59 protein-coding genes and 2 other annotated features (1 of these 61 only partly in view) are annotated in these 57,671 nt (G+C 39.2%); of the genes, 52 read left to right on the top strand and 7 right to left on the bottom strand.

Annotation, left to right across the window (positions count from 1 at the left end; genetic code table 11):
- Positions 1-80: 80 nt before the first annotated feature.
- The 5 genes from tig (at position 81) to yihA (ending at position 8,006) form a co-directional block, all read left to right on the top strand.
- Complete coding sequence (tig, locus tag WKH56_RS04170; RefSeq protein ID WP_028411732.1) at positions 81-1,367, top strand: trigger factor; 1,287 nt, start codon at positions 81-83, stop codon at positions 1,365-1,367.
- Positions 1,368-1,751: 384 nt separating this feature from the next.
- Positions 1,752-3,017: an ATP-dependent protease ATP-binding subunit ClpX gene (gene clpX, locus WKH56_RS04165; RefSeq protein ID WP_013059367.1), complete on the top strand. Its 1,266-nt coding sequence runs from the start codon at positions 1,752-1,754 to the stop codon at positions 3,015-3,017.
- A gap of 152 nt (positions 3,018-3,169) precedes the next feature.
- Entirely contained in the window at positions 3,170-4,837 is a 1,668-nt protein-coding gene (gene lonB, locus WKH56_RS04160; protein ID WP_028411731.1) for an ATP-dependent protease LonB, read from the top strand.
- A gap of 260 nt (positions 4,838-5,097) precedes the next feature.
- A complete protein-coding gene (gene lon, locus WKH56_RS04155) occupies positions 5,098-7,422 on the top strand; it encodes an endopeptidase La (protein ID WP_255905711.1) in 2,325 nt (774 codons plus the stop codon).
- Positions 7,419-8,006: a ribosome biogenesis GTP-binding protein YihA/YsxC gene (yihA, locus tag WKH56_RS04150; RefSeq protein WP_013059364.1), complete on the top strand. Its 588-nt coding sequence runs from the start codon at positions 7,419-7,421 to the stop codon at positions 8,004-8,006. Before lon ends, yihA begins: the two co-directional genes overlap by 4 nt.
- 93 nt (positions 8,007-8,099) lie before the next feature.
- Here the strand turns inward: yihA and WKH56_RS04145 are convergent, their stop codons facing one another.
- Positions 8,100-8,585, bottom strand: coding sequence for a LiaF transmembrane domain-containing protein (locus tag WKH56_RS04145; protein WP_013059363.1), 486 nt, complete (start codon positions 8,583-8,585; stop codon positions 8,100-8,102).
- A gap of 329 nt (positions 8,586-8,914) precedes the next feature.
- Here WKH56_RS04145 and hemA point away from each other — a divergent pair, with 329 nt between their 5' ends.
- The 8 genes from hemA (at position 8,915) to ysxE (ending at position 17,540) form a co-directional block, all read left to right on the top strand.
- A complete protein-coding gene (gene hemA, locus WKH56_RS04140; RefSeq protein WP_048019710.1) occupies positions 8,915-10,255 on the top strand; it encodes a glutamyl-tRNA reductase in 1,341 nt (446 codons plus the stop codon).
- A gap of 14 nt (positions 10,256-10,269) precedes the next feature.
- A complete protein-coding gene (locus WKH56_RS04135; protein WP_045291104.1) occupies positions 10,270-11,103 on the top strand; it encodes a cytochrome C assembly family protein in 834 nt (277 codons plus the stop codon).
- Between the two features lie 13 nt (positions 11,104-11,116).
- Positions 11,117-12,049, top strand: coding sequence for a hydroxymethylbilane synthase (gene hemC, locus WKH56_RS04130; protein WP_063248652.1), 933 nt, complete (start codon positions 11,117-11,119; stop codon positions 12,047-12,049).
- Positions 12,049-12,822, top strand: coding sequence for a uroporphyrinogen-III synthase (locus WKH56_RS04125; RefSeq protein ID WP_255905710.1), 774 nt, complete (start codon positions 12,049-12,051; stop codon positions 12,820-12,822). Before hemC ends, WKH56_RS04125 begins: the two co-directional genes overlap by 1 nt.
- 17 nt (positions 12,823-12,839) lie before the next feature.
- Positions 12,840-13,820 (top strand): porphobilinogen synthase, encoded by a 981-nt coding sequence (hemB, locus tag WKH56_RS04120; RefSeq protein WP_045291099.1) that lies wholly within the window; start codon positions 12,840-12,842, stop codon positions 13,818-13,820.
- A gap of 16 nt (positions 13,821-13,836) precedes the next feature.
- Positions 13,837-15,126: a glutamate-1-semialdehyde 2,1-aminomutase gene (hemL, locus tag WKH56_RS04115; RefSeq protein WP_013059357.1), complete on the top strand. Its 1,290-nt coding sequence runs from the start codon at positions 13,837-13,839 to the stop codon at positions 15,124-15,126.
- 147 nt (positions 15,127-15,273) lie between these two features.
- The gene (spoVID, locus tag WKH56_RS04110) at positions 15,274-16,413 is read left to right on the top strand and encodes a stage VI sporulation protein D (protein ID WP_243495184.1); all 1,140 of its coding nucleotides are present in this window, start codon (positions 15,274-15,276) and stop codon (positions 16,411-16,413) included.
- 77 nt (positions 16,414-16,490) lie between these two features.
- On the top strand, positions 16,491-17,540 hold the full coding sequence (ysxE, locus tag WKH56_RS04105) for a spore coat protein YsxE (RefSeq protein WP_013085128.1): 1,050 nt from the start codon (positions 16,491-16,493) through the stop codon (positions 17,538-17,540).
- A gap of 11 nt (positions 17,541-17,551) precedes the next feature.
- Here the strand turns inward: ysxE and WKH56_RS04100 are convergent, their stop codons facing one another.
- Positions 17,552-17,749 (bottom strand): hypothetical protein, encoded by a 198-nt coding sequence (locus WKH56_RS04100; protein WP_013059354.1) that lies wholly within the window; start codon positions 17,747-17,749, stop codon positions 17,552-17,554.
- 229 nt (positions 17,750-17,978) lie between these two features.
- Positions 17,979-18,223 (top strand) — a binding site (T-box leader).
- Positions 18,224-18,305: 82 nt separating this feature from the next.
- Between WKH56_RS04100 and WKH56_RS04095 the strand changes: the two genes are divergently transcribed.
- The 23 genes from WKH56_RS04095 to pheA all read left to right on the top strand — a co-directional run bounded on the left by WKH56_RS04095 (position 18,306) and on the right by pheA (position 38,920).
- Positions 18,306-20,948, top strand: coding sequence for a valine--tRNA ligase (locus WKH56_RS04095; protein ID WP_034265552.1), 2,643 nt, complete (start codon positions 18,306-18,308; stop codon positions 20,946-20,948).
- 96 nt (positions 20,949-21,044) lie between these two features.
- Complete coding sequence (locus WKH56_RS04090; RefSeq protein ID WP_048019714.1) at positions 21,045-22,343, top strand: bifunctional folylpolyglutamate synthase/dihydrofolate synthase; 1,299 nt, start codon at positions 21,045-21,047, stop codon at positions 22,341-22,343.
- A 156-nt stretch (positions 22,344-22,499) separates the two neighbouring features.
- Positions 22,500-23,057: a DUF420 domain-containing protein gene (locus WKH56_RS04085; protein WP_028411723.1), complete on the top strand. Its 558-nt coding sequence runs from the start codon at positions 22,500-22,502 to the stop codon at positions 23,055-23,057.
- 185 nt (positions 23,058-23,242) lie between these two features.
- Positions 23,243-23,437 (top strand): ATP synthase subunit B family protein, encoded by a 195-nt coding sequence (locus WKH56_RS04080; RefSeq protein ID WP_048019715.1) that lies wholly within the window; start codon positions 23,243-23,245, stop codon positions 23,435-23,437.
- The gene (locus WKH56_RS04075) at positions 23,434-24,189 is read left to right on the top strand and encodes a prepilin peptidase (RefSeq protein ID WP_048019716.1); all 756 of its coding nucleotides are present in this window, start codon (positions 23,434-23,436) and stop codon (positions 24,187-24,189) included. The genes WKH56_RS04080 and WKH56_RS04075 overlap by 4 nt, the downstream gene beginning before the upstream one ends.
- A 118-nt stretch (positions 24,190-24,307) precedes the next feature.
- Positions 24,308-25,390: an SPOR domain-containing protein gene (locus WKH56_RS04070; RefSeq protein WP_048019717.1), complete on the top strand. Its 1,083-nt coding sequence runs from the start codon at positions 24,308-24,310 to the stop codon at positions 25,388-25,390.
- Between the two features lie 111 nt (positions 25,391-25,501).
- Positions 25,502-26,071 (top strand): Maf family protein, encoded by a 570-nt coding sequence (locus tag WKH56_RS04065; protein WP_033579650.1) that lies wholly within the window; start codon positions 25,502-25,504, stop codon positions 26,069-26,071.
- Positions 26,072-26,086: 15 nt separating this feature from the next.
- Positions 26,087-26,773, top strand: coding sequence for a RadC family protein (gene radC, locus WKH56_RS04060; protein WP_028411718.1), 687 nt, complete (start codon positions 26,087-26,089; stop codon positions 26,771-26,773).
- Positions 26,774-27,002: 229 nt separating this feature from the next.
- A complete protein-coding gene (locus WKH56_RS04055) occupies positions 27,003-28,028 on the top strand; it encodes a rod shape-determining protein (protein WP_013059345.1) in 1,026 nt (341 codons plus the stop codon).
- 19 nt (positions 28,029-28,047) lie between these two features.
- Positions 28,048-28,929 carry a rod shape-determining protein MreC gene (gene mreC, locus WKH56_RS04050; protein WP_013059344.1) on the top strand — a complete coding sequence of 294 codons (882 nt, stop codon included), beginning with the start codon at positions 28,048-28,050 and terminating at the stop codon, positions 28,927-28,929.
- Entirely contained in the window at positions 28,929-29,447 is a 519-nt protein-coding gene (gene mreD / locus WKH56_RS04045) for a rod shape-determining protein MreD (protein ID WP_048019718.1), read from the top strand. The genes mreC and mreD overlap by 1 nt, the downstream gene beginning before the upstream one ends.
- Before the next feature lie 116 nt (positions 29,448-29,563).
- Positions 29,564-30,247, top strand: a complete 684-nt coding sequence (gene minC, locus WKH56_RS04040; RefSeq protein ID WP_028411717.1) for a septum site-determining protein MinC — start codon at positions 29,564-29,566, stop codon at positions 30,245-30,247.
- Between the two features lie 2 nt (positions 30,248-30,249).
- Positions 30,250-31,050 carry a septum site-determining protein MinD gene (minD, locus tag WKH56_RS04035; RefSeq protein WP_013059341.1) on the top strand — a complete coding sequence of 267 codons (801 nt, stop codon included), beginning with the start codon at positions 30,250-30,252 and terminating at the stop codon, positions 31,048-31,050.
- Between the two features lie 120 nt (positions 31,051-31,170).
- Positions 31,171-31,953, top strand: a complete 783-nt coding sequence (locus WKH56_RS04030) for a M23 family metallopeptidase (RefSeq protein WP_028411716.1) — start codon at positions 31,171-31,173, stop codon at positions 31,951-31,953.
- Positions 31,946-32,812, top strand: coding sequence for a M50 family metallopeptidase (locus WKH56_RS04025; protein ID WP_033579652.1), 867 nt, complete (start codon positions 31,946-31,948; stop codon positions 32,810-32,812). The genes WKH56_RS04030 and WKH56_RS04025 overlap by 8 nt, the downstream gene beginning before the upstream one ends.
- 83 nt (positions 32,813-32,895) lie before the next feature.
- On the top strand, positions 32,896-34,365 hold the full coding sequence (locus WKH56_RS04020) for an Rne/Rng family ribonuclease (RefSeq protein WP_342834725.1): 1,470 nt from the start codon (positions 32,896-32,898) through the stop codon (positions 34,363-34,365).
- Between the two features lie 78 nt (positions 34,366-34,443).
- Positions 34,444-34,515: a sequence feature (ribosomal protein L21 leader region), on the top strand.
- A 14-nt stretch (positions 34,516-34,529) separates the two neighbouring features.
- Positions 34,530-34,838, top strand: a complete 309-nt coding sequence (gene rplU / locus WKH56_RS04015) for a 50S ribosomal protein L21 (protein WP_013059337.1) — start codon at positions 34,530-34,532, stop codon at positions 34,836-34,838.
- Between the two features lie 9 nt (positions 34,839-34,847).
- Positions 34,848-35,180: a ribosomal-processing cysteine protease Prp gene (locus WKH56_RS04010; RefSeq protein WP_013059336.1), complete on the top strand. Its 333-nt coding sequence runs from the start codon at positions 34,848-34,850 to the stop codon at positions 35,178-35,180.
- Between the two features lie 16 nt (positions 35,181-35,196).
- Positions 35,197-35,490 (top strand): 50S ribosomal protein L27, encoded by a 294-nt coding sequence (gene rpmA, locus WKH56_RS04005; RefSeq protein ID WP_013059335.1) that lies wholly within the window; start codon positions 35,197-35,199, stop codon positions 35,488-35,490.
- A gap of 171 nt (positions 35,491-35,661) precedes the next feature.
- The gene (locus tag WKH56_RS04000) at positions 35,662-36,198 is read left to right on the top strand and encodes a Spo0B C-terminal domain-containing protein (RefSeq protein ID WP_013085118.1); all 537 of its coding nucleotides are present in this window, start codon (positions 35,662-35,664) and stop codon (positions 36,196-36,198) included.
- Between the two features lie 51 nt (positions 36,199-36,249).
- Positions 36,250-37,536 (top strand): GTPase ObgE, encoded by a 1,287-nt coding sequence (gene obgE / locus WKH56_RS03995; RefSeq protein WP_028411712.1) that lies wholly within the window; start codon positions 36,250-36,252, stop codon positions 37,534-37,536.
- Between the two features lie 33 nt (positions 37,537-37,569).
- Positions 37,570-38,019 carry an ACT domain-containing protein gene (locus WKH56_RS03990; RefSeq protein ID WP_028411711.1) on the top strand — a complete coding sequence of 150 codons (450 nt, stop codon included), beginning with the start codon at positions 37,570-37,572 and terminating at the stop codon, positions 38,017-38,019.
- A 28-nt stretch (positions 38,020-38,047) separates the two neighbouring features.
- Positions 38,048-38,920 (top strand): prephenate dehydratase, encoded by an 873-nt coding sequence (pheA, locus tag WKH56_RS03985; protein WP_028411710.1) that lies wholly within the window; start codon positions 38,048-38,050, stop codon positions 38,918-38,920.
- Between the two features lie 29 nt (positions 38,921-38,949).
- On the opposite strand, the gene WKH56_RS03980 is transcribed toward pheA, so the two are convergent.
- Positions 38,950-39,495, bottom strand: a complete 546-nt coding sequence (locus WKH56_RS03980; protein ID WP_275210689.1) for a transcription repressor NadR — start codon at positions 39,493-39,495, stop codon at positions 38,950-38,952.
- A gap of 15 nt (positions 39,496-39,510) precedes the next feature.
- Positions 39,511-40,647, bottom strand: a complete 1,137-nt coding sequence (locus WKH56_RS03975) for an IscS subfamily cysteine desulfurase (protein ID WP_275210690.1) — start codon at positions 40,645-40,647, stop codon at positions 39,511-39,513.
- A gap of 90 nt (positions 40,648-40,737) precedes the next feature.
- Here WKH56_RS03975 and nadB point away from each other — a divergent pair, with 90 nt between their 5' ends.
- The 6 genes from nadB to WKH56_RS03945 all read left to right on the top strand — a co-directional run bounded on the left by nadB (position 40,738) and on the right by WKH56_RS03945 (position 47,472).
- Entirely contained in the window at positions 40,738-42,282 is a 1,545-nt protein-coding gene (gene nadB, locus WKH56_RS03970; RefSeq protein WP_275210691.1) for an L-aspartate oxidase, read from the top strand.
- A 35-nt stretch (positions 42,283-42,317) separates the two neighbouring features.
- Entirely contained in the window at positions 42,318-43,211 is an 894-nt protein-coding gene (gene nadC, locus WKH56_RS03965) for a carboxylating nicotinate-nucleotide diphosphorylase (RefSeq protein WP_275210692.1), read from the top strand.
- Positions 43,168-44,268 (top strand): quinolinate synthase NadA, encoded by a 1,101-nt coding sequence (gene nadA, locus WKH56_RS03960; RefSeq protein ID WP_310884535.1) that lies wholly within the window; start codon positions 43,168-43,170, stop codon positions 44,266-44,268. The genes nadC and nadA overlap by 44 nt, the downstream gene beginning before the upstream one ends.
- 214 nt (positions 44,269-44,482) lie before the next feature.
- On the top strand, positions 44,483-45,763 hold the full coding sequence (safA, locus tag WKH56_RS03955; RefSeq protein WP_048019723.1) for a SafA/ExsA family spore coat assembly protein: 1,281 nt from the start codon (positions 44,483-44,485) through the stop codon (positions 45,761-45,763).
- Positions 45,738-46,718 (top strand): phosphotransferase, encoded by a 981-nt coding sequence (locus WKH56_RS03950; RefSeq protein WP_342834724.1) that lies wholly within the window; start codon positions 45,738-45,740, stop codon positions 46,716-46,718. Before safA ends, WKH56_RS03950 begins: the two co-directional genes overlap by 26 nt.
- 94 nt (positions 46,719-46,812) lie before the next feature.
- Positions 46,813-47,472 (top strand): YhcN/YlaJ family sporulation lipoprotein, encoded by a 660-nt coding sequence (locus tag WKH56_RS03945; RefSeq protein WP_033579658.1) that lies wholly within the window; start codon positions 46,813-46,815, stop codon positions 47,470-47,472.
- Between the two features lie 103 nt (positions 47,473-47,575).
- On the opposite strand, the gene WKH56_RS03940 is transcribed toward WKH56_RS03945, so the two are convergent.
- Positions 47,576-48,655, bottom strand: a complete 1,080-nt coding sequence (locus WKH56_RS03940) for a YsnF/AvaK domain-containing protein (RefSeq protein WP_028411701.1) — start codon at positions 48,653-48,655, stop codon at positions 47,576-47,578.
- A gap of 291 nt (positions 48,656-48,946) precedes the next feature.
- Here WKH56_RS03940 and WKH56_RS03935 point away from each other — a divergent pair, with 291 nt between their 5' ends.
- The 7 genes from WKH56_RS03935 to yajC all read left to right on the top strand — a co-directional run bounded on the left by WKH56_RS03935 (position 48,947) and on the right by yajC (position 54,157).
- Positions 48,947-49,483 (top strand): BofC C-terminal domain-containing protein, encoded by a 537-nt coding sequence (locus WKH56_RS03935; RefSeq protein WP_053074053.1) that lies wholly within the window; start codon positions 48,947-48,949, stop codon positions 49,481-49,483.
- 296 nt (positions 49,484-49,779) lie between these two features.
- On the top strand, positions 49,780-50,391 hold the full coding sequence (gene ruvA, locus WKH56_RS03930) for a Holliday junction branch migration protein RuvA (protein WP_028411699.1): 612 nt from the start codon (positions 49,780-49,782) through the stop codon (positions 50,389-50,391).
- Between the two features lie 16 nt (positions 50,392-50,407).
- Positions 50,408-51,409, top strand: coding sequence for a Holliday junction branch migration DNA helicase RuvB (gene ruvB / locus WKH56_RS03925; RefSeq protein ID WP_028411698.1), 1,002 nt, complete (start codon positions 50,408-50,410; stop codon positions 51,407-51,409).
- Positions 51,406-51,606 (top strand): DUF2905 domain-containing protein, encoded by a 201-nt coding sequence (locus WKH56_RS03920; RefSeq protein WP_028411697.1) that lies wholly within the window; start codon positions 51,406-51,408, stop codon positions 51,604-51,606. Before ruvB ends, WKH56_RS03920 begins: the two co-directional genes overlap by 4 nt.
- A 23-nt stretch (positions 51,607-51,629) precedes the next feature.
- Entirely contained in the window at positions 51,630-52,658 is a 1,029-nt protein-coding gene (gene queA / locus WKH56_RS03915) for a tRNA preQ1(34) S-adenosylmethionine ribosyltransferase-isomerase QueA (protein ID WP_048019724.1), read from the top strand.
- A 23-nt stretch (positions 52,659-52,681) separates the two neighbouring features.
- Positions 52,682-53,821, top strand: coding sequence for a tRNA guanosine(34) transglycosylase Tgt (tgt, locus tag WKH56_RS03910; protein WP_013059317.1), 1,140 nt, complete (start codon positions 52,682-52,684; stop codon positions 53,819-53,821).
- A gap of 72 nt (positions 53,822-53,893) precedes the next feature.
- On the top strand, positions 53,894-54,157 hold the full coding sequence (yajC, locus tag WKH56_RS03905) for a preprotein translocase subunit YajC (protein WP_028411695.1): 264 nt from the start codon (positions 53,894-53,896) through the stop codon (positions 54,155-54,157).
- A gap of 35 nt (positions 54,158-54,192) precedes the next feature.
- Here yajC and WKH56_RS03900 read toward each other — a convergent pair whose 3' ends face one another.
- On the bottom strand, positions 54,193-54,576 hold the full coding sequence (locus WKH56_RS03900; protein ID WP_034265495.1) for a TIGR04086 family membrane protein: 384 nt from the start codon (positions 54,574-54,576) through the stop codon (positions 54,193-54,195).
- 146 nt (positions 54,577-54,722) lie between these two features.
- Between WKH56_RS03900 and WKH56_RS03895 the strand changes: the two genes are divergently transcribed.
- Positions 54,723-55,376, top strand: coding sequence for a DUF421 domain-containing protein (locus tag WKH56_RS03895; protein ID WP_028411694.1), 654 nt, complete (start codon positions 54,723-54,725; stop codon positions 55,374-55,376).
- 20 nt (positions 55,377-55,396) lie between these two features.
- On the opposite strand, the gene spoVB is transcribed toward WKH56_RS03895, so the two are convergent.
- Positions 55,397-57,007, bottom strand: a complete 1,611-nt coding sequence (gene spoVB / locus WKH56_RS03890; RefSeq protein WP_028411693.1) for a stage V sporulation protein B — start codon at positions 57,005-57,007, stop codon at positions 55,397-55,399.
- A gap of 64 nt (positions 57,008-57,071) precedes the next feature.
- On the opposite strand from spoVB, the gene WKH56_RS03885 reads away from it, so the two are divergent.
- Both WKH56_RS03885 and secDF read left to right on the top strand, forming a co-directional pair.
- Positions 57,072-57,365, top strand: a complete 294-nt coding sequence (locus WKH56_RS03885; RefSeq protein WP_028411692.1) for a post-transcriptional regulator — start codon at positions 57,072-57,074, stop codon at positions 57,363-57,365.
- A 137-nt stretch (positions 57,366-57,502) separates the two neighbouring features.
- Positions 57,503-57,671, top strand: partial view of a protein translocase subunit SecDF gene (gene secDF, locus WKH56_RS03880; RefSeq protein WP_047749810.1) — the 5' portion only. Its footprint extends 2,069 nt past the window's final position; the window shows 169 of its 2,238 coding nt (coding positions 1-169); its start codon is at positions 57,503-57,505; its stop codon lies off the right edge, out of view.

The following is a 57,671-nucleotide window of genomic DNA, read 5'->3' as shown; positions in this document are numbered from 1 at the left end:
ATTGAGGTTTGAACTGATAGGCTATCTGCATTATCTAATTTAGAAATCACTACTTAAAATGATTTTGGAGGGAAACATTCATGTCTGCAAAATGGGAAAAACAAGAAGGAAATCAAGGCGTTTTAACAGTAGAAGTTGAAGCTGCTGAGTTTGATAAAGCCTTAGATAAAGCATTCACAAAAGTTGTAAAACAAGTAAACGTACCAGGGTTCCGTAAAGGTAAAATGCCTCGTCCACTTTTCGAAAAACGTTTTGGCGTAGAGTCTTTATACCAAGATGCACTAGACATCTTATTACCTGAAGCTTACAGCAATGCAATTGTTGAAGCTGGTATCGAGCCGGTTGATCGTCCAGAAATCGATGTTGAAACAATTGAAAAAGGACAACCTCTAGTTTTCACTGCTAAAGTAACTGTTAAGCCTGAAGTTAAATTAGGCGAATACAAAAACTTAGAAGTAGAAAAAGTAGATACAACTGTAACAGACGAAGACGTTGAAGCTGAATTAAAAACACTTCAAGAGCGTCACGCTGAACTAGTTGTTAAAGAAGAAGGAACAGTAGCTGAAGGCGATACAGCTGTAATCGACTTTGAAGGTTTCGTTGATGGCGAAGCATTTGAAGGCGGAAAAGGCGAAAACTATTCTTTAGAAATCGGTTCTAACACATTCATCCCTGGCTTTGAAGAGCAACTAGTTGGTCTTGAAGTAGGCGCTGAAAAAGAAGTGGAAGTAACATTCCCTGAAGAGTATCACGCTGAAGAGCTAGCTGGTAAAGCTGCTAAATTCCAAGTGAAATTACATGAAATCAAATCTAAAGAGCTTCCAGCTTTAGACGATGAGTTTGCAAAAGACGTAGATGAAGAAGTAGAAACTTTAGAAGCGTTAAAAGCAAAAACAAAAGAAAAATTACAAAGCGATAAAGAAAACCAAGCAGAATCAGCTCTTCGCGACACTTTAGTAGAAAAAGCTGCTGAAAATGCTGAAGTAGAAATTCCAGAAGCAATGTTCAACACTGAAATGGATCGTATGATGCAAGAGTTTGAACAACGTTTACAAATGCAAGGTCTTAACCTTGAACTTTACTTCCAATTCTCAGGTCAAGATGAAAAAGCTCTTCGCGACCAAATGCGTCCGGATGCTGAAAAGCGTGTGAAAATCAACTTAACGCTAGAAGCTATTTCAAAAGCTGAAAATCTTGAAGTAAGCGAAGAAGAAGTAGAAAAAGAATTAGAAAACATGGCAGGAATGTACAACATGCCTGTCGAAGAAATTAAGAAAGTGCTTGGCAGTCTTGATAGCATTAAAGAAGACATGAAAGTACGTAAAGCAGTTGAATTTCTTGTAGAAAACAGCAAAGCTGTTGCATAATAGTAAGTAAGAAACAAGGCGCGACTTGATCGTGCCTTGTTTTATAAACTTCAATAGTTTTTTTATATCATAACCAACACCGTAGAAGCAGCTTTAACCCATTGTTTGAAATCCGTGGTTATGAAATAGGCCCAATAAGAGGACACTATATAATAGCAGATCTTCATTCTGTTATGCTCATCAACAACATATACATAAAACGTTTTAGTATCTATTCAAGAAAATGTATGGTAAAATGCAATACAAATCTTTTCATAGCGCTTTTACTATGTGATAAAGAGGGGCATTTACCTACAAATAGATGAGTTGTTCATGTTGTTGGGCTATAGCGCGGATAGAAATCAGCTTCGAGCACTTTAGTAAATACTACAAGGGGTGAAAATTATGTTTAAATTTAACGATGAAAAAGGGCAGTTAAAATGCTCATTTTGTGGTAAAACACAAGAACAAGTACGCAAGTTAGTTGCGGGTCCAGGTGTTTACATATGCGATGAATGTATTGAACTTTGCACGGAAATCGTAGAAGAAGAGTTAGGTACAGAAGAAGAAGTAGAATTTAAAGATGTACCAAAACCAAAAGAAATTCGTGACATTTTAGATGAGTATGTAATTGGTCAAGAGGATGCGAAAAAATCGTTATCTGTTGCAGTATACAACCATTACAAACGAATCAATTCAAACAGTAAAATTGATGACGTTGAGTTATCAAAAAGTAATATTGCATTAATTGGACCTACAGGAAGCGGTAAAACTTTACTAGCTCAAACATTGGCTCGTATTTTAAACGTACCGTTTGCGATTGCAGATGCAACATCTCTAACAGAAGCGGGTTATGTAGGAGAAGATGTTGAAAACATCTTATTAAAATTAATTCAATCAGCTGATTACGATGTGGAGAAAGCTGAAAAAGGTATCATCTACATCGATGAAATTGATAAAGTAGCGCGTAAGTCTGAAAACCCATCTATTACACGTGATGTATCAGGTGAAGGTGTGCAGCAGGCTCTTCTTAAAATCTTAGAAGGTACTGTAGCAAGTGTTCCTCCTCAAGGTGGACGCAAACACCCTCATCAAGAATTTATTCAAATTGATACAACAAATATCTTATTTATTTGCGGTGGTGCGTTTGACGGAATCGAACCTATTATTAAGCGCCGTCTAGGTAAAAAAGTAATTGGTTTCGGTTCAGAAACAAAACAACAAGACTTTACAGAAAAAGAGTTACTAGCAAAAGTATTACCGGAAGATTTATTAAAATTTGGTTTAATTCCAGAGTTTATTGGTCGTTTACCGGTTACTGCTAGCTTAGTGCCTCTTGATGAAGAAGCGCTAGTTGAGATTTTAACAAAACCGAAAAATGCACTAGTGAAACAATATCAAAAAATGCTTGAACTTGATGACGTTGAACTTGAGTTCGAAGACGAGGCTTTAGTAGAAATTTCTAAAAAAGCAATCGAGCGTAAAACAGGTGCTCGTGGTCTACGTTCAATCATTGAAGGTATTATGTTAGATGTAATGTTTGATCTTCCTTCACGTGATGATATTACAAAATGTATTATCACAGGTGAAACAGTTCGTGATCAAGCGGCTCCTAAGTTCGTATTAGAAGACGGATCTACTATTCAAGAAGGCAGCAAAACATCAGCATAAAAAAAGCCGGGTACTCAATTTGAGTACCCGGCTTTTTTCTGTTGATGAAGGACAACTAAATTTTACTTTTTACTAGAATCTTGTTTATTCCTACTGCTGCAGGGAGATAATAACTGATAATTATCTTACTAAACTGCGCAGGAGGTTTATCTATGAACTGGACGAATATTGCCTTAATGGTCCAACTCTTTTTTGGTATCATCATTGGCTTATATTTTTGGAATTTATTACGCAATCAGCGTACGCAAAAAGTCTCAATTGACCGGGATTCAAAGAAAGAAATGGAGCAACTGCAGAAGATGAGAGCCATCTCTTTAACTGAGCCGCTTGCCGAACGTGTGAGGCCGTCTAGCTTCTCCGATATTGTCGGACAAGAAGATGGAATTCGGTCACTAAAGGCTGCCCTTTGCGGTCCTAATCCACAGCACGTTATTGTATACGGGCCGCCTGGAGTAGGAAAAACAGCAGCAGCACGTTTAGTGTTAGAAGAAGCAAAGAAAAATAAAAAATCACCTTTTAAACAAGCAGCTGTATTTGTAGAGTTAGATGCAACTACGGCGCGTTTTGATGAGCGAGGCATTGCAGATCCTTTAATTGGATCAGTGCATGACCCCATTTACCAAGGCGCAGGCGCTATGGGCCAAGCTGGAATTCCGCAGCCAAAACAAGGAGCAGTTACAGATGCACACGGGGGAATTTTATTTATTGATGAAATTGGAGAACTCCATCCTATTCAGATGAATAAGCTGTTAAAGGTTCTAGAAGATCGAAAAGTGTTTATGGAAAGCGCCTATTACAGCGAAGAAAATACACAAATTCCAACACATATTCACGATATTTTTCAAAATGGTTTACCAGCCGACTTTCGCTTGATTGGTGCGACGACTAGAACGCCTAATGAAATTCCGCCTGCCATTCGTTCCAGATGCGTAGAGGTATTTTTCCGTGAGCTTGATCGCGACGAAATTATTACAGTTGCAAAAAAAGCAGCAAATAAAGTCAGAATGGATATATCAGAAGAAGGTTTATCTCTGTTTTCTACATATGCACGCAATGGACGTGAAACGGTTAATATGATGCAAATTGCGGCTGGACTAGCGATATCAGAGGAACGAACGGACATTAAAAATGAAGATATTGAATGGATTGTTCATTCTAGTCAACTATCTCCAAGACACGATCCGAAAATTGCAGATGAGGAAAAAGTGGGGCTTATTAATGGATTAGCCGTGTACGGGCCCAACTCTGGAGCACTTTTAGAAATTGAGGTCAAAGCGATTCCTGCAAAAGAGAAAGGGAACATTATTATTACGGGTATCGTTGAAGAGGAAAGTATAGGGACTCAAGGGAAGTCTATTCGTCGTAAAAGTATGGCTAAAAGCTCAATTGAAAATGTCATAACGGTTCTTCGCTCAATGGATGTGCCAGCCGATGAGTATGATATCCACGTGAATTTTCCGGGAGGTGTGCCAATCGATGGACCTTCTGCTGGTATTGCTATGGCAACAGGGATCTACTCAGCAATTTATGAAGTCCCAATCAAACACACGGTAGCAATGACAGGAGAAATTGGTCTGCACGGCAACGTAAAGCCAATTGGCGGCGTAATTCCAAAAATCAAGGCAGCAAAACAAGCAGGCGTTCAGACGGTGATTGTGCCAAAAGAAAATATGAATGCAATGGTAGAAAAGGTAAAAGGTATCGATATTATTCCTGTCCATCATTTAACAGAGGTGTTTGAACAAGCACTATTGTCTGTACATGAGCATGTTGCACATTTGTCGGTAGATCCAGCTATTCCAAATAGAGAATCTAGCTAATTCTATCATGATAATTAAAAATTAATGGTCAGATGAATATTCATCGCCTTTTTCGCGTATAAAACCTTTATACACAGCCAACGAAAAAGGCGTTTTTTTATGAAAAGAGCTTAAAAAGATATATTTTGCCTTTTAATTCTTTCTCATGATACAATTAGTAATTACTATTGTTAGACAATGTGTATACAAATGAGATAAAATTGTTAAAAGAATTCACACTTTACATACTTTAATTGACGAGCATTGGAGGTGTTCATTGCATGGCAGAAAAAGAAAAATTGACAATGCCGCTACTGCCTTTACGAGGTTTGATCGTCTATCCGACAATGGTGCTTCATTTAGATGTTGGGCGAGACAAATCTGTGCAAGCATTAGAAAAAGCAATGATGGATGATCACTTAGTTTGTTTAGTATCACAAAAAGATATGGGTATCGATGAACCAACAAAAGAGGATTTATATAGAACCGGTACGTTGGCAAAAATTAAACAAATGCTAAAGCTGCCGAATGGAACGATGCGCGTCTTAGTAGAAGGACTAAATCGCGTAACCGTTACAGAATTTGAAGACAGCGAAGAATATTTTGTTGTACACGTGGAAAAGCAAAATGAAGAACATCAGGTTGATGTAGAAGATAAAGCGCTGATGCGCACGCTTTTAGACTATTTCGAACAATACATAAAACTTTCCAAAAAGGTGTCCGTTGAAACTCTTTCAACCGTAAGTGACATTGAAGAACCAGGAAGATTAGCAGATATTGTAGCCTCTCATTTACCAATAAAAATTCAGCTTAAACAAGAAATTTTAGAAACAACTGATGTGAAAGAAAGATTAAATACGATCATTTCTCATATTCAAGACGAGCAAGAAGTTTTGCAGCTGGAGAAAAAAATTGGACAGCGTGTAAAGAAATCAATGGAACGCACTCAGAAAGAGTATTATCTTCGTGAGCAAATGAAGGCGATTCAAAAAGAGCTTGGAGACAAAGAAGGAAAGACAGGAGAAGTAGCAACGCTTCGCGAAAAAATTGAAGCAAGTGGGATGACGGACCATGTCAAACAAGTGGCGTTTAAAGAATTGGATCGCTATGAAAAAATTCCTGCTACCTCCGCTGAAAGCTCAGTCATTCGAAATTATATCGAGTGGTTGATTGCGCTACCTTGGACAAACGAAACGGAAGATACGCTCAATATTCATAATGCTGAACAAGTGCTGAACGATGAGCACTATGGCCTTGAAAAAGTGAAGGAACGCGTATTAGAATATCTAGCCGTGCAGCAGTTGACAAAATCTCTTAAAGGCCCTATTTTATGTTTAGCAGGACCTCCTGGCGTAGGGAAAACATCCCTAGCCCGCTCAATTGCTACGTCTCTAGATCGTCATTTTGTACGAGTATCTCTAGGCGGTGTGAGAGATGAGTCAGAAATCCGCGGTCATCGTCGCACGTACGTGGGAGCTATGCCTGGACGCATTATTCAAGGAATGAAAAAAGCAGGAACGATTAACCCTGTATTTCTGCTTGATGAAATCGATAAAATGTCAAATGATTTCCGAGGAGACCCGTCTTCTGCTTTGTTAGAAGTATTGGATCCTGAACAAAATCATAATTTCAGCGATCACTATATAGAAGAAACGTATGATTTATCAAAAGTGATGTTCGTGGCTACAGCTAATAACTTAGCTACGATTCCGGGGCCGCTGCGCGATCGAATGGAAATTATTCAAATTGCTGGTTACACGGAGCTGGAAAAGCTTGAAATCGCGAAGCGTCACCTATTGCTGCGCCAGCTAGAAAATCACGGATTGCAAAAGGGCAATTTGCAGATTCGCGATGACGCCTTAACAGCAATCATACGTTTATATACGAGAGAAGCTGGTGTTCGTAACCTTGAACGCGAAATTGCTTCCATTTGTCGAAAAGCAGCTCGTATCGTAGTCTCTGGTGAGAAAAAGCGCGTGGTGGTGACGGCCAAAACGCTTGAAGAATTCCTTGGTAAGCCTAGGTTCCGCTACGGACAGGCTGAGACGGAAGATCAAGTTGGCGTTGCTACAGGTCTTGCTTACACAACTGTAGGAGGAGACACGCTGGCCATTGAAGTAAGCTTATCCCCTGGTAAAGGAAGACTAGTGCTAACCGGAAAGCTTGGAGACGTGATGAAAGAATCAGCTCAGGCGGCATTTAGCTACGTGCGTTCAAATGCAGAGAAACTAGGAATTGATGAGAAGTTTTATGAAAAAAATGATATTCATATCCATGTTCCAGAAGGAGCTGTACCAAAGGATGGACCTTCTGCAGGAATTACCATTGCCACTGCTCTAGTATCAGCACTAACGGGTAAACCAGTGCGTAGAGAAGTAGGAATGACAGGAGAAATTACACTAAGAGGTCGCGTATTACCAATAGGTGGTTTAAAAGAAAAGTCACTTAGTGCACACCGTGCCGGATTAACTAAAATATTAATCCCTCACGATAATGAACGTGATATTGAAGATATCCCTGACAGTGTACAAGAGGAATTAGACATCGTTCTTGTGTCACATGTGGACCAAGTATTGGAACATGCGCTAATAGGAGAGGTAAAATGAAAGTAACTCAAGCCGATATTGTTATCAGTGCCGTACGCCCTGAACAATATCCTAAAGAAAACCTGCCAGAATTTGCGTTAGCAGGCCGTTCAAATGTAGGAAAATCATCTTTTATTAATAAGATGCTCAATCGCAAAAGCTTAGCGCGTACGTCGTCTAAGCCTGGAAAAACTCAAACGCTTAACTTCTTTTTAATTAATGAAATCCTTCACTTTGTAGACGTACCTGGCTACGGATTTGCAAAAGTGTCTAAAAAAGAGCGTGAAGCATGGGGGAAAATGATTGAAACGTATTTAACAAATCGTGAGCAGCTTAAAGCTGTGTTAATGATTGTTGATCTACGCCATGCTCCTTCAAAGGATGACGTTATGATGTATGAGTTTTTGAAGCACCATGACCTTCCCGTTATGGTTATTGCGACGAAAGCCGATAAAATTCCTAAAGGAAAATGGCAGAAGCACTTAAAAGTAGTGAGAGAAACGCTGGATTTAGATCCAAATGATGAATTAATTCATTTCTCATCTGAAACAGGTGAAGGAAAAGATAAAGCGTGGAAATCTTTGCAGTATCGCATGACTCACTAAACAAAGGAATAGAAGCTAAAACAATGGAACGTTTATCATCACTCTACCAGGAAGTGAGTCAAACGTTCCATTTTTTTAACTTGTTTACATAGATTACTTTCGTTTGAAAAATAATAAATATAGCCCAACTAGTAACAATAAAATAGGCCAGAAGGTTGTTAAATAATTTACGCCGTCTTCAACTTTTGGCAAAAATAGTTTAAGACGGTCTGAAAACATCATTAAAATGGCAATAATTAAAAGGGTGCCGCCTTGGAAAAAGCCCGATTTGGCTTTTCTAGCACTGAGTAAAAAGCTAATGGCCACCATAAAAACGACCATGCTAATATTCGTAGGCCAAAAGGGAATTTGTTCACTTACATAGAAATGAATACCTAAAGTGATTAATATGTAACTTGCAAGCAAGTTTGAATGATCTTGAGATAAAGCAGACTCAGTTAACAGTGCCGCTCCTATTAAAATTAACAGTACAGGCCACGTGTATACCTTTGCTGCAATGCTCATATGTAGTTCATTCAGTAAGAAAAAGATTCCAAATCCAACTAGTAAGACACCAAAAAACATTGATTGCTTTTTCATAGTAACCTCCAGGTGTTTCAAAACAGAAAACGTGATAAAACGCTGCTTTTTTGATACAATTTATTACGGAATAACAGTTAATATCTTAACACATGTTTTCAAAGACTGTTCACATTTTTTTTTCGAATGACTTATAGAACATGTTATAATAATTAGAGATAAGGCGAAGATTACATCTGTGTAATGTCCGCCGGTTTTTACGAATAGTAGAATGAAGAACGCCGGATTTTACGGGCAGTTATCTCACTGTAGCTCTTTGGAAATTTAGGGGTTACTGCCCGTCAAATTCGGATAAATAAGCACATTTCAATTATAGGGGGTATGTACAAATGCATATTATAGCAGTCGGCTTAAACTTTCGAACAGCCCCTGTTGAAATAAGAGAAAAGCTTAGTTTTAATGAGCAAGAACTAGCATCTGCCATGAAAACGTTAAGCGGCCAAAAAAGCATTTTGGAGAACATCATTGTTTCAACATGCAATCGTACGGAAATTTATGCTGTTGTTGATCAATTACACACGGGCCGTTATTATGTAAAAGCATTTTTAGCTGAATGGTTCGGAATAGATAAAGAAGAGTTTTCGCCTTATTTAACGATCTATGAAAATGATGGAGCCATCGAACACTTATACCGAGTAGCATGTGGATTAGATTCAATGGTGATTGGCGAAACACAAATTCTTGGACAAGTGCGTTCAAGCTTTTTGCTTGCTCAAGAAGAAGAAACAATTGGAACGGTTTTTAATCAGCTGTTTAAACAAGCAGTGACATTAGCTAAAAAAGCTCATCATGAAACAGAAATTGGTGCGAATGCAGTTTCTGTCAGCTATGCAGCCGTAGAGCTTGCTAAAAAGATTTTTGGAGACTTATCATCCAAACATGTGTTGATTCTTGGTGCGGGAAAAATGGGTCAGCTTGCCGTACAGAATTTATATGGCAGCGGGGCTAAAAAAGTAACGGTAGTGAATCGAACATTTGAAAAGGCACAGGAGCTAGCAAACCGTTTTGCTGGAGAAGCCAAACCATTTGCTGATCTTCAACATGCTTTAAGCGAAGCAGATATCTTAATTAGTTCAACAGGAGCTAATGACTATGTAGTAACGAAACAAATGATGAGTGAAGCCGAGCGTACGCGTAAAGGCCGCCCATTGTTTATGGTAGACATCGCCGTTCCGCGTGACTTAGATCCAGAACTAGATGAGCTAGAGACGGTCTTTTTATACGATATCGACGATTTAAACGGGATTGTAGAATCCAATTTGCAAGAGCGTCAAAAAGCTGCGGATGAAATTGAAATTATGCTTGAAGCTGAAATTGTTGCTTTCAAGTCTTGGCTTGGTACATTAGGCGTTGTGCCTGTTATTTCTGCACTTCGTCAAAAAGCACTTACCATTCAAGCTGAAACGATGAAAAGCATTGATCGTAAGCTCCCAGATTTATCTGAGCGTGAGCGCAAAGTGTTAAATAAACATACAAAAAGTATAATTAATCAACTTCTTCGCGATCCAATTTTACACGCGAAAGAATTGGCTGGAGAGAAACATGCTGAAGAGTCTTTAGAGCTGTTCATGAAGATTTTTAATATTGAACAGGAAGTTGCTTTGCAAAAAGAAAAAGAAGAGCAGCTTCATACATCGATTATGTCTCATTCAGTAGCTTATCAGTCTTAAGTGAGGATTGAATAATGGTTGATATGGAATTAACCAGAATCTATGAATTGATTGTGATTTTATACGCGGTGAGCGTTTTATTATATTTTATTGATTTTGTACAAAATAACCGGAAGGCAAATTCGATAGCCTTCTGGTTACTTTCTATTGTGTGGGTTTTGCAAACAGCCTTTTTAATTTTACGAATGTTTGATACGGGGAGATTTCCAATTCTCACCGTTTCTGAAGGGCTGTATTTTTACGCGTGGGTGTTAATTACTCTTTCACTTGTGATTAATCGTTTATTCCGCGTTGATTTTATGGTATTTTTTACAAATGTGATTGGTTTCTTAATTATGGCTATTCATACGTTTGCTCCACTTGAAACATATACGGCTGTCCAGTCGGAGCGCCTTGTGTCAGAATTATTAATCATCCATATTACCATGGCTATTTTATCTTACGGCGCTTTTTCAGTCTCGTTTGTTTTTTCTGCTCTGTATCTCGTTCAGTATAATTTATTGAAAAAGAAGAAATGGGGCAAGCGCTTGCTAAGAATTGAAGATTTAACAAAGCTAGACTACATGTCCTATGTATTAATTTTAATTGGTGTACCGCTGTTATTGCTTTCGTTAATCTTAGGAATCATATGGGCTTATATTAAATACGTAGATTTTCATTGGTACGATACAAAAGTGTTAGGTTCATTTTTAATGTTTGTTGCATACAGCGCTTACTTGTATGCTAGACTGCGCAGAGGTATTCAAGGTAAGGCAATCGCGATGTGGAATATTGGGTTGTTCTTAGTCTTACTTATTAATTTCTTTTTATTTGGCAGTTTATCGAATTTTCACTTTTGGGGTTCGTAATTAGGAGGACAACATGCGAAAAATTATTGTCGGCTCTCGTCGAAGCAAACTTGCGTTAACACAGACCAAGTGGGTCATTGAACAGTTAAAAAAACAAGGTCTTCCTTTTGAGTTTGAAATTAAAGAAATGGTTACAAAAGGGGATCAAATTTTAAATGTAACGCTGTCCAAAGTAGGCGGTAAAGGTCTTTTTGTAAAAGAAATTGAACAGGCCATGTTAGATGAAGAAATTGATATGGCCGTTCATAGTATGAAAGATATGCCGGCTGTTTTGCCAGAAGGATTAACGATTGGATGTATTCCTTTACGAGAAGATCATCGTGATGCGCTTATTTCAAAAAATGGTGAGCGATTTGAGGACTTACCAAGCGGTGCTGTGATTGGGACAAGCAGCTTGCGTCGAGGGGCACAGCTTCTATCTATGCGTTCAGATATCGAAATTAAATGGATTCGAGGAAATATCGACACACGCCTAGAGAAATTAAAAAATGAAGATTACGATGCGATTATCTTGGCAGCTGCAGGACTATCTCGTATGGGCTGGTCAAAAGATACGGTCACTCAGTACCTAGAGCCGGAAATAAGCGTTCCCGCTGTAGGACAAGGAGCTTTAGCTATTGAATGCCGAGAAAATGACGGTGAATTATTATCGCTTCTTCAAGCTCTAAATCATGATGAAACGGCTCGTGCTGTTAGCGCTGAACGAGTATTTTTAAAAGAGATGGAAGGCGGATGTCAAGTGCCGATTGCGGGATACGGACGTATAGTAGACGGTGGAAACATTGAGCTAACGTCGCTAGTTGCGTCTCCTGATGGCAAAACGATTTATAAAGAGCACATTACGGGAAAAGACCCCGTTGCTATCGGTTCAGAGGCTGCTGAGCGTTTAACCTCTCAAGGAGCTAAGCTTTTAATTGATCGTGTAAAAGAGGAGCTGGACAAGTAATGAGTCATGAGGCTCCTCTTTTTTTGAAAAAAGTTTTGATTACAAGAGAAGCGAAGCAGGCTCATTCATTTGCAGCACAGATTAAAAAGCTTGGAGGCACACCTTTAAGTTTACCAGTCCTTACGTTCGCACGTTCGAACAATGAACAAGAAGTGGAAGACGTCCTGCTGTCGATTAATTCATTTGACTGGGTTGTTTTTACAAGTCAAAACGGCATTTCTTTTTTCTTTGAATGGCTAAAAGAGTTAAATATCAGTCGGAGTGCTTTAAAAAGATTAAAAGTGGCTGCGGTTGGAGAAAAAACCGCAAAATTGCTGGAAAAATACGATGTTAACGTGCAACTTGTTCCAAAAGAATACGTTGCCGAATCACTTCTTGAGTCGTTAAAAGCAAATGTGTTACATCACGAGCGAGTTCTCCTTGTACGAGGACAATTAGCCCGCTCTGTTTTAAAAGATGGGTTAAAAGAGTGTGAGGTAACGGATTTAGTTGTATATCAGACCATTCGAAATCAAGGCTCTGAACGCTTGGTTAAGCAACATTTAGAAACAGGAATTGATGCCATTACTTTTACAAGTTCTTCTACAGTGAGATTTTTTGTCGAGTCAGTTAAAGATATTCCGAATTGGCTTGAGCTTATAAATGAAACCAAAGTTGTTTGCATCGGTCCTATTACGAGTCAGACAGCGAGCGAATATGGAATTAAGCATCTTGTTCCTAACACATACACAATAAATGGTATGATAGATATGTTGGTTAGTTGTTTTGAATAATAAAGGAGGATTTTAACATGAAAGATTTACAATTTACACGTCATCGTCGTCTTCGTAATTCTGTAAATATGCGTGCGCTTGTACGTGAAACACATTTACACCCTGAAGACTTTATATATCCTATTTTTATTGTAGAAGGTGAACAAAAAAGAAATGCTGTGAAATCAATGCCAGGTGTGGATCAAATTTCTTTAGACTACTTGAATGGTGAAATCCAAGAGCTAGTCGATTTAGGAATTAAGTCAGCTATGGTATTTGGTGTTCCCGCTGAAAAAGATGCTGTTGGCTCACAGGCATACCATGACCACGGAATTGTCCAAAAAGGTATTCGTCAAATTAAAGAAAATTTTCCGGATTTTGTTGTTATCGCAGATACATGCTTGTGTCAATACACAGATCATGGCCACTGTGGTGTAATTGAAGACGGAAAAATCTTAAACGATCCTAGCCTTGACTTATTAGCGCGTACAGCGGTTAGTCAAGCTAAAGCAGGAGCGGATATTATTGCGCCTTCAAACATGATGGACGGTTTCGTGGCAGCTATTCGCCACGGTCTAGACGAAGCTGGATTTGAAGATGTGCCGGTGATGTCTTATGCTGTTAAATATGCATCTGCTTTTTACGGACCATTCCGTGATGCAGCGCATTCTTCTCCTCAATTTGGAGACCGTAAAACATATCAAATGGACCCAGCTAATCGCTTAGAGGCACTTCGAGAAGCGGAATCTGATGTCGAAGAAGGAGCAGATTTCTTAATTGTAAAACCAGCTCTATCATATTTAGATATTATGCGCGATGTGAAAAATACGTTTAATTTACCTGTAGTGGCTTATAATGTGAGCGGTGAATATTCAATGATTAAAGCGGCAGCTCAAAACGGCTGGGTAAATGAAAAAGAGATTGTTCTTGAAAAATTAATTAGCATGAAGCGTGCAGGAGCGGATTTAATTGTAACGTATCATGCTAAAGACGCAGCACGCTGGTTATCTGACAAGTAATTAAGGAGGCTTACACATGAGAAGTTATGAAAAGTCAAAAGCAGCTTTTTTAGAAGCGCAGCAACTAATGCCGGGTGGAGTAAACAGTCCTGTTCGTGCATTTAAATCAGTAGATATGGATCCTATTTTTATGGAACGAGGAAAAGGCGCTACGATTTACGATATTGACGGCAACAAATATATTGACTACGTCTTATCATGGGGACCTTTAATTCACGGACATTCCAACGATCAAGTAGTTGAAGCAGTAAAAAAAGTAACGGAATCTGGTACAAGCTTTGGTGCACCAACATTAATTGAAAATGAGCTCGCTAAAGTTGTGATTGAGCGCGTTCCTTCAATCGAAATCGTCCGTATGGTGAGTTCAGGTACGGAAGCAACGATGAGCGCACTGCGTTTAGCGCGTGGCTATACGGGCCGCAACAAAATTTTAAAATTTGAAGGCTGTTACCATGGACACGGTGACTCTCTTCTCATTAAAGCTGGCTCAGGCGTTGCAACGTTAGGCCTACCAGATAGCCCGGGAGTGCCTGAAGGAATCGCTAAAAACACGATTACAGTGCCGTACAATGATTTAGAAAGCGTACAATATGCTTTTAAAGAATTCGGAGATGACATTGCCGGAGTAATCGTTGAACCGGTAGCAGGAAATATGGGTGTGGTACCACCTCAGCCCGGTTTCTTACAAGGGCTTCGTGATATCACATCAGAATATGGCTCACTGCTCATTTTTGATGAAGTAATGACAGGGTTCCGCGTAGCGTACAACTGTGCACAGGGCTACTACAACATTACGCCTGACTTAACTTGCTTAGGAAAAGTAATCGGTGGTGGTTTACCAGTAGGTGCTTACGGTGGTAAAGCTGAAATTATGGAGCGAGTTGCACCAAGCGGCCCGATTTATCAAGCAGGTACATTATCAGGTAATCCGCTTGCGATGACAGCTGGATACGAGACATTAACACAGCTGACACCTCAATCCTACGATGAGTTCATTCGTAAAGCAGATCGCTTAGAAGAAGGATTGATGGCAGCAGCTGAAAAATATGATGTGCCGTTTACCGTAAACCGAGCTGGTTCAATGATCGGTTTCTTCTTCACAAACGAACAGGTCATAAATTACGAAACAGCGAAAACATCGAATTTAGATTATTTTGCAGCTTACTATCGTGAAATGGCTAATGAAGGCGTGTTTTTACCTCCTTCTCAATTCGAAGGAATGTTTTTATCAACTTCTCATACAGATGCAGACATTGAACATACAATTGCAGCAGCTGAAAAAGCTTTTTCAAAGTTGCGTGGATAAACAGCTAAATAGAAATAACTTTTATAAAGAAGCTTACGGAGGATTCCGTAAGCTTTTTTAGTTTTCAAGACATATTTTAATTTATTTGTTCATACATCTTTAATGACCGCGCTATTACCTGGCGGGTGTTGGAAGGGGGAGAACAATTTGTCGCAGGATAATTTATCATGTCTGCGTTTTTCCGTAGAAGAATCAGTATGGTTTCAAAAAGGACAGGAAGTCTCACAACTTTTGTCTATCTCCTTAGAGCCTCAAGTATCTATTCAAGAATATGACCAATATGTGTCTATTCGAGGAGCATTACAATTAACAGGTGAATACGAAACGTACGAGGGAGAGCACTCGTTACGCGAATATACAGATGAGAATCAAGTGCAATCTATCTCTGTCCGTGAAGACGGAACGGCTGAATTATCACATCAATTTCCTGTTGATATTACCATTCCTAAAAATCGTATTCAAAGTATTGAAGATGTATATGTATCTATTGATTTATTTGATTATGAATTACCAGGCACAAATCAGCTGCAGCTAATGGCTGACTTGTCCATCACAGGATTGTACGGGGAACAGCATGAAGAACAAGAACGAGAAGAAGAGGAAGAGTTTGCGGAAGAACAGCACATCGTCTCCTATGAAGAAGCAGACGATGCTGAAGAGGTATATACTGAAAACGTTGCTCAAGAAGAAGAGAAACAAGAGGAGCAAGAGTTTGACGTAAGCTATCGTGAAGCTCCCGCACTTTTAGAGGCAGAGGCTATTAAAGAAGATCATTCAGAAAAGCCTCCTAGTTATTTTTCATCTGTATTTAAAAAAGAATCTCGTGCTGAGCCGGTCGTGGAATATGAAGAGGAAGCATATGAACCATTTGAAGTCGAAGTGAAAAAAGAGGCACCAATCGAGGAAGAAAGAGAAGACAACGTGATTGAGCTCTTTCAGCTTCGTCAAGAGCAAGAAAGCTTCGAAGAATCGCAAGCTAGTGAATTAAATACGTATGCTGACGTTCAACAAGAGGCTGAGCAAGAAAAGGAAAAGATTATTGTTGAATTTCGGAAAGAAGAAAATGAAAGCGGCCGAAATGAAAACGCCCTTTATTTAACAAAGCTCTTTTCGCGGGAAGAAGAAGCTTTTTCAACGTGGAAGCTTTGTATTGTTCAAGACGGAGATTCGCTTGATACGATAGCAAACCGCTATAATACGAATGTACAAAACATTTTACGAGTGAATAATTTAGGAGATGAATATGAGCTGGAAGAAGGAAGCATCTTAAATATTCCCGTTCGTTAAAGTCGGAAAGAAAACAGTTTTGACGCATATAATGTCTTAACTGTTTTCTTTATTTTTTACGAGGAAGGAGAATATAGATGCAGCGGACAGTAGCAGACTACAAAGTATTGTTAAAAGAATATGACTTAGATGTTGACTTTATCGAAGACTACGGAAAAGTAAAAAAAGTCTATACAAAAACTGGCGTATTTGCGCTTAAAGAAATGGCGAATCATCAAGAGCGAAATCAGAACTTCATTCAAAAGTTGCAGAACGTGTATCAAAAAGGGTGGATGGGCTTTGTCCCTATTTATCAAACGAAGCGTTCTCAGCCCATTGTTTCAGATGAAAGCGGCTCGTATTACTTAATGCCGTGGCTCCCAAATAACCCAACCGAAGAGCGTGATATTCGATATCATAAATTATTTCAAGAGCTTGCTAAGCTTCACGGCGCTTCGGCGCAGGAAGTAGAAGTGAAAAAAGAAGATATAGAAAATCATTATACATCGATGAAAGAAACGTGGGAAAAACGTCAGGAAGAGCTGAAGCAGTACGTAGTAGAATGCGAGAAGAAAGTGTATATGTCCCCGTTTGAATTGCATTACTGTACATTTTATTATGAAATGACAAGAGCGCTTGAGTTTGGTTTTGGAAAGCTCGATCAGTGGAACGATGAAATGGAAGAAAAGGAAAAGATCCGGCTGGTTACGTCTCATGGAAAGCTATCGGCTAAACACTTTATCTATGACGAACGGGGAAATGGTTTTTTTATTAACTTTGAACATGCAAAAGATGCTTCGCCGATTTATGATTTGGTCTCATTTTATTTCCGTACTCTTCGCACGTACCCAGTAACTACCTATGACAGCTATGAGTGGTTTAGTACGTATGAAAAACATTTTGCTCTCAGAGAAGAGGAAAGACTGCTTTTGCACAGTTATTTAGCGTTTCCAGAACCCTTGTATCAGTGTATCGTTCAATATAGGCAGCATAAAGAAAGTAAAACGGAGCTTGAACATATGCAGTCATTTATTCGAGCATACTGGCTGACGAAAAACATTGAACAGCTCAATATTAAAATATTTGAAGTAGATCAGCAAAAAAAAATGGCAGCGGAAGCAGCTGCACAAGCCCAAGCGAACGAATAGCGCTTGGGTTTTTAAATCCAGTCCGAATATAAAGCAACCGCTAGTATGGCAAGCAGTGCCAACAACAGTACATCAAAGGTTGTGGGGAAGAATAGTGTACGTATACCTTGAAAAATTGTTAAAGGAACAATAAACTGTCCACAAGCCGCTCCTGCTGTTTTGAGCCACCGCTGCAGCTGATACGAATTTACATTTATTCGTTTCTTCATTTGTACATGCCCCTTTCAATCCACGTGCCCAGGTTAAAGTAAGTATATGAAAAAAGAAAGAAATGGTGCCATTTTTTTGAGCGGAATTTCATTTTATTTCCAAAATTAGCGAGTGAATGAAAAAATAAAGAGCAGAACAAAAAAATTATGAATATAATCATAAAAAAATGGAGAAGATTATTGACGATTCAACATTTTTTCATATAGTATAATTAAGAGAAATTCATACATAAATACAGTGAATAGGAAGAGTACGGGATGTTCGTCTTTCAGAGAGAGAAATCAGCTGCTGTGAGATTTCTTAAGAATGTGCACTCGGAATGTCGCCTATGAGTAGCTTTTTTGAACAGCTGCATAGCTCAGTAGAAAAAGCCGGTTAATCAACCGTTATGAAATGAAGTGTATAGGCTTATCAAACGGGATACGTCTATAAAAAAAGGTGGTACCGCGAAATCAACTCCTTTCGTCCTTTTATTAGGAAAGGAGTTTTTTTATGTTTATAAAAGCTTTACACAGTTTCTAAAGACTGAAACTTTATATTATGGAGGTATACATTATGTCTGAAAAAGAAGTGACTCTTCCAACGAAGTATGATCCAAAAGCCGTTGAAGAAAATCGTTATCAGTATTGGTTAGACGGGAAGTTTTTTGAAGCAACAAATGACCCTGAAAAAGAGCCATATACAATTGTAATTCCACCCCCAAACGTAACGGGTAAGCTGCATTTAGGCCACGCTTGGGATACAACGTTACAAGACATCTTAACGCGTATGAAGCGCATGCAAGGCTATGACGTTTTATGGCTTCCTGGCATGGACCATGCGGGGATTGCAACGCAGGCAAAAGTAGAAGAAAAGCTTCGCAGCGAAGGGAAAAGCCGCTACGATCTAGGCCGCGAAAATTTTGTAGCCGAAACGTGGAAATGGAAAGAAGAATATGCAAGCTTTATTCGCCAGCAGTGGTCGAAGCTAGGACTTGGCTTAGACTATTCACGCGAGCGCTTCACGCTTGATGAAGGCCTTTCTAAAGCAGTGCGCGAAGTATTCGTAACGCTTTACAAAAAAGGGTTAATCTATCGCGGAGAATATATTATTAACTGGGATCCAGCTACAAAAACAGCTCTTTCAGACATCGAGGTTATTTACAAAGATGTACAAGGTGCGTTTTATCATATGCGCTATCCGTTGGCAGATGGTTCTGGACATATTGAAATCGCAACAACTCGTCCTGAAACAATGCTAGGAGATACGGCTGTAGCTGTTCACCCTGAAGATGATCGCTATAAGCACTTAATCGGCAAAAAGGTTGTCCTTCCGATTGTAGGTCGTGAAATTCCAATCGTAGGCGATGATTATGTAGATATGGAATTCGGTTCTGGTGCGGTAAAAATTACGCCTGCTCATGACCCGAACGATTTTGAAATTGGAAACCGTCATAATTTAGAGCGTATTTTAGTGATGAATCAAGACGGCACGATGAATGACAAAGCAGGTAAATATGAAGGAATGGATCGTTTTGCTTGCCGTAAGCAAATTGTTAAAGACCTTCAAGAAGACGGCGTATTGTTCAACATTGAAGACCACATGCATTCAGTAGGTCACAGTGAACGAAGCGGTGCCGTTGTTGAACCTTATTTATCAACTCAGTGGTTTGTAAAAATGCAGCCGTTAGCAGATAAAGCAGTAGATCTTCAAAAACAAGAAGAAAAAGTAAACTTTGTGCCTGATCGTTTTGAAAAGACATACTTACACTGGATGGAAAATATTCGCGACTGGTGTATTTCGCGTCAGCTTTGGTGGGGACATCGCATTCCAGCTTGGTATCATAAAGAAACTGGAGAAGTATACGTAGATCATGAGGCTCCAGCAGATATCGAAAACTGGGAACAGGATTCAGATGTATTAGACACATGGTTCAGTTCAGCGCTATGGCCGTTCTCAACAATGGGCTGGCCGGATGTGGATGCAGCTGATTTCAAACGCTACTATCCAACAAATGTGCTTGTAACGGGCTACGACATTATTTTCTTCTGGGTATCTCGTATGATTTTCCAAGGTCTTGAATTTACGGGTAAACGTCCGTTTGACGATGTACTTATTCACGGTCTTGTACGAGATGCTGAAGGTCGTAAAATGAGTAAATCACTTGGTAACGGCGTAGATCCAATGGAAGTAATCGAGAAATACGGTGCAGATTCTCTTCGCTATTTCTTATCTACAGGAAGCTCACCGGGACAAGATTTACGCTTCAGCTTTGAAAAAGTCGAAGCGACGTGGAACTTTGCAAATAAAATTTGGAATGCTTCTCGTTTTGCATTAATGAACATGGACGGCATTACATTTGAAGAGCTTGATTTATCAGGCGAAAAGTCAGTTGCGGATAAATGGATTTTAACGCGCTTAAATGAAACGATTGAGCACGTAACAAAATTAGCTGACAAATATGAATTTGGTGAAGTTGGACGCATTCTTTATAACTTTATTTGGGATGACTTCTGCGATTGGTACATTGAAATGGCTAAACTTCCTCTTTACGGAGAAGATGAAGCAGCTAAAAAGACCACTCGCTCAATTTTAGCTTATGTACTTGATAATACAATGCGACTTTTACATCCATTCATGCCGTTTATTACTGAAGAAATTTGGCAAAGCTTGCCGCATGAAGGTGAATCAATTACAGTAGCTAAATGGCCGGAAGTACGCGCTGAGCTTTCGGATAAAGAAGCTGCTAACGATATGCGTTTACTTGTAGATATTATCCGTGCTGTTCGTAACATTCGTGCTGAAGTGAACACGCCGATGAGCAAACAAGTAAAATTATTTATTAAAGCTAAAGATGAAAATATTCAAAGTCAGCTTGAAAAGAATCGTGCGTATGTAGAACGTTTCTGTAATCCAAGTGAGCTTGTGATTTCAACCGATGTTTCATTAGATGAAAAAGCGATGACTGCTGTTGTAACAGGCGCAGAATTAATTTTACCTCTTGAAGGTTTAATTAATATCGAAGAAGAAATCGCCCGTTTAGAAAAAGAATACGATAAGTTAAACAAAGAAGTAGAACGTGTACAAAAGAAATTAAACAACCAAGGCTTTATTGCAAAAGCGCCTGCTAAAGTAGTAGAAGAAGAGCGTGCAAAAGAGCAAGATTACGTTGAAAAACGTGAAGCTGTTCAGTCTCGTATTGCTGAATTACGCGGATAATCAATGGGTTAATAAACCAACAGAAAAAGCGTGGCTTGTATAGCGACGCTTTTTCTTTACATAATAATAGCGATGGAAAAGAAAGGTGAATAAAAGATGATAACGACATATGAAGAAGCGCTTGATTGGATTCATAACAGACTTCGCTTTGGAATCAAGCCGGGGTTAGAACGAATGGAATGGATGCTAGAGCAGCTTGATTTTCCGCAGCAAAATATAAATGTTATTCACGTTGCTGGGACGAATGGTAAAGGTTCTACTGTTTCGTATTTGCGAAATATGTTAGAAGAAGCAGGGTATAAAGTTGGAACGTTTACTTCCCCTTATATCGAAACATTTAATGAGCGGATTAGCGTGAATGGACAGCCTATTTCAAATGAAGCAATGACCGCTCTTGTTCAGGAAGTAAAGCCTGTAGTGGAGCGACTAGAACATACGGACTTAGGGTCAGCAACGGAATTTGAAGTGATTACAATCATGGCTTTTCTTTATTTCGGCTATCATGATTCAGTTGACTATGTTGTGTTTGAAACAGGTCTTGGGGGACGATATGATTCAACAAACGTTGTGAATCCTATGGTGAGTATTATTACAAACATTGGATTTGATCACATGGCGATACTAGGTGATACGGTAGAAGAAATTGCAGCAGAAAAAGCGGGGATTATTAAAAAAGAAGTCCCTATTATTACTGGTGCAGAGCAAGTAAAGGCGCTTGACGTCATTGCAGAAGAGGCAAATTTGAAGCAGGCTTCGTTATTTGTGTTAGGAAAAGAATTTAAAATTGAAAACTATGAGCCCTTAGCAAATGGAGAAGGCTTTACGTTAAAAACGCCGTATGGTACATTTGAACACTTGCAATTAAATATGCTTGGCTATCATCAAGTTAAAAATGCAGCTTTGGCTGTGATGGCCGTTTGTTATTTAAAAGAAAAGAAAAAGCTTTCTATCTCCAATGAGCAAATGATAAAAGGGATTCAGCATACAAAGTGGAACGGCCGCTTTGAGATAGTAAATGAGCATCCTTTAACGATTATTGACGGGGCTCATAATGCAGAAGGCATTGATAGCTTGTTATCTACTTTACGCCTTCATTATGAAGATCGAAACATTCATTTAATCTTCAGCTGCTTAAATGATAAAAGCGCTGATCGAATGGTCCAAGAACTTGAAACAATCGCTGCAAGTATTACATTTACGTCGTTTGACTTTCCTCGTGCTCGCGCAGCTGGGGAACTTTATGAGATGAGTACTCATCGTAATAAGCATATGGACGAGGAGTGGAAAAAAGCAATTGCTTACGTAAAGGAAAAGGCGACAGGTGAACAAGACATGGTCGTGATTACAGGGTCTCTGTATTTTATATCAGAAGTGCGGGCCTTTCTTCTCAAATGAGCAGAAGCAGCAAGTGAAATCTTGCTGCTTTTAACATAATGTAAGAAAGGGATACAAATAATAAGGAAGCACTAAGTTCAAAGTATTGTCACTTTCACCCCCTAGGTAAGTGATATATAATAAACATGTACATCACTAAATAAGGAGATTGTTAACATGAGTAAGAATAATGAAAAAATTGTACCGAAAAGTAATAAAAACTTTACCGGTATTATTCTTACCTTTTCAGTGATAGCGAATGTTATTATCTTACTGCTGTTCTTTTCGAATATTGGCTATCAAGGAAAAGTAAGTTTTGATTTGACTATCTTTCCACGGTTAAATGCTATTTTGAATAGTTTTACGTTTATTTTTTTAGTTGCAGCGTTGATTTCAATCTTTAGAAAAAACATCAATGCTCATAGAGGGTTTATCTTAGCGGCATTCACTTCTACACTGCTCTTTTTAGTTTCATATTTAACGTTCCACTATATCTCAACGGAAACAGCTACGTTTGGTGGAGAAGGAATTGTTCGTCCCATTTACTTCTTTATTTTGATCACACACAGTTTCTTAGCAGCGATTATCGTTCCGCTGGCACTGTTTGCACTTGTGTGGGGCTGGACAATGCAAGTTGAAAAACATAAAAAAATTGTGCGATGGACAATGCCAATCTGGCTTTATGTAAGCCTTACAGGTGTAATTGTCTACTTATTTATGGCTCCTTACTATTAAAAAACGTCTGCTTTTGCAGATGTTTTTTTATGCTGTTTTTGTTTTTTAGTGGTATAATCCTTATTACCTATAAAAGGTGTGTTTTAAGGAAGGAGGCATACAGAATATGACTTTTATGGGTATTAAGATTCAGTTTATTAATGAAGGAGCTGTTTGATACTAATCAATAAAAGAGAGGTGTGGAAATGAATAAACTGTCAAAAGAGAATAAAGGACTTTCTCTCACGCAAGTGATTATACTGGTTATCGTAATAGGTCTTCTAGCAGCTTTTCTCATACCGTTTATTGGCAGCTATTTAAAAGGAAAAGATACATTGCCCCATTCAAAAGAAAATCTACAGTTAGTATTCTATACCCCTGAAATGGAAGGAGTCGTATGAGTATAATTTACCTTTATCTATTCGTTTCAGGTATCACTCTAGGTTCATTTTACAACGTAGCAGGCCTTAGAATTCCTCAGGGAAAATCTATTTTATCTGCAAGATCTCATTGTCCACACTGTTTATACGTTCTTTCTCCACAACAGTTAATCCCCGTAGTCTCCTACATTAAAAATGCAGGAAAATGTAGTATGTGTCGCAAAAAAATCTCCTTCATCTACCCGTTCGTAGAATTTTCGACAGGAAGTTTATTTGTATATGCTTTTTTTAAATTGAATATGACGTTAGAACTGATTGTCATATTAACTTTTGTTTCTTTTTTAACAATTATCGTTGTCTCAGATATAGCCTATATGATTGTCCCAAATAAGGTGCTGCTTTTCTTTTTGCCTATCTTTCTTCTTGAGCGTCTTTTCATTCCATTAACTTCGTGGAGTGATTCTTTAATGGGAGGAGGAATCGCATTTTTTCTCCTCTTTCTAATCGCATTTCTCAGCAGAGGAGGCCTTGGAGAAGGAGATATTAAATTGTATGGTTTGATTGGTATTGTGCTTGGAGTAAAGCTTGTTTTGCTATCACTTTTTTTAGCTATATTAATAGGCGGAACCGTTAGTATAGGAGCATTGTTAATGAAAAAGGCAAAGGTAGGTGTACCAATTCCTTTCGTTCCTTTTATTTTTATAGGGACAATCGCTGCTTATTTTCATGGAAACGAATTGATAGATTGGTATGTTAGCAACTATTTTTATTGAGCTTCAAGTCTTCGACAAAGTTAAAATTTCTGTAACTAAATAGCGAAAACCTTTTGTAACAAGACGACAAATGTCTTGTTATTTTTTTTTTCTTCTATGATAGCATGGAAAAAAGTGTATGTTTTATGTCGGTTTACCTCAGCTTACAACCGGTACTAAGACTACGTTAACTAAAGGCGGTGGGGCAGTGGACAAGCAGGAACGAAAAATTTCAATTAAAATCAATGGTCAATCTAAGGATGAGAAGGAAGAACAAGCGCCGGAAAAAGACGAATTTACGTGGGTTCTTCCGGAACCGGCATCCAAAGATTCTCATGTGGAAGAAAATAAAGTGGTGTTTATTGAAGATGTAAGAAATGAAAAGAAGAAAAAGCCGCGATTACACCCTAAAAATGTTTCGATTAAAACAGTAAACGGCGGTGTGATCAAACGAACGGCTGTGATTGTATTACTAGCAGTCGGAATAGGCAGCGGCATCGGTATGGTTGGTGTGAAAATGATGACAGGAAGCGAACAGCCTGTAAGCAAAGCACAAACAAGTGAGCGAGCGAAAGAAGAAAAAGCTGCTCAAACAGCGTCTGCCACTGAAAGTGTTGGTAAAGCTGAAAAGAAAAGCGAACAGGAATCGAAGGATACGTCAGCTGCTGCTTCTACTTTAGACCCTTTTTCCTTTTACATTGTGCAAGCAGGTGCTTTTTCATCAAAAGCTGCTGCAAATAAAGCAATGGATAAATGGAAAGAAGAGAACGAAGCAGGCGAGATTTTTTCACCTAAAACCTATTCTCTTGTCGTTGGTGCTGCCACTGGAGAAGAAAAAGCAAAGGCACTTAGTAAAACGTATAAACAACAAGGTAAAGATGTATATGTAAAGTCTTATGAAATTAAGCCCACTAGCGAATTAGGGAAAAAAGATCAAACGGTTATAACAACAGCGCAGCCGTTTATCGCTAATCTCTTAGATCAATCTGTTAAAGCGATTAAGGGAGAGCGGGTAGCCGATATCAAATCTTTGAAAAAAGAGCTGACAAAAGTTCAGAAAGAAGCGTCAAATGAAGACATTAAAACCATGGTGAGCACCCTTCAAAAGGCTGCGGCTTCTCTATCTTCATATGAAGACAATAAAAGCAGTAAAGACGCTTGGCTTGCTCAGCGATACGTGTTAAAAGCTCTTCAGCAGTATGAAAGCCTTGTAACGTCTTAACAGGTGAGGTAGTGTAATGCTGCCTCACTTGTTTATTGTCATTTAGAGATGAAATTGCTAAAATAACGGTGTGTCCTTCTTTTTTAAAATCAAAATGCAAAGGTGAGATGTATGAAACAAACATTAATTTTAGCCTCAGGCTCTCCTCGTCGAAAAGAATTACTTCAGCAGCTTCACATTCCCTTTACCGTTCACGTTAGTACAATTGAAGAAATCGTCAATCCATCATACACTCCGTCCGAGGTAGTAATGGATTTAGCTAGGCAAAAAGCAGTGGACGTCGCTTCGCATTATAAAGAGGATATGGTCCTAGGCGCCGATACAGTTGTCGTATATGGCAATCGTATTTTAGGAAAGCCAAAAACGAAACAAGAAGCGATTGAAACACTTACGATGCTGTCAGGTCAAAAACATCAGGTGTTAACTGGAGTAGCGTTCGTATCAAATGCAAAAGTTCATACGTTTTATGAACAAACTGATGTAGAGTTTTGGCCGATTGAACAAGATGAAATCGTACAGTACGTAGAGTCAGGAGAGCCTATGGACAAGGCTGGTTCTTATGGAATTCAAGGTCTCGGTGCTGCGCTAGTTAAAAAAATTGAAGGAGACTATTTCTCCGTGGTGGGCTTGCCGCTCTCCCGAACAATACGTGAGCTAAAACAATACGGTTTCGTCTACTAAAAAGGAGTGACGAAATTGGATCAATCATTGCTAATTAAAGATTTTCCTCAAGATGAAAGACCTCGAGAGCGCCTTGTGGCAATGGGTGCTTCTAGTCTTTCTAACCACGAGCTTATTGCTATTTTGCTGCGCACCGGAACCAAAGATGAATCTGTTCTTCAGCTGTCCAATCGCATATTAACGCATTTTGAAGGTCTTCAACTTTTACAGCATGCATCGCTTGATGAAATGATGAATATTAAAGGTATCGGACCTGCAAAAGCGATTCAAATTATAGCGGCTATTGAAATAGGTAAGAGGATTGTACAGCGGAAATCTAGTGAGCGATATACCATTCATGGCCCTGAAGACGGAGCTAATTATGTGATGGAAGAAATGCGCGTGCTGTCCCAAGAGCATTTCGTCTGTTTATACCTCAACACGAAAAATCAAGTTCTCCACAAGCAAACCATTTTTATCGGAAGCCTCAATTCATCTATTGTCCATCCAAGAGAAGTATTTAAAGAAGCCTTTCGTCGTTCAGCTGCATCTCTTATTTGTATTCATAATCATCCCTCCGGCGACCCTACTCCCAGCAGAGAAGATATAGAGGTAACGAAGCGCTTAAAAGAGTGCGGATTTATCATAGGAATTGAATTGTTAGATCATTTAATTATCGGAGATCGAAAATATATTAGTTTAAAAGAAAAAGGATACATGTAAGGCTATGCTTTTTAAAATCCTTGGGTTATAATAGTAGTCATGATTTTAAATGACAAGTTCTTTACAATCATTCGTTATTAATAGACAAAGTATGACTTTTTATCATACAATATTTGGCGTTGACATCTATGAAAAAAGTATAGAAAATAAAAAATGTTACTTATGAAATGAAGAAATTGAATTATGGAATTTTTACCTTTGCATTTTGGTAAGAGAAAGGAAGAGACACATGTTTGGAATCGGTACTAGAGACCTTGGAATAGATTTGGGTACTGCAAATACGCTCGTTTATGTAAAAGGAAAAGGAATTGTTGTGCGTGAGCCGTCTGTTGTGGCTTTGCAAACTGATACAAAACAAATCGTTGCGGTAGGTAACGATGCAAAAAATATGATTGGTCGTACACCTGGGAACGTAGTAGCCCTTCGTCCAATGAAAGATGGAGTTATTGCAGATTACGAAACAACTGCGACGATGATGAAATATTACATCAATCAAGCTCAAAAAACAAAAAGTTTGTTTGCGGGTAAGCCGTATGTAATGGTTTGTGTACCTTCTGGCATTACAGCTGTTGAGAAGCGTGCCGTTATTGATGCGACTCGTCAGGCTGGCGCGCGTGATGCGTATACAATTGAAGAACCATTTGCTGCAGCAATCGGCGCCAATCTACCGGTTTGGGAGCCAACGGGAAGTATGGTAGTAGATATTGGTGGAGGAACAACAGAAGTTGCGATTATTTCTTTAGGCGGAATCGTAACATGTCAGTCAATCCGTATCGCTGGGGACGAGATGGATGAAGCGATTATTCAATATATTCGCAAGAATTACAATTTAATGATCGGTGAGCGTACGTCAGAAGCATTAAAAGTAGAAGTCGGTTCTGCCGGAATTCCAGAAGGTATTGAAAACATGGAAATTCGCGGACGTGACTTACTAACAGGTCTACCGAAAACAATCGAAATTTCAGCAGAAGAAATTGCAGAAGCGCTAAAAGATACAGTGGCTTCTATTGTCGATTCAGTAAAAAGTACATTAGAAAAAACACCACCTGAACTTGCGGCAGATATTATGGATCGCGGTATTGTATTAACAGGCGGTGGCGCATTGCTACGTAATTTAGATAAAGTTATTAGTGAAGAAACAAATATGCCGGTTGTCATCGCAGAAGATCCGCTTGACTGTGTTGCAATTGGAACTGGTAAAGCGTTAGAACACATTGATTTATTTAAAAATCGTACAAGCGATTCATATCGCTAAATATTAAGAGGTGTAGATCGTGCCACAATTTTTCTTAAATAAACGTTTAGTTATTTTATTGGTCAGTATTATTGTATTAGTGGCATTGATTGGTTTTTCGTTAAATGGTCGTAAAAATGTAACGTGGCCTGAACAGTTTGTCAAAGATACGGTTGGTCTTGTTCAGGCTACCTTTAATGAACCCGCACAATTTGTAGCGGGTTTCTTTCAGAATGTAGGTGACTTAAAGCGTACATACGAAGAAAACGAGGTATTAAAAGCCCGTTTAGACGAACGCATGCAATTAGAAACGAAAGCCAACGCTTTGCAGCAAGAAAATAAAAAATTAAGAGCACAGCTCGACAAAAAAACGGATTTAAGTCAATACAATCCAATCGAAGCAACAGTTATTGCTCGTAATCCAGACCGTTGGCATGAGGTAATTGCCATTGATAAAGGGACGGTTCATAATGTACAGGAAAATATGGCTGTTATGACTCCTGAAGGGCTGATTGGTAAAGTGAAGCATGCATCTAAGTTCACATCTACTGTGCAGTTAATTAGTTCATCAGATCGTACAAACCGTGTATCTGCTAAAATTCAGGCTAAAAAAGAAGTGTTTGGTTTAATTGAAGGCTATGATGATAAAGAACAGGCGCTTGTTATGCGTCGTATTCCTTTTGATGCTGATATTAAAGAAAAGCAAAAAGTAGTAACGTCCGGTCTAGGACAAGAAGACGGCATTTTTCCTAGCAATCTTCCAATTGGCGTTATCACAAAAATTGAGCCTGATGAATATGGATTAACGAAAAAAGCTTATATCAAACCTGCTGCTGACTTGTATGACTTAGATAACGTAGTTGTAGCTAAAAGAAGTGCGCCCGCTGCTGAAGACGATTTAGGGGCGGAGGAGGCTAACTGATGAAGCGGTTTGTCCTTCCTATTCTCGTGCTTGTCGTTTTTATGTTTGAAAGTATCTTTGTTAATTTTGTCGCCATGGCATCACCATGGCGAGACTGGGTTCTATCGCCTCACTTTGTTGTAGTGGTACTGGCTTTTATGGCAGTGTATTATCACCCAAAGCAAGCGATGCTATATGGGGTAATCCTTGGATTCATGTACGATATTGCCTTTACGGATGTCTTAGGAGTATACGCGCTTGGATTGCCGGCCGTATGCTATATCGTATCAAAACTAATGAAGATTTTTCAGCAAAATACGCTTATCGTAATCTGCATGTCGCTATTAGCTGTAGCCATTATTGAGTTTTATGTATATGGAATTAATAGCATTATTAATATATCCGATATGACCATTGGTCGCTTCTTGCAAGAGCGATTTTACGCAACCATCATTTTAAATGCCATATTTGCACTCATTTTTGCATTTCCGCTTCAAAGATGTTTTCAATATTTCGCTAAATTTATCGATGAACGCTGATCCGAAAATATATTACGCTTCTCGTTCGTGATGTGATAAAAATGCTGATTGAAGAAACGAAAAAAAGGAATTGAGTAAGTCTCTGTCGAAATTATATATTCGTTGAGGTGAGCGTCTTGAATAAACAAAAGCAACAAAATGTGACAATTAAAGGAACAAAAGATGGATTAACGTTGCATCTCAATGATACATGTTCATTTGCAGAGCTTTTGACGGAACTTAAGACGAAGCTTTTGACAAATAAGCATGGCGATGCCGATCAAATCGTCACAGTGTATGTCAAAATCGGAAATCGTTATTTAACTACAGAGCAGGAAACCGAATTGAAGGCGCTCATAGAAGAAAATCAGTATTTAGTAGTTAAACAAATTGATAGTAACGTTATTTTAAAGCAAGATGCAGTCCGAGTAAGAGAAGAAAGTGAATTAGTATCTGTTACAAAGGTAGTTCGTTCAGGACAGGTTCTCCATGTAGAAGGCGATTTGCTTCTAGTCGGAGACGTAAATCCCGGAGGAACCGTTGTAGCTGGAGGAAATTTATTTGTATTAGGTGCTTTAAAAGGGATTGCTCATGCAGGATATCGCGGCAATAAAAACGCCGTTATTGCTGCATCGTTAATGAAACCTTCACAGCTGCGCATTGCTGATATCATTACCCGATCAGAAGAAGAGCGCAGTGAGAAGGAAGAGAATATAATGGAATGTGCATACTTAGATGATAATGATCAAATGGTGATAGATCGCGTGCAAGCTTTACCGCATCTAAGACCGAATTTGACCAGGGTAGAAAGGAGAATTTGACAGTGGGAGAGGCTATTGTTGTTACGTCTGGTAAAGGTGGAGTTGGAAAAACAACGACATCAGCCAATTTAGGTACTGCTCTAGCATTAGCTGGAAAGCGCGTGTGTCTAGTAGACACTGATATCGGCTTACGCAACTTGGATGTTGTAATGGGGCTTGAAAATCGTATTATTTATGATCTTGTAGACGTGGTAGAAGGTCGATGCCAACCGCAAAAAGCCTTGATTAAGGACAAGCGTTTTGAATGTTTGTACTTACTTCCTGCTGCTCAAACGAGTGACAAAACAGCTGTTCAACCAGAACAAATGCGAGAGTTAGTTCTTCAGTTAAAGCAAGACTATGACTATGTGGTTATTGATTGCCCAGCTGGTATTGAACAAGGCTATAAGAATGCCGTAGCTGGCGCTGATAAGGCACTCGTTGTGACAACACCGGAAGTTTCAGCTGTTCGTGATGCTGACCGTATTATTGGATTATTGGAGCAAGAGGATATCGAATCTCCAAAACTGGTTATTAACCGAATCCGTAGTCATATGATGAAAAATGGAGACATGCTGGACGTGGAAGAAATTTCTCAGCTTCTGGCTGTTGATTTAATTGGAATCGTTGCTGACGATGAAAATGTTATTCGTGCTTCTAACAACGGTGAACCAATTGTCATGGATCCATCAAGCAAAGCATCAATTGCATATCGTAATATTGCAAGACGTATTCTAGGTGAAACGGTTCCTCTTCAATCGTTAGATGAAGAAGATAAGGGAATGTTTGCACGTATTAAACGATTCTTTGGTGTTCGTTCTTAAAAAGCTTCCGATAGAGGAAGCTTTTTTTATTTGTGTGATTTTGTAGAGTCAAGCTGTCATAAGCTCCACGGACAAGTCATATAGTTGATTATACGATAAGAACAAGGAGAATGATGAATCATGAATCGACGTGCTGATGAAATCCGTAAACGAATTGCTGAGCGCAAGCGAAAACAATTAAATACAACGAAGCGTCTTCCTCAAGAACCTCTTCATACGTCCTTAATGAGTGAAGAAGAAAAATATGGATCGATGGATTATTCTGCGGTTGAATACACACCATCAGCAAAGGAATATCATCCGTTATTTCGAAAAGAACGCTTTTTATTTAAAATTTTAGCTTCGGCCTGCTTAGTGTTAATTGTAGGGATTATGTTCAAGAACGCTTCTCCTGCTTTTGAACAGGCCAGAGTGGTGGTTCAACAAACAATGGATAAAGAATTTCAGTTTGCGGCTGTTTCCTCTTGGTATGAAGATAAGTTTGGGAAGCCGTTAACGCTACTGCCGAATAAGGAGTCTAGCAAAACGGAGCAAAGTGTAAGCGGAGAATACGCTACTCCAGCTTCAGGGAAAGTAACGGAAACATTTGCTCAAAGTAAGCAAGGCGTGACGGTTCAAACAGGAGTGGATTCTGTTGTAGAAGCAATGAGTGAAGGTATTGTAAGGTATGTAGGAAAACGTGATGATACTGGGAATACCGTTATTATTCAACATGCCGATGGAACTGAAACTTGGTATGGACAGCTCAAAAAAATCAATGTTAGCATGTATGATTTTGTGAATAAAGGCAAAGAAGTAGGAATTGTGGAAAACAGTAAAAAAGGCGATGCTGGAACGTTCTATTTTGCTATTAAAAAAGGCGATAAGTTTGTGGATCCTAGTCAGGTGATTCAATTTGAATAGTGCTTTTTCGTTATTAATGAAAATTCACATTCATCCATTGTTTTGGGGGATTTTCGTAATTGGTATCTTAACGGCTACGGTAAAGCAGCTTTTTTTGTTATTTATTATTGTAATTATTCATGAACTGGGCCACGCCGTAGCGGCTCAGTGTTTTTCTTGGCGAATTCGTAGAATTATGCTCTTACCTTTTGGAGGAGTAGCAGAAGTAGATGAACATGGTAATCGTCCATTTCGAGAAGAGTTTATTGTGACAATAAGTGGACCTCTTCAGCATCTTTGGATGTTTGGAGCTGCTTTCTTATTAATGAAAATAAATGTGTTGTCTTTGGAAACGTATGAGCAATTTATGTTTCAATGCACAGTAATTTTACTGTTTAACCTTTTGCCCATTTGGCCATTGGACGGAGGGAAGCTGCTTTTTTTAATGTGCAGTCGTTCTTTACCATTTTTAGAAGCGCATAAGCTTGCACTCCGGTTATCAACGTTTTTTTTAGCTATCGGTATTATCTACGCCGTCATTATGCATCCTTTTCAGCTGCACTTATGGATTGTTATTTCATTTTTAATTATATCCGGATATTTGGAATGGAAGAGCAGGCAATTTGTCTACATGCGCTTTTTGTTGGAGAGGTATCATGGAAAAGAGCATCCAATTGGAGCTTTAAAAACGCTAAGTGTATCAACCAGTGAGACGCTCCATCAAGTCCTGCAAAAATTCCAAAGAGGTTGTAAGCATATGATTATTGCTACATCTCAAACAGGCGAGCATGTACAAATTGATGAAAATGAACTTTTACACGCTTACTTTGTAGAAAAAAGAACAAATAGCCCACTAGATGAACTTGTAACAGTTTACTGATTTCTAGTAACATAGAATAGAATGAAAAAAGTTCGGTTGCACTGACCGAACTTTTTCCTATGAATTTAGATTAAAGTGAGGCAATGTATGTGAAGGCATGTATCATTAACGCGGCTACTTCTTCCAAACGTATAGCCGTGATAAACGATAAAACACTAGAAAAAATATATTTAGAAGAACAAAGCGAGAATCAAATTATTGGTGATATATATTGGGGTAAAGTCGTAAAAGTCCTGCCGAATATGCAAGCAGCCTTTATCGATATTGGTTTATCAATGAACGGATTTATTCATCGAAATGAACTTGTATCCTATCAGCAGTCAGATAATCCTCACAAGGATCAGCAGCCGATGTCTGCTTTTATTCGTGAAGGAGAAAAAGTATTGGCTCAAGTTGTAAAAGAAGGCATTGGAACAAAAGGGCCGAAGCTGACGGGTATTATTGAATTTTCTTCTGATGAGCTTGTATATTTACCGCACGGAAACTATGTCGCTGTATCCAAAAAAATAGATGAGCCAAAACGCCAACAGTGGAAACAGCTTGGCGAGCGGTTAAAACAGGGGATGGAAGGCTTTTTATTTCGAACAGCGATTGAGGAAAAATCAGAAGCTGCGGTCCAACACAAAATAAAAGAGCTACAGAAGAAATATGAGCGCCTTGAACGACAGACACAGGGAATGAAAGCTCCTGCCCTAGTCAGCAAAGGACAAGATTTTCTCGAAACAAGAGTGCAAGCTGCAGTTCAACAAGGAATTGACGGGATAGTAGTAGATGACTTTGACTTATATCAACATCTTCAAGCTGCCTACCCTAACTCGTCAATAGAGTACTATAAAGGAAATGAAAATATTTTCTCCTTTTATGATGTGGAACGGCAAATAGAGAAGCTTTTAAAGCGAATCGTGTGGCTCAAAAGTGGAGGTTATATCGTTATTGACGAAACGGAAGCGATGACGGTCGTAGACGTGAACACGGGGAAGTTTTCAGGAAAAGATAATATTCGAAAGACGATGCTTCAAACAAATATGGAAGCTGCGTATGAACTGTCCAAACAGATGCAATTACGTCACTTAGGCGGCATGATCTTAATTGATTTTATAAATATGTCTCATAAAGAAGATCGGACAGAAGTAGAAAGGTACATGAAAAAGCTATGTGAACAAGATGAAGTGCGGACGAATGTAGTTGGCTTTACAGAGCTCGGCATATTGCAATTAACGCGGAAGAAAGTGCGCAATAGCATTGGGTCAACATTAACTATGCCTTGTGAAGTATGTGAAGGAACCGGTAAAATGATTGATCCCAAAACGGTTGCTTTTCAAATTGAACGTGTAATTTGGGAACATCGCGGCGCGGAAGAAGAGGCTATTTGGATTGAGACGCGAAGTGATGTTATAAATGAAATGAAAGCTCAAGGGTTTCTCAAAGCTCTAGAGAAAATGGTTAAAAAAACCGTATATCTTACGCCAAGCGATGATTATACAAACGCATTTGTTTTGCGTCAATTGGGGTCGAAAGAGCAGATTCAAAAAAGGGTCTCTGCTTCTATATAAATTTTTAGAAGAAAACATGAATTCCAATTGACACTAACCTTTGATTTGTAGTAAGATTTAATATGTTGGTTTGTAGCACCCGTGCTACAACCGCTCAGAACAGGTTTTAAGTTCACTTGAACACCTGTGATGGCGAGTCTTAGTTTTTAGAGGAGGTGCAGAGAATGTACGCAATTATTGAAACTGGTGGTAAGCAAATTAAAGTAGAGGCTGGTCAAGCAATCTACGTTGAAAAACTTGCTGGTGAACAAGGCGAAACAGTTACTTTTGACAAAGTATTATTTGTAGGTGGCGACAGCGTGAAAGTTGGTGTTCCTTTCGTAGAAGGTGCAACAGTTACGGCTAAAGTTGAAAAACAAGGTCGCGCTAAAAAGATCACTGTATTTAAATACAAAGCAAAGAAAAACTATCGTCGTAAGCAAGGTCACCGTCAACCTTACACAAAAGTTGTAATCGACGCTATCAACGCGTAATTATAACAAATGATTAAGGTGACGATTTCTCGTGATGCAAATAAGAAAGTTGACGGGTTCACGATGAGTGGACATGCTGACTTTTCCGAACACGGAAAAGATCTTGTTTGTGCGGGAGCATCTGCAGTTTCATTTGGAACAATTAATGCTATCTTTTCAATAAGTGGGGTTGAACCGCACTTAGAGCAAGGTGGAGATGGTGGCTATCTCCGTTGTGAGATTCCGAAAGATGTGGATTCGTTCACATTGGAACAGATTCAATTGCTATTAGAAGGTATGGTTGTTTCACTGAAAACGATCGAATTAGATTACAGTAATTATATAAAAATTAACGACAACTAAACAGGAGGTGGATGTCATGTTAGTAAGATTAGACCTTCAATTCTTCGCTTCTAAAAAAGGAGTAGGTAGTACTAAAAACGGTCGTGATTCAATCTCGAAACGTCTTGGTGCTAAACGTGCTGATGGCCAATTCGTATCTGGTGGTTCAATTTTATACCGTCAACGCGGTACTAAAATTTACCCAGGTGCAAACGTAGGTCGTGGTGGAGATGATACTTTATTCGCTCAAATCGACGGTATCGTTAAATTTGAACGTTTCGGTCGTGACCGTAAAAAAGTATCTGTATACCCTGTTGCTCAAGAAGCATAAGATACAAAAAGAAAACTCTAACCCAAGTAGGTTAGAGTTTTCTTTTTGTAGAATATTTCACCTATTACCCATTGGAATTTGTTATAATCGAACATATCTAAGAAGATTGATACGAGATGTTTGTCAGCGTTGTGAAATACTTATGCTCGAGTCAAAGTTAGGAGTGCTAAGATGGAAAAAGAATGGGATGTCGTAGAGGTATTAAGATACGCGCGGCATGATTGGTTAAATAAGCTGCAATTAATCAAAGGCAATCTAGCGTTGAATCGGCTTGATCGAGCGAATGAAATCATTGAAGAAATTGTAAATGAATCCAAACATGAATCCAAGTTAACAAACATCAATATGCGACTGTTTGCGGGCTTTGTTATGACCTATCATTGGAATAACCATGCTGTTCGCTTAGATGTGGAAGTGCTTGGAGAATTGAAGGATTTATCACAATACGATGAGTTCGTATACAACTGGTGTTGCTATTTGACAGAAGCACTCGAAAAATATGTTGATTATCATGCAGAAAACTATTTGAGTATTTCAGTATGCATTGAAGAACAGGGAATTCGTTTCTTTTTTGACTTTAGTGGAATACTAACAGATATACAGAAGCTACAAAACAAGCTACAATGTTATGAGTGCGCTCAAGGAGTTGCATTGGTTGAACAGCATATGTCTGAAGATGAATTTAGCCTTATGCTCACAATAAGTTAAAAGCGCTTTTGCTATGGCAAGAGCTAAGATATAGAACGGAGTGAAAAAGAAATGTTTGTAGATCAGGTCAAGGTATATGTAAAAGGTGGCGACGGAGGAAATGGAATGGTTGCCTTCCGTCGCGAAAAGTACGTACCAAAAGGAGGTCCTGCAGGTGGTGACGGTGGTCACGGTGCAGATGTCATTTTTGAAGTAGAAGAAGGATTACGTACGCTGATGGATTTCCGTTATAAGCGTCACTTTAAAGCAAGCCGTGGTGAACATGGAATGTCAAAAGGACAGCACGGACGTAACGCTGAGCCGATGATTGTAAAAGTTCCACCAGGTACCGTTGTGTTGGATGAAGATACGAACGAAACGATTGCTGATTTAGTTGAGCACGGCCAGCGTGCAGTGATTGCTAAAGGTGGACGCGGAGGGCGTGGGAATACGCGTTTTGCTACACCTGCAAACCCAGCACCGGAGCTTTCAGAAAATGGAGAGCCAGGTAAAGAGAGAAATGTCATTCTTGAATTAAAAGTATTAGCCGATGTAGGATTAGTTGGTTTCCCAAGTGTTGGAAAGTCAACGTTATTATCCGTAACGTCTGCTGCAAAGCCAAAAATTGCTGAATATCATTTTACAACAATTAATCCGAATTTGGGAGTAGTTGAGACAGAAGATAATCGCAGTTTTGTGATGGCAGATTTACCAGGGCTAATCGAAGGTGCACATGAAGGTGTAGGATTAGGTCATCAGTTTTTACGTCACATTGAACGTACCCGCGTGATTGTCCATGTAATCGATATGTCAGGTTTAGAAGGCCGTGATCCATATGAAGATTACTTAACTATTAATGAAGAGCTGCGTCAGTATAATATGCGTTTAACGGAACGTCCGCAAGTAGTGGTAGCAAATAAAATGGATATCCCGCAAGCCGAAGAGAATTTAGCTGCATTCAAAGAAAAAGTAGGGGACGAAGTGAAAATCTTTCCAATTTCTGCGGCAACGCGTGATGGAATCCGCGAACTGTTATTTACAGTAGCTGATCTTGTAGAAACGACGCCGGAATTCCCAATGCAAGAAGAGGAAGATCTATCTATGCACCGCGTACTGTACAAGCATGAAAAGAAAGAAGTGGAATTTGTTATTACGCGTGATAGCGATGGCTCATACGTATTAAGCGGTGAAAAAATCGAAAAATTATTCAAGATGACTGACTTCTCACGTGAAGAATCAGTTCGTCGATTCGCGCGCCAGCTTCGAGGCATGGGCGTCGATGAAGCCCTTCGTGAACGAGGAGCAAAAGATGGCGACATTGTAAAGCTGTTTGAATATGAATTTGAATTTATCGACTAATTGTTGTTCATAGGATAAGGGGAGGGGCTTTACTTGCATAAGAGCGATAAGCAGTTTTATTTAGTTCGCGAAGATGTATTACCAGAAGCGATGAAAAAAACATTGGATGCGAAGCTGTTAATTGAACGGGGAAAAGCTGAGTCGGTAGCAGATGCTGTACAAGCCGTAGACTTGAGTCGCAGTGCTTTTTATAAGTACCGCGACACGGTCTTTCCGTTTCAGACGGTTGTCAAACAGCGCATTATTTCACTATTTTTTCATATTGAAGATCGATCAGGAACTTTATCACATTTATTGAGCACCGTTGCATCATCAGGATGCAATGTGCTAACAATTCACCAAACCATCCCTTTACAAGGGCGTGCCAACGTAACTCTTTCATTAGATACAGCAAGTATGAGTGTTGAGTTAAATGAAATGCTGCGAAGACTGAAAAGCTTAGAGTTTGTAGATAAAGTGGACGTGCTTGGTTCAGGGGCATAATGGTAAACAGATATAGATAAGGAGAGGCATGATTGTGGGGAAAGTAGGATATTTAGGACCAAAGGCAACATTTACACATGTGGCCGTCCAAGGCGTATTTAAACAGCACGACCATATTCCATACAAAACAATTCCAGCATGCATTGATGCAGTGGATAAAGGAGAAATTGAGTATGGAATTGTACCGTTAGAAAATGCACTTGAAGGATCTGTAAATTTAACACTTGATTATCTCATTCACGAACGTCGTCTGCCGATTGTTGGAGAAATTGTGCTTCCAATTCGTCAGCATTTAATGGTTCATCCATCTCATGCAGAACAGTGGAAAAACATTGAAACGATTTATTCTCATCCTCATGCAATTGCGCAGTGTCATAAATTTTTACACGGAGAATGTACGTCAACTGCAGTAGAAGAGATGACATCAACGGCGTTTGCTGCTAAATATGTAAGCGAACACCCTGAGCTTAATATTGGAGCTATTGCGAATGGATTAGCAGCCCGTGAATATGGATTACATATTGCTTGCCCGAACATTCATGATTATGATCATAATACAACAAGATTTGTTATTTTGCATAAAGATGGAGGGCAAGAGGTGCCATTTTTAGCTGGAAACGGGTGCAAGACAACGTTAATGATTACACTTCCATCTGATCAGGCAGGAGCGCTTCATCAAGTGCTTTCAGCTTTCTCTTGGCGTAAGCTAAATCTGTCTAAAATTGAATCCCGTCCCATGAAAACAGGGCTTGGAAACTATTTCTTTATCGTTGATATTGAACAAAAAATGGATGAAGTATTAATTCCTGGGGCTATGGCTGAACTTGAGGCACTAGGCTGTAGCGTAGAGCTGTTAGGAAGCTATCCTCATACACTACTTGAAACAGAAATCCCGCTTTAAAGCGGGATTTTTTTTGTTATAACACCTTTTTACTCATTCGAAACTAAATAACCTTCCGCTTCAAGAGCTAAGCAGGCAGCATTCAGTTTTTCAATTGTATCTGCTTCAATCGTATGAAGGTGAATCCCCTCTGTTAACTGAGATAAATAAGTTGCGTTTGTTGCTTGAATTTTTTTTATGAACGTTTCTACTTCTTTTCGGGTTTGAATCATAACGGAAGCCGTTAATTCACCATACACAGGGTGTTCAACGGTTACATTTTTTACGAGAACGCCGTGGTCAACAAGCAGGAGAAGCTCCTTTTCAGCATCTTCTGGCGTATGCTGACAGGCAATAATTCGCTGATGCACGGTAGTTTGAGATGGATTTTGAATATAAATATACCCTTGGCTTGTTGCGATAATGGGCTCATTTTTAGCTTTAAGCAGCGAAATATCTTGTACAATGACTTGGCGGCTAACGTTTGTTCTTTTCGAAAGCTCACTGCCCGTCATTGGTTTATTCTCTGTTTGTAACCATTGTAGAATAAGTTCTCTTCTTTCTTCTCCAAGAATTTTCTTTTGAGTTCCTGGCACCTTTAATCCCTCCTTTTACACTGTCATAAATTCTTGCTGTAATAAATGAAAAACGGATATGAGTCGATCAATATGCTTAAACGTTGAATGTTGACTAAATGAAAGACGTACAAAGTTCTTAGCATTCGCAGTCGATTTGCCAATCGCAAGTAAAGAAGCTAATGGTTCCTGCTGATTTACATGGCAGGCACTTCCCGTAGATATAGCAATTCCGTGACGATTACATTGTAACATAACATATTGACCCTGTATGTTTGAAAATGTCAGTCCAATAATTCCAGGAAAATGAGAGTTCCCAAGGCCTTCTACCTCTACAAAAGGAGCAAGAGATTCTAGTTTTTCCAGTAAGTACGATTTTAAGCGCTCATAATGGCTTCTGGCAGTCTTCATTTCTGCATATGCGCATTCAGCTGCTGCAGTAAAGGCAGCAATGCCTGTGGTATTTACAGTCCCAGGGCGAAAGCCTTTTTCATGAGTTGCTTTATGATAAATAGGCTTCCAAGAAGAACTTGAATTCATGTATACCATTCCTACACCTTTTGGTCCGTAAATTTTATGACTAGAAACTGAGATGCTATCAGCTTTCAGCTTTTTAACATCAATAGGAAGCTTACCGAAAGATTGAACACAATCACAGTGAAAGAGAATTTCTTTTTGAGATAAAAAATGGCCAATATCCTCAACTGGCTGAATTGTACCGAGCTCATGATTGATATGCTGAATGGCTACTAGCACAGTGTCAGGTCGAATCGTCTTCTTTAAGTCGTCTACAGACACAACGCCGTTTTGATCTACAGGTACGTAAGATAAGGAAAAGCCTTCTTTTTCAAGCTGCTGCAACGTATGAAGAACTGAAGAATGTTCAAGCTTCGTTGTAACCAAATGTTTTCGCTTGCTAGTGTTTCCTTTTAAAAGAGAGTGAATAGCTAAGTAATTAGCTTCTGTTCCCCCGCTTGTAAAAAAAAGATCATCCTCTCGGCAATTTACTAACAGGCTTAATTTTTTTCTGCATAGTGTAAGCAGATTCTCTGCTTGTGTTCCAAGTGTGTGAAGACTGCTGGAATTTCCGTAATAGCTCGTTGCCGCTTCAGTATATACCTCAATTGCTTCTTGTCTCATTGGCGTTGTTGCTGCATAGTCCAGATAAATCATTTTCTCCCCCCCGATAAAAAAACTTCTTGTCTTTCATTTAATAATATGTAAATATAGGTGTCAAGACACATGTAAATAAAGAGGTGTAAAATGTTAGAGACGGATGTTTTAATTATTGGAAGCGGATTAGCAGCGTTTTCTGCAGCTTATGAACTGTGTCGTCATAACAGAGTTGTAATGGTAACGAAAGGGAAAATTGACCGCAATAACTCAGTTCTTGCTCAAGGCGGAGTAGCAGCTGCTATTGGAAGCAGCGATCACTGGAGTGAACATCTCTATGATACGTTGATTGCGGGAAATAAGCATTGCAATGAACAAGCGGTGCGCACTTTAGTGGAAGAAGGTGCGGCTGTAGTAAATGAATTGATTCATAAAGGAATGAAGTTTGATAAAAATCCAGATGGTACGCTGCATTTTGGAAAAGAAGGAGCCCATCGTGTCAATCGTATTCTGCATGCAGGTGGGGATGCAACAGGACAAGCGCTGTTCGCTTTTTTGAAAAAAGAAGTACTGCCATATATTACAGTGATTGAAAACGAAATGATTCAGCATTTAGTAACTGTAGATGGAACGTGTAGAGGTGCTATCGGACAAGGTGAAAACAATAAAATTACTATATATTATGCTCGCCAAACCATTATTGCTACCGGAGGAATCGGCGCTTTGTACAAGCATACATCTAACCAGCCGCTTGCGACAGGAGATGGGCTAGCGCTTGCGTACAGGGCTGGAGCAAAATTAGCGGACTTAGAATTTGTTCAGTTTCATCCGACCCTTTTGTATCAAAAGGAAGCGAAAGGTCTAGTATCCGAAGCGGTTCGAGGTGAAGGTGGTGTACTGGTAAATGAATGGAATGAACGCATAATGGAAGGCGTTCATCTCTTTAAGGATTTAGCACCGCGAGATGTTGTAGCAAGGACGATTTTTAATGAAATGAAAAAAGGAAGATCCGTATTTTTAGACATTGAAAAAGTGGCTCATTTTGAACAAAAATTTCCTACGATTACGGCACTGTGTCGAAAGTATAAAATTCAATTGGACAAAAAACGAATACCTGTTACTCCGGGCGCACATTTTTTAATGGGTGGAATTGAAGTAGATGCTTACGGACAAACAAGTGTTGAAGGATTGTATGCCGTGGGGGAAGTTTCTTCTACAGGGGTTCATGGAGCAAATCGTCTAGCAAGCAATTCATTGTTAGAGTGTCTTGTATTCGGAAAACGGGCAGGGCGTCATATTTTACATAAAGCGAGAACGGTATCTCATTATACTCCCGTTCGTTACGTCTATAAAGGCATGCCTAAAATACTGCCTGCCACAAGACAAATTCAGCATAAAATGATGGATTGTGTAGGAATCATTCGTCATGAAAACGAATTGGCTACCATTGTGCATGAATTCACAAATTATTTGGATGGAATACCTCTTGATCAAGAAGTTATATATTCGAGGGAAGCTGCAACCATCTGCAATATGCTAACTGCAGGTCTGCTTATTGCCGAGTCCTCTCTTGCAAGAAAAGAAAGTAGAGGAGGTCATTACCGAAGTGACTTTCCACATGAAAAGCAAGAGTGGGAGCATAAGCGAATTATTAAGCAGTCTGCTGCTTCAACAAAACAATCATTGATTTTATAAGCAAGGAAATCTAAAAAGAAAGGTGAGGTAGCACAATGAACACGTTGAAATTACAAACGCTGTTGCAGTCTTTTTTTATAGAAGACATTGGAGATGGAGATCTAACTTGTGAAGCTATTTTTTCTCCGTCTGACCAAGGGAAGGCTGTGTTTACGGCAAAGCAATCAGGTATTATTGCAGGAGTAGAATTGATTAAAGAAGGATTTCATTTAATAGACCCTAATGTGAAAGTGGATTTCGAAAAAAAAGATGGAGATGTTCTTAAGCCTGGAGATAAAATAGCTGCCGTTTCAGGATCCGTGCAATCTATTTTGACCGGTGAACGGGTAATTTTAAACTTACTTCAAAGAATGAGCGGAATTGCCACGATGACGCACAAAGCCGTAGCGATGCTTGGCAGCTCACATACCCGCATATGTGACACGCGAAAAACAACCCCTGGTCTGCGAATGTTAGAGAAGTATGCCGTTCGTGCTGGAGGAGGTTATAATCATCGTTTTGGCTTGTACGATGGCGTCATGTTAAAAGATAACCACATTGCACATGCAGGATCTATTCTAGACGCTGTTGTGAGAGTAAGAGAGCAGCTTGGACATATGGTTAAGGTGGAAGTAGAAATTGAAAATAAAAGTCAATTGCTAGAAGCAATAGAGGCAGGAGCAGATGTCATTATGTTCGATAACTGTTCTCCAGAAGTCATTAAAGATTGGATACCGCTGGTTCCCGCTCATATTGTCACAGAAGCATCCGGTGGAATTACGCTTGGCACGCTCCATTCTTTTAGAGACAGCGGAGTGGACTATATTTCACTTGGAGCTTTAACGCATTCAGCAGGGTCTATCGATATCAGCTTGGACTTATTAACAGAAAGGGGAACAGAAAATGATGAGTTTATTACAAACGCTTCAGCAGCAAACGCTGCCCGCTAAATATACGGAGCTCACAGAAAATGAAATGAAAAGAAGAGTATTAGAAATCAAGAAAAAACTGGGAAGCAAATTGTTTCTGCTCGGCCACCATTATCAAAAAGACGAAGTGTACGAGTTTGCAGATGCGGTAGGAGACTCCTTACAGCTGGCTCAAATAGCGGCTGAAAATAGAGAAGCTGAGCATATTGTGTTTTGCGGCGTTCACTTCATGGCAGAAACAGCTGATATTTTAACAGATGAAAACCAAAAAGTCATTTTACCCGATATGCGAGCTGGCTGTTCAATGGCTGATATGGCTACTATTCAGCAAACAGAAAAGGCATGGCCTGTCTTGCAGGATCTTTTCGGAGATACGATTATTCCGCTTACGTATGTAAATTCTACAGCTGCAATTAAATCTTTTGTAGGCGAACATGATGGTGCAACAGTAACATCTTCAAATGCAAAAAATATGGTGGAGTGGGCATTTTCTAAAAAAGAGCGCATTCTCTTTTTACCAGATCAGCATTTGGGCAGAAACACAGCTTATGATTTAGGTGTTGGACTAGATGAAATGGCCATTTGGAATCCTATTGAAGAAATACTTGAATATGAAGGCGATATAAACAACATCAAGGTGATTCTATGGAAAGGTCACTGTTCTGTGCACGAAAATTTCACGGTTAAAAATATTGATTATTTACGCGAGAAGCAGCCTAGGATGAATATTATTGTTCATCCAGAGTGTTCCCATGAAGTGGTGCAAAAATCAGATTATGCAGGTTCTACAAAATATATTATTGATACAATTGAACAAGCTCCTTCAGGCTCTAAATGGGCCATTGGCACGGAAATGAACTTAGTGAAACGGATTATCAACAGTCATCCGGATAAAGAAATTGTTTCACTTAATCCCTATATGTGTCCTTGTTTGACGATGAACCGAATTGATTTGCCTCACTTGCTGTGGGCTTTAGAAAGCATCGAAGAAGGAAAAGAAGTAAATCAAATCAAGGTGGATAAACATACAGCAGAAGGTGCTATCAAAGCCCTAACGAATATGTTAGGACGAGCATAAAGATTTTTAAGACAATTAAACAAAGAAGGTCTAAAAGAAGACTTATTGACATATTGTTTGTGTTGATAAGTCTTTTTTTCTTTATCATAAAAACTTGAACCAAACTGTGGGCAAAATGAATAAAAAAATGGTTCAAGGCATATCTTGTGATGAACAAACAGAACTTACTTTGATTTTGCACATATAGATGGCAGAGACTCTACTCGGGAGGGGAATGACGTTGAAAATCCATATCGTTCAAAAAGGGGATACCCTTTGGAAAATCGCTGAAAAGTATGGGGTTAATTTTGAAGAGTTAAAAAAAGCGAATTCTCAATTAAGCAATCCAGATATGATCATGCCTGGAATGAAAATTAAAGTGCCGACAAGCGGAGTGCCTGTTCAAAAAGAAGGAGCTCCTTCACCTGGGATAAAAGAAATGCCTAAAGTTCAACACCCTTATAGTGACCAATCCACAAAAGCTTATCCAGTAACGGAAATTGATGAAAGTCCAGATGAGAAAAAGTCAGCTAATCAGCCTGCTCAGACACCGTTTATGCAACCGATAAAAGAAGCACCAATTGCCCAGCCTAAAAAAGAAGCACCGATTGCTCAACCGAAAAAGGAAGCGCCGATTGCGCAGCCAAAGAAAGAAGCGCCGGTCGCCCAGCCTAAAAAAGAAGCACCAATTGTTCAGCCTAAAAAAGAAATGCCAGTTGCGCCAAAGCTTCCTAAATTAAAGCCAATTGCACCTGAGATTGATATTAACAATTATTACACAGTTAATATGGCGATGCAGGCTCCAAAAAAAGAAGCACCAAAAGAACTACCCAAGCATGAATCGCCAGAAAGTCCTGAGATGGAGAGTATAGAAATGCCTCCTCAAATGCCATGTTACCCAATCATGCCAATATCGCCTGTGATGCCAGGCTGCGGATTTAATTATATGCCGTGTCATCCGCCAATGTATGCACCGCAGCCATATCCAATGCCAATGTATCAACAGGCTCCAATGTATCATCACGGTTATGAAAACGAATCGTTTGAAGAACATGCAATGGGCGCTCACATGGCACCGATGCCAATGTATCCAATGATGCCACACAACTGCTATGGACCGGTACAATGTTCTCCTTGTCCGCCTCCATGGGGATATCAGCAGCCCGTTTATCCGGCCTATCATCAAGCACCGATGTATCCACAAGTGCAAGGAGCTATGACAGGTGGCCATTATGAAAGTTCTTCCGAAGGTTTTGGAAACGCGCCTTACCATTATGGGCAGCACTATGCGCCACAGCAGCAAGGAGACTGCGGCTGCGGTGAACCACGACCTGACGACTATGCACCACAGCAGCCTTATCCACAGTACCAGCAGCAGGTACCTTATGGCTTTCAGGACCCAAGGGCACCCTATCCAGCCCCATATGGCATGATTGGTGTACCTCCGTATCCTGCGTTTGACCCAAATGCATTTAGTATTCCAGAATATGATGAGTACGACGAAGATGAGGATTGATTATTATACACGAGACGATTTTAATTTAAATCGTCTCTTTCTCTATTTGAAAAAAAGAGATATTCAAGTTGAGGCCTACCGTATGAAAAAGCCTCATGTCATCATAGCGGATACGAATAAAGGAAAAAAAGTAATAAAAGCTTACAGAGATAAAGGTAAAATTGAACATGTTTATCATTTTTTATCTCAGATTCAACAAGGGTACGCTGTTAATTTCGAAGCTTACCCACAAGGTGGACTTTATATAAAGGACCGTCATTTGTATTGGGCGATGATGCCCTTTGTTAAGCAAGTAAAAGAGGTAACGTATGAAAGTTTTCAGGATCGAGAAGAAGTATTACAAGCATTGAGCCGCTATCATGGAGAAGTTCATAAAAAGAAAATAGCCGCGTATACAAGGCTTTCTGAGTATGATCTTATTTTAAAATGGAAAAAGCGGCTTTCTTCTTTTCGAGAAGCATCACACATATTTAGAGAATTTAATCAATTTCATGTATATAAAGATATTGTGACTTGGGGAGAAAAAGCTTTAGTCTTAATGGAGCGCTTCAAAGATAGAGGGTTGAACTATTCCATTATTCATGGTGATGTTGCTTCACATAATTTCTTGAAAACAAACCACTTGGGTATTGTTATGATTGATTTTGACTTAGCGGCTAAAGCTCCTGCTCTTTATGACTATGTTCAGCTGGCCCAGCGCTTTTTGCCTTACGTCCAGTGGTCGATGAAAGAACTACTTCAACACTCGAAAATAAAAGAATTAAGCAAGCAGCGTTTTTTTCTTGCTTCTTTGCTATTTCCATCGATGCTGATGAGAAACTGGAATATAAACCCCTCTGCTTTATCATGGGCAAACCGTCAAAGGTTAATGCAGCAATCAGTTGAAGAATGGTCACAGCGTACACGGTTTTATCGAGTGATTTACCAGCACTTACAAAACCTACATGACATGTAAAGAGTTTATAAACACTTCATCGAATAAGAAACGGCTTGTCTTTTAATCCTAATAGTAAGCTCAGAGTAAATAGAGCTTAAATTAGGGGGCGATTATGTTGAATAGGTATGTAGCAACTTCTTTAGCTTTTGCATGTATGATGGGACTTGGCGCTTGCAATAACAAAGACCAAGGTATGGAACAACGCTATACAGATACGACACAGCCTGTTGGGTATCATACAAATGAAAAAGCGAATGAACATCGCGTAGATAATCCGAAAGGTCCAATGACTGAAGTTTTAGATGGGAATGGAACACCTAATTATCCGTTAAACGTAAGTGATGGACGTTTTGACAATCCGACAAACCCTTATGGAAACATCAATAATACAAATGATCGTACAAATGGCGTGGCTAATATGTATTACGGTGAAGATTATCCAAGAGACTTTACGGAAAAAGTGGCTGATCGAGCTGCAAGCGTTAAAGGTGTAGAAAATAGTCGCGCCGTTGTCCGTGGAGATCAGCTATTAGTTGCTGTGGATCCTGCCAAAGACATAAATAACGGCCGTTTAAGACAAAATGTGCTCGATAAAGTAAAGCCTATTGCGAAGGACTACAATGTTCAAGTAAAAGTAGATCACGATGTATTTATGAATGCTCGTTCTCTTGATGACGATATTCGAAATGGAAAAGACCGAAATACGATTCAAACTAATTTCAATGGTCTATTTGAATCAGTCGATGAGAATGTCAATCATAAACATCGTTAAATGAAGAAGCAGCTGTCTGTGAAGGGCGGCTGTTTTTTTGATGAGAATACATATAAAAAAGCTGCCATTGAAGCCAGGCAGCTATTCCTCGAACATGTAACTATTAATTTTTCTTGTTAGAAGCAGATTTGTTTGTTGTTTTAGATTCCGCTTCTTCATTTTGAGCGTTAGTTTCGTTTTGTTTGAGGCGACCTTCTCTTTTTTTCGTATCTGCTGGTGCCGTAGCGACACTCTTTGTATTTTTAACATTTTTTGCAGAAGAGCTTGTCTTATTAGCTTGTGTGTTTGGCTTCTCGTTGTTAGTTGTCTGACTATTTTCGTATTCAGCTTCCACGTCGCTTGCTAGAGCTGCAGAAACTTGAGCGTAAGTATGGTCTGTATAGTTCATCATATTTTCGTATACTTCAGGGCTCGCGAGTCCATCAGGTTCTACGCTTGCTTCTTCTTTCTTAATCGTTTCAGTCCATTCTTTTGTTTCTTGAATAAGTTTTTTTCCTATAATTACTTCTTCAACAATAACTGGTCTTTTGGTTATTTCTACTCGTTCTTCCATGATTGGAACACGAATAATTTCATCTTCTGTAAGTGGGCCAGCGTTATAGTCTCCGTCAATTACAGGGCGGCGTTCAATATAAAACTCTTCTCTTGTAACAGGAACGTGTACAGTTCTTTCTTCCTCTATTACTTTTTTGTGGAGTTTTACTTCACCTACTTGAACGCGTTCTTTTAAGACATCTAATTTTTCTTCACGCAGTTGGACAGCTCTATGCTCGTTGTGTTCCGTATAGGTTCCGTACGCTGGAGTTTGTTCAGAGCTTACGGCATCTATCAAAATTAGAATTTTACCAGCAGCTACATCTGTCTCGCACTGCACGGCTGAGATGTCTGGGATGCCCATGCGGATTAATTTTGATTTCAAGCCGCTTCCTTGTTTGAGCCCCATGCCGCCTGTCATCATGGTAAAAAAGTTATCCATCATGACGCCAGCTAATGAACTTACGGCAGGCGAACCAGCTTCAATAATTACATTTGTATCATGACCTATTTGAAATGTATTGCTTTTACTATTAGAAATGACCATGATGTCTGTTTCTCGATAACCTTGACGTTTTAAATTATGGATAACATCTAAAGCTTCTTTTTCTGAAAAAAAAGTTCCGACTACACGTTTATTCATTCTCATTACTTCAGCTCCCTTTTTTATGAAAATAGATAATAGAAGTCCTTACAATTACTTCCACTATGTACATACCCTGCGAAAATTTAATTAAAACGTTTAAGAGAAAATTTTACAAATAGTGTGCAAATGTAACAAATACTCCATGTTTTCTTAACATAATATCGTGAAAAGGATTCGCTTCATAAAATAAGAGGATAAAAGAAAATAAGTAGGTCAAACTATTAGTGTAGATTTTCACAAAACCTTTTTAGATAATACTAAAAAGAGTATGATTAACGTGTGAGGTGAAGGTGAGTGAAGAAAGTCATTCATCAAGCAGCTTTTTTAATGCTAGTAAGTATTGTGCTTTGTATAATGCCATACCGTGCAGATGCGAATGAAAAGGAGCCGATGACATTATTTCTTGAGCGCGTGTATGTGGATGGAGTCGTAAGTCAAGAGATGATCAAAAGCCCTTCTATGACAAAAAAACAATTAATGAAAAAATATAAAAATTGGCGACTGCTTAAAGAAACCGATCGAGAGCTAGTTTTTAGAACAGGCATAGACGATATTTCACCTATTTTAAAAGACAACGGCTACGTAGGGCTTTCTGTTAACGGTATTCTCTCAGCATTTGAAGGCAAGCCAGCTTCGTCGCAGCACATTATACAGTCGTTTTTTCAAATTGACATCAAAAGGCTTGAAAGCTATCAGCATGAACAATTAAAGAAAGGTATTCGCGTTCAATCAAAAGATGAATATCTTTCCCTCATTAATTTCTATAAAATCTATCAGCTCCAGCAGCGGCCGCTTTCGATCAAGCAGCCGTTTTTTAGTATGGTAAAATAATTATTGAATTCAACATTCTAAATTGCTTCTATTTGCTTTTGGCGATATGTTAAAATGGTATTCAGCAGTCTAGTATTGTATATAACTTAAAAGGTCATTCATCAATAAAAGTGGGCGGTTCTATTTTTTACAGCTATTGTAAAAGTGGGTTGAGAAAGATGAAAAGAGGCGAACGTTCTCTTGAACGTCTTTTTAAAAGGAACTGTAAAGGAAAATAGAGAACGATGCGGGCAGGACTCTTCATAGGTAAGATGGAAGGTCACTGCCCGCGCGTACGTGAGTAAGGAGAGAGCTTATTGTTTGATTATATCAAAGGCACGGTTACATATATAAATCCTGAGTATATAGTAATTGAAAACAACGGAATAGGCTATCAGGTCTTTACGCCGAATCCATACGTGTTTTCAATTGATGAACAACCAAAAACGGTTTACACCTATCAATATGTAAGAGAAGACGTAATTGCACTTTACGGGTTTGCTTCGCGAGAACAAAAGGATTTATTTATGAAGTTAATTAGCGTGTCAGGAATCGGCCCAAAAGGCGGTTTAGCTATTTTAGCGTCAGGTAATCCAGCGCAGGTTGTCCAAGCTGTGGAGGAGGAAGACGAGAAGTTTTTAGTTAAGTTTCCAGGAGTAGGTAAAAAAACAGCTCGACAGATGATTCTAGATTTAAAAGGAAAGCTGCATGATATTGTACCAGATGCCGTTCCTTCTTTATTTGCAGATTTGGACGCACAAGAAGTCAAATCTCAAAGTTCAGAAGCACTCGATGAAGCGATTGAAGCACTTAAAGTATTAGGTTACGCAGAAAGAGAAATCAAAAAAATTGTTCCAGCTTTAATGAAGGAAACGATGACAACAGATCAGTATATTAAAGAAGCGCTAAAACGATTATTGAAACAATAAGTAAGGGAGGAGTAAAATGGACGATCGTATTGTAACGGGAGATGTTCTTGGTGAAGAAGAAATCATCGAGCAAAGTTTGCGGCCGCAAACCTTACAGCAGTATATTGGTCAGCATAAAGTAAAATCCCATCTTGACATTTTTATTAAAGCTGCCAAAATGCGAAGCGAAACGTTAGATCACGTGCTCTTATATGGTCCTCCAGGATTAGGTAAAACAACCCTTGCCACTATTATCGCTAATGAAATGGGCGTGCAAATCCGAACGACCTCAGGGCCAGCCATTGAGCGTCCAGGCGACTTAGCCGCGGTTTTAACCAGCTTAGAGCCTGGAGATGTGCTTTTTATTGATGAAATTCATCGATTAAATCGTTCTGTTGAAGAAGTACTGTACCCAGCAATGGAAGACTTCTGTTTGGACATTGTGATTGGAAAAGGGCCGAGTGCACGTTCTGTCCGTCTTGATTTGCCTCCGTTTACGCTAGTAGGTGCAACAACAAGAGCAGGGCTTTTATCTTCTCCTTTACGTGATCGCTTCGGCGTTTTAAGCCGTTTGGAATACTATCAAGAAGAAGATCTTGCTTCGATAGTAGAAAGAACAGCAGCTATTTTAGATGTAGAGATTGATCAGAAAGCGACGTTTGAGATGGCTAGGCGTGCTAGGGGAACTCCACGTATTGCGAATCGCTTGCTTCGAAGAGTCAGAGATTTTGCCCAGGTAAAAGGAGACGGAGCTATAACTGAAACCCTTGCTACTGAAGCATTAGAAATGTTACAGGTGGACCGTTTAGGTCTTGATCATATTGACCATAAATTATTAAGAGGGATTATTGAAAAATTTAGAGGCGGGCCTGTAGGCTTAGATACAATATCAGCTACTATTGGTGAAGAATCTCACACGATTGAAGATGTATACGAGCCTTATTTACTACAAATTGGCTTTTTGCAGCGAACGCCTCGAGGACGAATTGTGACTCCTTTGGTTTATGATCATTTTCAGCTGGAGGTGCCTGATCAGTGAATGATATGCCTAAGATGCTGATCACATTAGGAGGCATTTTAGTAGTCATTGGGCTGTTATGGCAGTTCGTTGGCAAGCTTCCTGGCGATATTTTTATTAAAAAAGGAAATACAACCTTTTATTTCCCGATTGTGACATGTATCCTAGTAAGCGTTGTGTTATCACTTATTTTTTATGTAATTGGCAGGTTTAAATAATTAAGTAGAAACAGGTGAACATTTTGAAAGTAGATTTATTTGATTTTCATTTACCAGAAGAATTGATTGCGCAAACGCCACTTGAGCAGCGAGATGCATCAAGACTCATGGTATTAAACAAAGAAACAGGAAATGTGAAACATCATATGTTTCATGACCTTCTTGATTATGTGCAAGAAGGAGATTGTTTAGTCTTAAACGATACGCGTGTTCTTCCTGCACGTTTATTTGGCACAAAAGAAGATACAGGTGCTAATATTGAAGTATTGCTTTTAAAGCAAACACAAGGCGATACGTGGGAGACGCTTGTAAAACCGGCTAAGAGAGTAAAAGAAGGAACGGTTATTTCGTTTGGTGACGGACGTCTGACTGCTGTATGCAAAGAAACGAGCGATCAAGGCGGACGTTTGCTAGAATTCAACTATGAAGGCATCTTTTATGAGGTGCTTGAACAGTTAGGAGAAATGCCGCTGCCGCCTTATATTAAAGAACGTTTGGATGATCAAGAGCGCTATCAAACGGTTTTTGCCCGTGAGCAAGGTTCTGCAGCAGCGCCAACAGCAGGTCTTCACTTTACAGAAGAGATGCTTGAACAGTTAAAAACAAAAGGTGTGCATATTGCATTTTTAACGCTTCATGTCGGATTAGGTACGTTCCGTCCAGTCAGCGTTGACGACTTAGAAGAGCACGATATGCACGCAGAGTTTTATCAAGTGAGTGAAGGAACCGCGGCTTTACTAAACAGCGTACGCGAAAAAGGCGGACGCATTATTTCAGTAGGTACAACTTCTACCCGTACTCTTGAAACAATTGCAACTGAGCATAACGGAAAATTTGTTGCTTCTTCAGGCTGGACCAATATTTTTATTTTCCCAGGGTATGAATTTAAAGCAATTGATGGAATGATTACAAACTTCCATCTTCCAAAATCTACGCTCATTATGCTTGTAAGTGCCTTAGCAGGAAGAGAAAACGTCATTTCTGCCTATGAACAAGCTGTAGCAGAGAAGTATCGCTTTTTCAGCTTCGGCGACGCGATGCTAATTTTGTAATTTAACATGAAAGGAATACATCAATGACAGCAATTCGTTACGAACATATAAAAACTTGTAAACAAACAGGAGCGCGTTTAGGTATTGTCCACACGCCTCATGGTTCATTTGAAACGCCTATTTTTATGCCAGTAGGCACATTAGCTACAGTAAAAACAATGTCTCCGGAAGATTTAAAAGCAATGGGGGCAGGCATTATTTTAAGTAATACGTACCATTTATGGCTTCGTCCAGGTCATGAAATTGTTAAAAAAGCAGGTGGTCTGCATAAATTTATGAACTGGGATCGTCCTATCTTAACAGATTCAGGCGGCTTCCAAGTTTTTAGTTTAAGCGATTTGCGCCGTATTGAAGAAGAAGGCGTTCATTTCCGCAACCATTTGAATGGAGACAAGCTTTTCCTATCTCCAGAAAAAGCGATGGACATTCAAAATGCGCTTGGGTCTGATATTATGATGGCATTTGATGAATGCCCTCCTTATCCAGCAGAGTATGACTACTTAAAACGTTCAGTAGAGCGTACTAGCCGATGGGCAGAGCGATGTCTTGAGGCTCACAGCCGCCCTCAAGACCAAGGTCTTTTTGGAATTGTTCAAGGCGGAGAGTTTGAAGATTTACGCCGTCAAAGTGCAGCTGATTTAGTATCAATGGACTTCCCAGGTTATGCTGTGGGAGGCCTGTCAGTTGGAGAACCAAAAGATGTGATGAATCGTGTGCTAGAGTTTACGACGCCATACTTGCCAACTGACAAACCTCGTTATTTAATGGGAGTAGGATCACCTGACTCGTTAATTGATGGGGCAATTCGCGGGATTGACATGTTTGACTGCGTATTACCAACGCGTATTGCACGTAACGGAACGCTTATGACAAGTGAAGGTCGTCTTGTTGTTAAAAATGCCAAATATGCAGAAGACTTCGGTCCGATTGATCCAAACTGTGACTGCTACACATGTCAAAATTATTCAAGAGCGTATATTCGCCACTTAATTCGCTGTAATGAAACGTTTGGAATTCGTTTAACATCTTACCATAACTTATATTTTCTGCTAAACTTAATGGAGCAAGTCCGTGAAGCCATTCGCGAAGACCGACTTGGCGATTTCCGCGATGAGTTCTTTGAAAAATATGGGTTTAACGGCCCAGACGCAAAGAATTTCTAGGTCACTACAGGAATTTTCATCAAATTTATGAATGAGTACCTGTTGATAATATAAATAAAAGGAGGAGTTTTCATGGGTGTTTTACAAAATATTTGGCCATTACTTTTAATGTTTGTCATTTTCTATTTCTTGTTAATCCGTCCACAGCAAAAACGTCAAAAAAACGTACAGCAAATGCAATCAGCACTTAAAAAAGGTGATAAGATTGTTACAATTGGCGGTATGCACGGTTTGGTAGAAGCAATCGATGAGTCACAAGTTGTGGTTCGCAGCACTGACGGTTCAAAATTAACATTTGACCGCAATGCTATTCGTGAAGTAAGAAGCGTAGATTAATAAAAAAACGTCACGTACATGTACGTGACGTTTTTTTATGCTTCTCGTGAACCGGAAATGTTTACGCCAACAATTCCCCCGAGAATAGCGACTCCAATAAACCCAGCGTGAAATAAAAGCTGCTGTGCAGAAAACAGGTGACTATAGCCGAGGAATTGCAGCAAAAACATTAAAAAAGAATAAGAAATACCAGTGGCTCCTCCAACAAGCAGTCCCTTTGAACCGTTTCGTCCTCCCGCTATAAATCCTCCGATAAACAGTGTAATAAATGAGAGAATAAGTAAAAATAAACGTACGGACTGTTCTTCAAGCGATGTGAATTTTAAAATAAGCGAAAAGATAATGCTAATCGCTAAAGCCATCACTAAGATTGTTGCTACCCCTGCAAATACAGCGTTGCTCATTCGTTTTGCACCCAACTTGTTTCCCCCTCATGAAATAAAAAGATAGGTGAACCCTTAGTACGAGCATATTCGGGATGACTTCAAAATAGACGCATAAAAGTAAGGCTATTTTAAAATAAATGGTACAAACTACAAGGGAATACATAAAGGAGGTCTTTGCAGTGGAACTATTAATCATGGTTGCGCGAACCGTGCTTTTGTATGTAGTAGTTTTAATTATTTTTCGCGTTATGGGCAAAAGGGAAATAGGAGAGCTGAGCATTTTGGATTTAGTTGTCTTTATTATGATTGCTGAAATGGCAGTAATGGCTATTGAAAACCCAAAAGATCCTTTGCTGTATTCAATTCTTCCGATGTTAACGCTTCTTATTATTCAAATTGGTTTAGCTATATGGTCTCTTAAAAGCAATCGAATGCGAAATTTTATTGATGGTAAACCTAGTATTATCATTGAAAATGGAAAAATAAATGAACATGAAATGAAAAGGCAGCGATATAACTTCAATGATTTGCTTGTGCAGCTGCGAGATAAAAATATAAAAAATGTAGCTGATGTTGAATTTGCTATTTTAGAATCTTCAGGAAGGCTATCCGTGTTTGAAAAAGATCAGCAATCAGGTAAAAAAGGCAATTTGAATTTGCCTTTTATCATTGACGGCGTTATTCAAGAAGAGCATCTGTTGCATGAACATAAAACAACGGAATGGTTAAGGCAGGAGTTAGAGAAACTGGGGCATTCAAACTTAGACAAGATTTCATATTGCAGCTACGACAACGGAAAATTTTTTATAGATTTAATAGATGTGAAACAATAAAACGCGGAGTGCTCCGCGTTTTATTTTCGTTTAAAATAACGTAAAACAGAAAAGCGATTTAATTCTTCTTTTGTTATCAGTCTAAAAAGCAGCAAAAACAGTACATATACAAAGCTTGTCAGTGCAATTGATAAAATGGTTCGTAAGCTTAACGGGATGGAAGTGAAAAGGTTCATATAAGCAAAGTGTCCAATAAAGCCTGATATGCCCATTACAGCAAAGCTGCGAAGATACTCAAACACATGAAGCTTATACGTGATTTTTTTCATGACCGTAGACAGATGTAAAAGAGTGACAAGCATCATTCCCACAACAATTGCAAGGCCAGCTCCCATAATGCCTAGATTGGGCTGAGTTGCGAGTAAGAAGATAAGAGACGTTTTGACCGCTGCTCCTATAAAACTGTTAATCATGGCGGCTTTTGCAAGGTCTAGCGCCTGCAGAACAGCTTGAAGCGGCCCTTGAAAGTAATAAAAGATAAAAAAAGGCGCCATGACTTTGACAAAAATAGCAGCTTTGTCAGAACCATACATCAATTCCATTACCGGATTAGCAAATACATAAAGAACAACAACGGCCAGTCCGCCTGTTACAAACGACAAGCGGAGAGCTTGATGAAGCCGATATTCGATTTGTTTCATTTGATTCTGTGCAAGAGATTCACTGATTGCGGGAACCAAAGAAGTGGATAGAGACACCGTTACAAAAGAAGGCAGCATCAGGAGAGGGAGTGCAAAGCCTGTTAATTCTCCGTACTGCTTCGTTGCTACCGCTGTCGCTACTCCTGCAATTGCTAAACTTTGAGCTACTACAATAGGTTCTAAAAACCAAGAAATTGACCCAATCATGCGGCTTCCTGTCGTGGGAAGAGCGATTCGCATTAAGTCAAGGAACGTATCTTTGCCCGCATGTAAAGAAGCAAAAAATTTTCGTCTTACCGTTATTTTCTTCTTTCGCTTGAACATAAACACCATGTAAAACAGGGAAGCGAGCTCTCCAAATACCGAAGAGAGCATAGCGCCAGCCGCGGCGTACTCAATTCCATAAGGTAAAAATGCTTTTGTACAGACAGCAATTAACGTAATTCGCACCACTTGTTCAATAATTTGAGAATAAGCAGCGGGCTTCATTTGCTGCTTTCCTTGAAAATATCCGCGAATGACAGACGACACGGCGATGATCGGAATAACAGGAATAATCGCAAGCAGCGGATAGATCGTACGTGAATCTGTAAAGAAGGTTTTTGCTACAACGGGAGCGAATAATATTAGTCCGAGCGTAAATAAAACGCTCAGCGTACACGTAATACTTAAAGAGACGACAAGTATTTTTTTTATTTTATGCCTGTCACCTAAAGCTTCTGCTTCTGCCACTAACTTTGAAATGGCAACCGGTAGCCCAAGCTGTGTTAAGGTGATTACTAATACCAGCGTGGGGACCGCCATCATATAAAGTCCCACACCTTCGTCTCCAATCATTCGAGCCACCACAATTCGATTGACAAACCCGAGTACACGTGTAATTAAGCCAGCAATTATTAAAATAATAGTTCCCTGTAAAAATTTAGACATATACTCACTGCTTTCTTGAGGTTTATACAGTGAATATATGCGCCGTCGGTGTCCAAGCATGACAAGTATTCCTCATACGAGAAAGAAATTTTACGCAAAATGTCAAACGGAAAGGAGGATCAATATGACACATCCATTTATTTCAGCTTCGAAAGAACTTATACAGCCTGTCGTATCCAGCAAAATGGAAGAATTTCATATGCTTGGATATGAAGAAGTAACGGAGAACGATTTATTGAGTTATTTGGAAATGAAAAAATGGAAAAAAGAAAAGGAGCTATCTCTCCATCAAGTTGTAAATGATATTTTATCTGTTAAGATCACGCAGGTGATGAGCTATGTAACCATTGAATCTTATAAATCTGATATGTTCTCAAGTGTTAATAATGGAGAAGACTGGAAAGAATTATTAAAGTAGAGTTTGTAAAATACATGTATTAAAATTTGATAAGGTCTTTATTTGACAGACATTAGGTTATGAATGATAATTAGATTGGTCATTTATCTATTGTTATCATTTCATGTTTTTTACATAAGAAGGAGGATTTTCTGTCGATGGTTAAAAGAGGACGTATCGTTGCCTTTTTCCTCTTAGTACTGCTTGTGTTTAGTACAATCGGAACAACGATGACTGGAATTACAAAAGATATTAAACTTGGCCTCGACCTTCAAGGTGGATTTGAAATTTTATATAAAGTCAGTCCAGCTAAAAAAGGCGATGTCA

It is taken from the genome of Priestia sp. SB1 (assembly GCF_038898415.1).
This window is presented reverse-complemented; position numbering and strand designations above follow the sequence as displayed.

Excerpts from the sequence above, each read along its gene's own strand:
- nadC (WP_275210692.1), top strand. The coding sequence starts at position 42,318 with ATGAACACGTTGAAATTACAAACGCTGTTGCAGTCTTTTTTTATAGAA.
- lon (WP_255905711.1), top strand. The coding sequence starts at position 5,098 with ATGGCAGAAAAAGAAAAATTGACAATGCCGCTACTGCCTTTACGAGGT.
- WKH56_RS04095 (WP_034265552.1), top strand. The coding sequence starts at position 18,306 with ATGTCTGAAAAAGAAGTGACTCTTCCAACGAAGTATGATCCAAAAGCC.
- WKH56_RS04020 (WP_342834725.1), top strand. The coding sequence starts at position 32,896 with ATGTATGTGAAGGCATGTATCATTAACGCGGCTACTTCTTCCAAACGT.
- rplU (WP_013059337.1), top strand. The coding sequence starts at position 34,530 with ATGTACGCAATTATTGAAACTGGTGGTAAGCAAATTAAAGTAGAGGCT.
- WKH56_RS04065 (WP_033579650.1), top strand. The coding sequence starts at position 25,502 with ATGAAACAAACATTAATTTTAGCCTCAGGCTCTCCTCGTCGAAAAGAA.
- lonB (WP_028411731.1), top strand. The coding sequence starts at position 3,170 with ATGAACTGGACGAATATTGCCTTAATGGTCCAACTCTTTTTTGGTATC.
- pheA (WP_028411710.1), top strand. The coding sequence starts at position 38,048 with ATGATTGTGGGGAAAGTAGGATATTTAGGACCAAAGGCAACATTTACA.
- WKH56_RS04010 (WP_013059336.1), top strand. The coding sequence starts at position 34,848 with ATGATTAAGGTGACGATTTCTCGTGATGCAAATAAGAAAGTTGACGGG.
- tgt (WP_013059317.1), top strand. The coding sequence starts at position 52,682 with ATGACAGCAATTCGTTACGAACATATAAAAACTTGTAAACAAACAGGA.
- nadB (WP_275210691.1), top strand. The coding sequence starts at position 40,738 with ATGTTAGAGACGGATGTTTTAATTATTGGAAGCGGATTAGCAGCGTTT.
- WKH56_RS04085 (WP_028411723.1), top strand. The coding sequence starts at position 22,500 with ATGAGTAAGAATAATGAAAAAATTGTACCGAAAAGTAATAAAAACTTT.
- nadA (WP_310884535.1), top strand. The coding sequence starts at position 43,168 with ATGAGTTTATTACAAACGCTTCAGCAGCAAACGCTGCCCGCTAAATAT.
- WKH56_RS04100 (WP_013059354.1), bottom strand. The coding sequence starts at position 17,749 with ATGAAGAAACGAATAAATGTAAATTCGTATCAGCTGCAGCGGTGGCTC.
- WKH56_RS03885 (WP_028411692.1), top strand. The coding sequence starts at position 57,072 with ATGACACATCCATTTATTTCAGCTTCGAAAGAACTTATACAGCCTGTC.
- hemA (WP_048019710.1), top strand. The coding sequence starts at position 8,915 with ATGCATATTATAGCAGTCGGCTTAAACTTTCGAACAGCCCCTGTTGAA.
- WKH56_RS04055 (WP_013059345.1), top strand. The coding sequence starts at position 27,003 with ATGTTTGGAATCGGTACTAGAGACCTTGGAATAGATTTGGGTACTGCA.
- ruvB (WP_028411698.1), top strand. The coding sequence starts at position 50,408 with ATGGACGATCGTATTGTAACGGGAGATGTTCTTGGTGAAGAAGAAATC.
- WKH56_RS03950 (WP_342834724.1), top strand. The coding sequence starts at position 45,738 with ATGAGTACGACGAAGATGAGGATTGATTATTATACACGAGACGATTTT.
- WKH56_RS04135 (WP_045291104.1), top strand. The coding sequence starts at position 10,270 with ATGGTTGATATGGAATTAACCAGAATCTATGAATTGATTGTGATTTTA.
- mreD (WP_048019718.1), top strand. The coding sequence starts at position 28,929 with ATGAAGCGGTTTGTCCTTCCTATTCTCGTGCTTGTCGTTTTTATGTTT.
- rpmA (WP_013059335.1), top strand. The coding sequence starts at position 35,197 with ATGTTAGTAAGATTAGACCTTCAATTCTTCGCTTCTAAAAAAGGAGTA.
- obgE (WP_028411712.1), top strand. The coding sequence starts at position 36,250 with ATGTTTGTAGATCAGGTCAAGGTATATGTAAAAGGTGGCGACGGAGGA.
- hemC (WP_063248652.1), top strand. The coding sequence starts at position 11,117 with ATGCGAAAAATTATTGTCGGCTCTCGTCGAAGCAAACTTGCGTTAACA.
- WKH56_RS04145 (WP_013059363.1), bottom strand. The coding sequence starts at position 8,585 with ATGAAAAAGCAATCAATGTTTTTTGGTGTCTTACTAGTTGGATTTGGA.
- yajC (WP_028411695.1), top strand. The coding sequence starts at position 53,894 with ATGGGTGTTTTACAAAATATTTGGCCATTACTTTTAATGTTTGTCATT.
- hemL (WP_013059357.1), top strand. The coding sequence starts at position 13,837 with ATGAGAAGTTATGAAAAGTCAAAAGCAGCTTTTTTAGAAGCGCAGCAA.
- safA (WP_048019723.1), top strand. The coding sequence starts at position 44,483 with ATGACGTTGAAAATCCATATCGTTCAAAAAGGGGATACCCTTTGGAAA.
- WKH56_RS04075 (WP_048019716.1), top strand. The coding sequence starts at position 23,434 with ATGAGTATAATTTACCTTTATCTATTCGTTTCAGGTATCACTCTAGGT.
- hemB (WP_045291099.1), top strand. The coding sequence starts at position 12,840 with ATGAAAGATTTACAATTTACACGTCATCGTCGTCTTCGTAATTCTGTA.
- WKH56_RS03975 (WP_275210690.1), bottom strand. The coding sequence starts at position 40,647 with ATGATTTATCTGGACTATGCAGCAACAACGCCAATGAGACAAGAAGCA.
- tig (WP_028411732.1), top strand. The coding sequence starts at position 81 with ATGTCTGCAAAATGGGAAAAACAAGAAGGAAATCAAGGCGTTTTAACA.
- WKH56_RS04000 (WP_013085118.1), top strand. The coding sequence starts at position 35,662 with ATGGAAAAAGAATGGGATGTCGTAGAGGTATTAAGATACGCGCGGCAT.
- WKH56_RS04080 (WP_048019715.1), top strand. The coding sequence starts at position 23,243 with ATGAATAAACTGTCAAAAGAGAATAAAGGACTTTCTCTCACGCAAGTG.
- WKH56_RS04030 (WP_028411716.1), top strand. The coding sequence starts at position 31,171 with ATGAATCGACGTGCTGATGAAATCCGTAAACGAATTGCTGAGCGCAAG.
- yihA (WP_013059364.1), top strand. The coding sequence starts at position 7,419 with ATGAAAGTAACTCAAGCCGATATTGTTATCAGTGCCGTACGCCCTGAA.
- spoVB (WP_028411693.1), bottom strand. The coding sequence starts at position 57,007 with ATGCTTGGACACCGACGGCGCATATATTCACTGTATAAACCTCAAGAA.
- clpX (WP_013059367.1), top strand. The coding sequence starts at position 1,752 with ATGTTTAAATTTAACGATGAAAAAGGGCAGTTAAAATGCTCATTTTGT.
- ysxE (WP_013085128.1), top strand. The coding sequence starts at position 16,491 with ATGCAGCGGACAGTAGCAGACTACAAAGTATTGTTAAAAGAATATGAC.
- WKH56_RS04090 (WP_048019714.1), top strand. The coding sequence starts at position 21,045 with ATGATAACGACATATGAAGAAGCGCTTGATTGGATTCATAACAGACTT.
- WKH56_RS04070 (WP_048019717.1), top strand. The coding sequence starts at position 24,308 with ATGTTTTATGTCGGTTTACCTCAGCTTACAACCGGTACTAAGACTACG.
- WKH56_RS04125 (WP_255905710.1), top strand. The coding sequence starts at position 12,049 with ATGAGTCATGAGGCTCCTCTTTTTTTGAAAAAAGTTTTGATTACAAGA.
- WKH56_RS03940 (WP_028411701.1), bottom strand. The coding sequence starts at position 48,655 with ATGAGAATGAATAAACGTGTAGTCGGAACTTTTTTTTCAGAAAAAGAA.
- WKH56_RS03945 (WP_033579658.1), top strand. The coding sequence starts at position 46,813 with ATGTTGAATAGGTATGTAGCAACTTCTTTAGCTTTTGCATGTATGATG.